This is a genomic window from bacterium, assembly GCA_026708015.1.
GTDB lineage: Bacteria > Actinomycetota > Acidimicrobiia > Acidimicrobiales > Bin134 > Poriferisocius.
The window spans coordinates 1-44,705 of the sequence record JAPOVT010000024.1; the positions used below are offsets into that span (position 1 = coordinate 1).

Consider the following 44,705-nt stretch of genomic DNA (forward strand, 5'->3'; position numbering starts at 1 on the left):
AGACCGCCACCGCGCGCATCTGGAACACCGCGGCGGGGAAACTGCCGGCCGCGGCGGGCAAGGACACCGCCACCTACACGATCGAAGACGACGACGTCTCCATCGCGGGCTTCGCCGAGCCCGCCACCCCCGCAACAGAGGGCGCCACCGCGCAGGTGACGGTGTCGCTGTCGGGGTCGGCGCCGCAGGCGTTCGCGTTGGAGTTCGCCCTGTCGGGCACAGCGGAGCCGTTCGGCGACTACTGGGCCCCGTCCGCCCGCGGCCTGGTCGCCAAGGGGCGGGTGCAGGTGCCCGCGGGAGCGACGTCGGCGCCCATCGCGGTGACCGTGTCCGACGACGCCGAGCCCGAAGGCGCCGAGACCGCCGTTTTGACCCTGATCGACCCCGGCGTCGACGGTGTCGACCTCGACCCCGACGCCTTGTCGCACACCCTCACCATCGCGGCCTCCGACGGCGACGGCCCCGCCGGCGACGCGGTGCAGGCGGGCTGGGACTACGACAGCCTGGAGGGCGGCCGCCGCACCGCGTGGCTGGAGTCGTCGGAGCTGGTTCTGCCGATCTCGGTGTCGCCGGCGGCGAAGGCCGATTTCCGGGTGGCTGTCACCCTGGAGCCTGAGGCGGCGGCGGGGCTGTGGGCGCCGACGCTGGGCCCCGGCGGCGACATCTACGAGGCCCGCCACACCGCGGTGGTGAAGGCGGGGGAGACGTCGGCGAAGATCTCGGTGCCGATGATCGACAACAACATCGTGGAGGACGACTGGACGTGGGTCGCGGATCTGGAGGTATCCGGCGCCGCGTTGGGGGCGGAGGCGGTGTCGGCGCGCCGGGAGTTGGAGGTGGTGGTCCGCGACGACGATCAGGCCGAGGTGCTGTTCGAGCGGCGGGGCGGCCCGGCGGGGAACATCTGGGTGGTGCTGTCGCGTCCGGTTCGGTTCGATTTGAATGTGCGGGTGTTGACCCGCGGCGGTTTGGCGTCGCCGGATGTGGATTTCGGCGCGTATCGCACCGAGACGGGCGGGTTGTTGACCGCGGTGGACACCGGGGTCACCAGCCTCGCCGATATCCGGTTTGTGCATGTGGGGGTGGCGGCGTCGGATCGGCCGGCGTGGCTGTTCAGCGGCCATCCGTGCATTGTGGGCACGTCTTTGTCGGGTCCGCCGCCGGCTGATCCGCCGGCGTGCGGCGATTATCGGCTGCACGAGCATCACCGGGTGGACATCTCGAGGCCGCGGGGGGTGGTGCCGACGGTGCGGCTCGCTCCCGCTCCCGCAGAGGTGCCCGCCGATTGGGCGCTGGTCCCGTCGGGGCTCAGCGTGGGGGACCGGTTCCGCCTGCTGTTCCTCACCTCCACCAAGCATCCGGCCTCGTCGGCTGACATCGGCGACTACAACGCCCTGGTGCAGGCCGCCGCCGCGGCCGGGGGCCATCAGGCCATCCGCGGCCACTCCGAGGGGTTCCGCGTCGTCGGCTCCACCGCGGCGGTGGACGCCCGCGACAACGCTCTGCTGGGCGGCCCGGGCGCGCCGGTCTACTGGCTCGGCGGCGCGAAGGCCGCCGACGGCAGCGCGGATTTCTGCGACGGGTCGTGGGACAGCCGCGCGGCGCGCGACGAGTCGGGGGCGGCGGTGGCGCTGGTCGACGAGGAGACGTTCATCGCCAACGGGATATGGACGGGCACCGGCCATGACTGCACCGCCCGGGCGGGCCACGAGCTGGGCTCGGCGCGCCCGCAGATGGCGTCGGCGGAGGTGGTGTCGGGCTCGGCCCATGGGCCGCTGCGGGTCGCCCATCCCAACGCCGTCAACCAGCCCAACACGCACTCCCGCCGCCTGTACGCGGTGTCGGAGACGTTCGAGGTGGCCGCCGCGGGCGGCGGGGTGACCGAGCCGGTGGAAAACCCCGACGGCACCTGGACGGTGCCCGCGGACTGGGCGCTGAGGCCTTCGGGGGTTGGGGGAGGGCAGCCGTTCCGGCTGCTGTTCCGCACCAGCAGCAGAGGCGACGCCACCGCGACGGACATCGCGGTCTACGACCAGCGGGTGCGCGACGCGATCGCGGGCGGGTCGCTGGACGCCATGAAGGCGCTGGGGTCGGGCTTCAAGGCGGTCGGGTCCACCCAGAGCGTGGACGCCCGCGACCACCTGGGGATGCGCGACGGGCCGGCGTGGCGGTTGGGCGTGCCGGTGTACTGGATGGACGACGGGGGCGACGGCAAGGTCGTCGCCTATGACTACGCGGACTTTTGCACGATGAACGCGGGAAGCTCGGGCAGCCCGGAGCTGTGGTGGCGCAACGACCTTCTGGCCGACCAGCGCGACGAAAACGGCCAGGCGTTCAGCGGCGACAACAACTGGCCGTGGACCGGCACCGCCAGCGACTGCACGAAGCGGGCGAACCGGTGGCTCGGCCACACATCGGACGTGGAGGTCGGCGCGCACCGCGACGGGCGCACCTGGGGGCCGCTGTCCAACGGCCGCCAGGCCCCCAGCGAGAGCAATTCGCTGTACGGGATGTCGCCGGTGATCACCGCGGAGGCCGACCCCGGAACCGAGGGCGACGTCCTGGCCTGGGAGCTCACCGCGGACCCCAAGCCCGCCGTGCCCCTGGTCGCGACGGTGGAGGTGTCCCAGGACGGCAACTGGGTCGCGCCGGGGCATCTGGGCTGGCGCCATGTCGTGATCGGCCCGTCCGGACGCGCGGTGTTCACGGTTCCGACCGTCGACGACGCCACCGACGAGCCCGACGGGGCGGTCACCCTGAGCTTGGCCCCCCAGTACGGCCCCGGCGGGTTCCGCATCGGCCGCCCCGGCGGCGCCTCCCAGCCGGTCGCCGACAACGACCCCGCGGGCAGCGGCGGCCAGGACACCATCGCGGCCGTCCCGGAGGTGTCGGTCGTCGCGTCCGCGGGCGGCACAGAAGGCGCCGACGTGCAGTTCATGGTCGCCGCCAGCCCCGCGCCCACAGCCCCGCTGGCGGTCACCGTCACCGTCACACAGGACGGCGACTGGCTCGCCCCAGGCGAGGCCGGGCAGCGCACCGTCACCATCGGCACAACAGGCACAGCGACGGTGCGGCTCGCGACGGTCGACGACAGCGCCGACGAGCCCAACGGGTCCGTCACGCTCACGATCCAGGCAGGCTCGGGGTACACGCTCGGAACCCCCGCCGCCGAGAAGGCGGCCGTCCACGACGACGACGACCCCCCAGCCCAACAACAGCAACAGCAGGCCCCGGCGGTGGACACCTCTGAGGCCGAGGCGCTCATCGACGCGATGATCGCCCGCCACCGCGACGTCACCGGCAACCAGGGCGCGCTCGCCAACTGGCAGAAAGCCCAAAAGACGATACGGGGCGAGCCGGGCGGGTTCACCGTCGCCGAGCTCGAGGCCCACACCGCCGCCGTCGAGCCCGGCGAGCCTCGAAACCGGTGGAACAAGATCCTCGCCGCCGCGAAGCAACTCGCCGCCGCCCAGCAGCAGCAGCAGGGCAGCTCGGACGACGCGGCGCTGCCCGAGATCCGCATCGGCCACAGCAGCAGCCCCATAGCCGAGGGCGGCGACGCCGGGTTCGTCATCACCGCGGTGCCCGCCCCCGCCGAGCCCCTCACGGTCGCCGTCACCGTCGCCGGCGGCAGGGCGGCATCAGGCCACACCGGGCAGCGCGCGATCACTGTCCCCGCGTCGGGCATCGCCGGCATCACCGTCGCCACCGCCGACGACCAGGCCCGCACCCCCGCGGGCGACATCACCGCCACCGTGAACACCGGCGCCGGCTACACCGTGTCCGCCACACGCGGCACAGCGGCCGTCGCCGTCCAAGACGACGACCCCGCCCCCAAGAAGGCCCCGCCGCCGGCGGTGCCCGAGATCAGCGTCACCGCGGGCGCGGGCATCACCGAGGGCCAGAGCGCGTCGTTCACGATCACCGCCAGCCCCGCGCCCAAAACACCGCTGACCGTCACCGTCGCCGTGGCCCAGACCGGCGACTGGGGCGCGGCGACGGGAACGGCGACAGTTGTGATCCCCACGACAGGCTCGGCCGCCCACACCGTGGCCACCGCCGGCGACGAGGTCGACGAGGCCGACGGATCGGTCACCGTGGCGGTGAGCGCGGGCACGGGCTACACCGTGTCCGCCGCCAAGGGCGCGGCGTCAGTGGACGTCTCAGACGACGACGACCCGGCTCCCGCCGCTGCGCCCGAGATCGCAGTCGCCGCCGGCCCCGCGATCGCAGAGGGCCAGAGCGCGGTGTTCACCGTCACCGCCACACCCGCCCCCGAAGCACCGTTGACGGTGTCGGTGGCGGTCATCCAAAGCGGCGACCTCGGCGCCGCGGCCGGCCCGGCGACGGTCGTCATCCCCACGACAGGCTCGGCCGCCCACACCGTGGCCACCGCCGGGGACAGCACCGACGAGCCCGACGGGTCGATCACCCTCACCCTGAGGGCGGGCAGCGGCTATGCCGTGTCGCCGGGCAGGCCCGCGGCCACCGTCGCCGTCTCCGACGACGACCCCCCGCCGCCCCCGCCCAAGCCGACCTGCCGCACATCGGACGCGGCCCTGCTGGCCGAGGTTTTGGCCAAGGCCGGCGACCCGTGGAACGGGGCCCGCCCCGACCTGGTCGACACGTTCGGGCGGGCCCATGCCACCATGCTGGGCGCCGACACCTACACCACAGCCGACCTCAAAGCGAGGCCGGACCGCCAGACGCCGAACTGGCAGGGCGCCGGGCCCAACGCGCTGTGGCAGGACATCTACGCCGAGCTCGACCGCCTCCAAGCCTGCCGCGCCAAAACCCCGCAGACCCCGCCGCCGCCCGCCGTCGTGCCGCAGGTCAGCGTCACCGCCGGGCCGGCCATCGCAGAGGGCCAGACCGCGGCGTTCACCATTACCGCCAGCCCGCCGCCGCCCGCGCCGCTGAGCGTCGTGGTCACCGTCACCCAGGCCGGCGACTACGGCGCCGCCCTCGGCGCGCAAACCGTGGTGATCCCCACCGGCGGAACCACCGCGTTCAGCGTGGCCACCGCCGGCGACGGCGCCGACGAGCCCGACGGCTCGGTCACGCTCACGCTCAACGCCGGCAGCGGCTACACCGTGTCCGCGACCAGCGGGTCGGCCGCCGTCGCCGTTGCCGACGACGACCCCCCGCCCCAAGATCCCGACACGCCCGACACTGATCCCCAAGACGACCCCGACACCCCCGACACTGATCCCCAAGACGACCCCCCGCCCCCGCCGCCCGTCCCCGATCCCGTGATCAGTGTGACAGCCGGCCCCGGTATCGCAGAGGGCCAGAGCGCGGCGTTCACCGTCACCGCCGCCCCCGCGCCGAAGGCGCCGCTGACCGTCACCGTTACCGTCACCCAGACCGGCGACTACGGCACCGCCACCGGCACCCGCACCGTCGTGATCCCCACCGGCGGAACCAAGACCGTCGCCGTGGCCACCGCCGGCGACAACACCGACGAGGCCGATGGCACGGTCACCCTCACCGTCGACGCCGGCAGCGGCTACACCGTGTCCACCGCGCACGGCGCGGCCACCGTGGCCGTCGCCGACGACGACGTTCCCCAGATCAGCGTCGCCGCCGGGCCGGGCATCACCGAGGGCGCCTCAGCGGTGTTCACCGTCACCGCCACCCCTGCCCCGGCCGGCCCGCTGACCGTCACCGTCACCGTCACCCAGACCGGCGACTACGGCGTTGTCACCGGCGCCCGCACCGTTGTCGTCCCAACCAGCGGCGCTGCGAAACTCGCCGTCGCCACAACCGGCGACAACACCGACGAAACCGACGGCACGGTCACCCTCACCGCCGGCACCGGAACCGGCTACACCGTCTCCACAACCCAGAACACCGCAACCGTGGCCGTCGCCGACGACGACAACCCACCCCCGCCCCCCGCGGGCCGGCAGATCAAAATCGCCGATGCCGCCGCCGCCGAGGGCGGCAGGCTGCGGTTCGCCGTCACCCTCACCGAGACGTTCTGGCGCACCATCACCGTCGACTACCAGATCACCGGCATAACCGCCCAACAGGGAACCGACTGGCACATCCCCCGCGCCACCGGCACAGTCAGCTTCCGGGGCGGCCAGACCTACCAGGAGATCAGCGTCCTCGCCCTGCCCGACAACCGCGCCGAGGGCGACGAAACCCTCCAAGTCACCCTCACCAACCCCCGAGGCCCCGCCACCCTCGCCAACGCCACCGCCACCGGCACCATCAAAGACACCAACTGAGCCCCGCACAAACCAGAACCACGGGGGGAAGCTCTGGACACACCGCTAGGATCGCTGGATGACCACTAATCAGGGGTTGTTTGAGCGGGCCCAGCAGGTGATTCCTGGGGGGGTCAACTCGCCGGTGCGCTCGTTCCGGTCGGTGGGGGGCACGCCGTACTTTGTGGCTCGGGCCGAGGGCCCCTACGTGTGGGACGTGGAGGGGCGCTGCTACATCGACTATGTGCAGAGCTACGGCCCCGGCATTCTGGGCCATGCCCATCCTGCGGTCACTGAGGCAGTGGTTGAGGCCGCCGCCGACGGCACCAGCTACGGAGCACCCACCGAGCGCGAGGTGCTGCTGGCCGAGACGCTGTGCAACCGGGTGCCTGGCATGGACTGGACCCGGCTCACCTCCAGCGGCACCGAGGCGGCCATGGCCGCCATACGCCTGGCCCGGGGGGCCACCAGCCGTACCAAGATCATCAAGTTCGCTGGCTGCTACCACGGCCACAGCGACGGGCTGCTGGCCGCGGGGGGCAGCGGGGTGGCCAATCAGGGCCTGGCCGATTCGGCCGGCGTCACCCCCGGAGCGGTAGCCGACACCGTGGTGGCCCCTTACAACCAGATTCCCGCGGTGGACGTCGAGGTGGCCGCAGTGGTGGTGGAACCGGTGGCGGCCAACATGGGAGTGGTGGCACCGATTCCCAGTTTTTTGGAGGGGCTGCGAGCCGCCTGCGACGAGGCCGGTGCCCTGCTGGTGTTCGACGAGGTCATCACCGGGTTCCGCCTGGCCCCCGGTGGGGCCACCGAGTGGTTCGGAGTGACCCCCGACCTGTGGTGCTTCGGCAAAGTGGTGGGTGGCGGACTGCCCATCGGCGTGTTCGGCGGACGGGCCGAACTCAAGGAACACCTGGCCCCGCTAGGCGGCGTGTACCAGGCCGGAACCCTGTCGGGAAACCCGCTGGCCACTGCCGCCGGCTTGGCCACCTTGGAGCAGCTCACCCCTGATGTCTACCGCAGCCTGACCGACACCGCGGCCCGTCTGGCCGACGGCATGGTGAAGGCGGCTGCGGCGGCTGGTGTCGCCTGCACCGTGCCCCGGGTGGGATCACTGCTCGGCGTATTCTTCTGTGCCGACGCGCCCTCCGATTTCGACCAGGCCAAAGCTGCCGCGGAAAACGGCGTGTATCCCCGGGTGTTCCATGCCCTCCTAGAGTCTGGCGTGGCGTTCGCTCCCGGCCCCTACGAGGCCTTGTTTCCCAGCCTGGTCCACACCGACGATCACATCGACACCACGGTGGAGGCGTTCGCGTCCGCCTTGAAGCAAGAGCCGACTGCCAGTTAACGCGCTGAGGTTGCCCTGGAGACCCTCGCCGCGGCTTTGTAGATGTACTCGGCCGGTCCGGGGTCATCGGGGTCCATGAGGTTGGCCATGATCCGCAGGGCCCATTCCATGGCCGGGCGAGACCGCATGCCGATCCGGGTCAGTTGCCGCAGCAGCGCCGGCTTGCCGATCAGCCGGGCGAATATCCGGGCCACCCGGAAGTAAGCCCCGTAGTTCTCCTCCAGCAGCTCCGGGTACCGCCGGATCACCTCCCCGTCGCCGGTGGCGGTGGCCTCGGCCACCAAGTCGGCGGCCATCTTCCCGGTTTCGTAGGCGTAGTCGATGCCCTCGCCGTTGAAGGGATTCACCGATCCGGCCGCGTCTCCCACCACCAGGTAGTTCTGTCCCACCTTGGGGTACACCGATCCGGCCATGGGCAGACGCCCTCCCACCGGCTCCATCAGCGGGCGGTCGGGATCGATCTCCCAGTAGGCGGGCAGCGTGGCCGCAAACTCCCGCATCAAGTGCGAAGTGTTCACCGAGGTGTAGTCGCGGAATGTGGACAGCAGCCCGACGCCCACATTCACGCAGCCGTCGCCCAGCGGGAAGATCCAGCCGTAGCCGGGCAGCGAATTGCCGTTGCGGTCCCGCATGTCCAGTGCGCTCTCGATCCATGGGGTGTCGTGCAGCGGGCTCTCGAAATAGGTGCGGATGGCCATGCCCTGGGGATAGGCCCGGTCTCGGGCGGTGCCCAGGGCCCGGCCGAACCGGGAGTTGGCCCCGTCGGCCACCGCCACATAACGGGCCTGGATCTGACTGGTTTGCCCGGTGGCCTTGTCCACCACCTCCGCTCCGTCGAGCACCCCGTTGACCAGGAGCGGCTGGGTGGCCTCGGTGGCCAGCATCATTTCGGCACCGGCTGCTATCGCGTGGTCGGCCACCAGCTTGTCGAGCTCCCGCCGTCGAACCACATAGCCGTAGTCGGGGAACACCGAGTGCTGGGGCCAGGCCAGCTCCATGGTGCGCTTGTGAGCCACCGCCCGCAGCCCTCCATAGCGGTGGCAGCGGTTGAGCTCATCGCCCAACCCCATGTCGTGCAGCGATTTGACCGCCCGGGGGGTCAGTCCGTCGCCACAGGTCTTGTCGCGGGGGAACTCCTTGCGCTCCACCACCACCACGTCGAGGCCGTGTCGGGCCGCCCAATAGGCGGTGGCTGCTCCCGCCGGACCGCCGCCGACGACCAGCAGATCGCGACGAGGCGTCAGCCCGCTCCGATCCCGGCGCTCGCCATCAGGCCGTTCAACGTGCTGGGGAAGGTTTGCCCGATGTCGAACTGATTGTGCAACACGCCTTCGGCTTCGAACAGCTCTTCGAGATCGTGCAGATCGGCTTCGGAGGCCCCGCCCAACTCCACCCGCTCGAAGTAGACCACGGCCAAAATCTCCCGGGCGGTGAGCTTGTCGCCGTTGGCGGGCATGCCTTCCGCAGAGACATCGCCCTCGTCGTTGTACACCTGTCCTTCCGGGGGCGAGCCGTTGACCACCCAGATCACGTGATCTCGCCAGTCGACAAATGCATTCAAGACTTCGCCGCCGACCAGTGCCGGGCCGATCCCTCCACCGCCCTCGGCGCCGTGGCAGCCGGCGCACCCGCCGCTGCCGTCGTAGACCTCCCGGCCCAAGGCGATGATCTCGGTGTCCCGCTCGGGAGACTCCAGCGTGCCGGCGAAGATGATGGCCCAGAACGGCAGGAAGATGAGCACCGGAACGGCCCACACCGGGATTTTCTTGCGAGTCAGAGCGGCCTGAACCCACGGCTTGACCGGTTCGGGCAGAGGTTCGGACTCCGGTTCCAGGTCGGGAAGCTCGGGCAAAGAGGGCACTGCCGCAGCCGCCGGCGCCTGGGTTTGGGCTACTACGGGAGCGGCGGCGGTCTCCGACGGCGGGACCTCTGCCGCCGGTTCGTCGCCAGTAGTCGCGCCGAGATCACGGCGACGATCTCGCGATCGTTGCAGCAGATGCTCGGGTACTTCTACCAACACTCCTCCGGTGTGACTTCCGACCGGAACAGCCTCCGGTCCCGTGCCACATTACGCTCGCCCAACGCTAACGGCCCAACCCACGCGAGAGGCGGTTTATGGGCGCAATCAGCGGGAAGCCACTAGCGGCGAGATGCCGTCGAGTTGCTCGGCTTCGTCTCGTTGGGTGCGGTAGAGATCCCAGCGCAATTGCAGATTCATCCAGAACTCCGGGGTCGTTCCCAAGCATCGGGAAAGCCGTAGTGCGGTACTAGGGGTCATCCCACGTCGCCCCAGCACGATCTCATTCACCCGCTGAAAGGGCACATTGATCGCAGTGGCTAGATCGCGCTGAGTGATCCCCAAGGGTTGCAGGAACTCATGCAAGAGCATTGAGCCTGGGTGGGTCGGCTCTCGGTCACTTGGGATACGCACCATGTCAGGTTCCCTTCTAATGGTAGTCAGTGACCTCGACCTGCTCAGGACCATCCCCCGGAACTCCGACGAATACGAAAACGGCATCGCTGCACCTCCCAGCTCGGAACCCCACCACTCTCACAAACCGAGACCGAAAAAAGGTGGACACATCAGGCCAGCAGCGTCCATGCGAAGCAGATTCAGCTTCCTGTGGGCAACGCCCCGCAGGTGGCGAGGGGTTCGCCGAGGCGGCGGGCGAGGTATCAGCGGGGCGTTGCCACCCGGGCTAAAGCTGACGTAGGTCGTTGACAGTCGAGGTCTTTCGTAAGATGGATTTCCCATGGGGGGGAGTTGGGAGATTGAACTCGGCGGGCGGCGGGTGCGGGTGACGGAGGTGTTCTGGTCGTATTGGCGACTGGCGGCCGAGCGGCAGGCAATCTTCTTTCGCCGTGTGTCTGGAGAAGCTAGCCCGTGGACCGACGATCCCGTTCTGGGCCGCTACAGGTTTACGAATGCGTATCGCGCGTCGGATCGAGTGAGTCAGTACCTTCTCCATCATGTGATCTACGACGATGAGCACGACGCTCTCGACACGATCCTGCGGGTTCTGCTGTTCAAGATTTTCAACCGGATCGACACCTGGGAGTACCTGGTTGATCGCGTAGGGCAGCCGACAGCAACTGGCTTCAGCGCCGAAGCATACGCGAAAGCATTGGACGAGCTGCTCGACCAAGGGCGACGCGTGTATTCGGCGGCGTACATCATGCCGAATCCGCGGCTGGGAGCAGATCGCAAGCATCGCAACCATCTGTCTCTCCTTGAGATGCTGCTGCGGGAGGGTGTGCTTGCAGACCTTGAGAAAGCCCGTTCGCTGAGGTCCCTGTATGAGCAGCTGTGCGATGTGCAGTCGTTTGGCCCGTTCTTGGCGTTTCAGTACGCCGTAGATCTGAACTACTCGCCGTACTTCGAATTCGACGAGATGGAGTTCGTTGTGGCGGGCCCAGGCGCTCTGCGTGGTATTGGCAAGTGCTTCGCGGACACCGGCGGCCTCGACGCGGCCGGTGTGATCGCAGCGATGGCGGATTCGGCGACTGACTTCTTTGAGACAACCCCGATGCCGACGCCGTTTCGGGACTTGTGGGGTCGTTCTCTTCAGCTCATTGACTGTCAGAACCTATTCTGCGAGGTCGACAAGTACGCCCGAGTCGCTCACCCCGAACACTCAGTGGATGGGCCGGGCCGCATCAAGCAGGTGTTTCGGATCGACCAACGGCCCTTGCCACTGGGCTACCCACCCAAGTGGGGCTTGCCGTTCTCAGCGCAGGCCCCCTCCTGCATCGGCGCTGCAAGCTAGGCCCGAAAAGCCACAGTGAAGTCATGTCCTTGACAGCGAATGTCAGATAATCTAACATCTATGTCGTGCAAGATGACATCGACACGGGCAGCATTTCCCCGCCTCAGACCCAACCCGAGAGCGCAGTCGATGTCCGCGGGCTCAGCGAGAGCGAACTTGAGGTCCATGTGAACACATTGCTCGCCAGCATCGGTGAAGCCCCAAGTGACTCCGGTGCTGGCATTGCCAGCCTCTCAGCAGTGTGGGTGATTAGTCAGGTCGAAGAGGCGTGCGGAGTAGGGCGTCTCGTCAACCCTAAAGACCTCACCAAAGATGATTTCGCTTCTCCAACAGCCCTCAGCCGGATGCTGCACCAGCAAATTCACAAGCAAGACGCGCCATTCGTCGAGTCATGAGCGAGCTACTCGGTGCGACCAAGACGTTGAGCGGAGCGTGGCTCCAGGCACTCTCGCATACGGCCAGGCAGCAGAGTGGTCGCTGCGTTCACTTGGTGATGACGATTGAGAACCCCGGCTCTGAGGACGAAGCCATCCGCCATGCGCTCGATCAAGCTCTCAATGAGACTGATACTCCGGGTGTAGAGACTGTCGCCGGCACCTTCTTCCCCAAGACGCTGTACCAGAGTCCCGGATTCTCATGGTCTCCCGACCTGGATGAGCCAGACATTGGCACCTTGGATACTGCCGCGCGAAACCTCTACCAGCGCTACGAACAGATGTTGCCCGTCCTGTTGAGATTCCCACAAGACATCGAGATCACATCGTCGGAATCGGGAGCTCCAAGCGTCGCGTTGCGAGGTTCGGCTGCCAAACAGGCCGGATCGCTTGGCATCTCGAAGTTCCACATCTCCGCCTCCCATGAGAATGGCTGGGCCACGGCAATCGCAGTTGCCTCCGCTAAGACGGGACAAATGGACTCTGAAGTGCCACACCAGCGAAAGGACAGATCATGAGCATGGATGTACCGGAATCCGACGCTAGCGAGCAGATGGTTCTCGCGCAGCGGCTACGGGAAGCGCGCGAGTACATCGGGCTCCTTCAAGAGGATGTCGCGGCTGCACTGGACATCCCCAGAGCAAGCGTGTCAGCGATTGAGTCCGGAAAGCGGCGCGTCTCGTCTCTCGAACTCAGGCGTCTCGGCCGCATTTATCGCCGCCCCGTGGCGTGGCTACTTGGGGAAGAGGGTGCAGAGGTCGACATGAATGCTCCCCTGTATCGGGCGACCGAGGCGCTGTCGGACCAGGACAAGGAGCAGGTCTTGCGCTTTGCTGAGTTCCTCGCCGGAGCGGGACGACCCGGGGCCTCCCGAACTGAACAAACGGAGTAGCCCGTGCCCTCAGGACACACACGCCGACTCATGGCTGCAAGCTCTGCGAACCGGCTTTTGAACGAGGCGGGCGTGGATCAGAAGCGCCAAGTAGACGTGTTCGGTTTGATTGAAAGCTTCGACTTGTGGCTCGCTTTTTTCCCGCTCGATGGGCTCTTGGGCGCGTACCTGCCAGAGGGCACAGGCGGCATCCTCATCACCACCGAACGCTCGACACCGATCCAGCGGTACACCGCGGCGCACGAGCTCGGACACTGGCGACTCGATGGCGGCCACGATGCTGTACTCGATACGGAAGCGGACGTGCTGGGGCGCACCGACATCGAGCGGGAGACTCTTGCACAGATTTTCGCTGGGGCACTGCTGATGCCGCCCCCGCTCGTACACAGCATCCTGTCGCGCCGTAACGCGACATCTCTCGGCCCGTTGGACGTATACACCGTTGCCCGTGAAGCAGGCGTGAGCTATGAGGCGGCCGCGAGGCAGCTGTACCACCTCGAACGGATCACGCAGCACGAACTGCGAGAACTGCTCAAGGTGAAGCCGCTAAAAGTCAAACAGGCGATTGGCGCCGGACGCCGACCCGTGGTGGGCATTGCGGATGTTTGGCCAGTTGACATGGCTTGGCGCGACCAGCAACTCAACGTCCGGACTGATGACGAGATCATTATTTCGTTGCCCGAAGACCGAAGTACCGGCTACAGGTGGACGATCCCAGGTATCGATTCGAATCCGCGACGCTCCGCGACACAGCCGCCTCCCCCCTTTGCTGACGACGAGTTCCTGGGCTGCGCAGAGCTAGCGATGGCTGAACCGAAGGTTGAGCCACATCGCAAGCCACCTAGCCAAGCCATCGACCGAGCGCGTCAACCCGCGCCGACGGCGAAACCGGAGCCACTCCCCATTGCCGGTGGGCGGGCAACCGTGGTCGGTGATGTCTACTTCCCAGATGGCACCCCTCAAGTGGTTACCGACGCGGCCATCCGAAGTCGCCGCCTCGCGAGACTTGGTGCCTCCGGAGCTCGGGAGGCCGTACAACAAGTCCGCAATGAGAAGATCGTTGTGGGTGCGGTGGGCCGCCGAGTCTTCGGCATACGTTTGGAGGAGCCAGGCAAGACGGAGCTCCGGCTCGTGCTGCGAAACGAGTACAGCGACGCCGATCCGGTCGACGAGTATCGAATCACGGCGGCCGTCGAGGCACGGCGAGAGGCGTTCACCATCGACCAGATCAGCGCCAGCGACGACGATTGGGCGGACGTAGTGCAGGATCGCCGACGCGCGACCGCCTCAGCATCAGTAGATGAACACCGCTAGGCGATGGCCGGGTACGACGCAAGGCGGCAGCGCAGCTTGGCTCGGCCACCAGTCGATTTGAGATCGATGCTCGCGCCCGCGATTGACCAAGGACTCCGACCACTCTGCATCCCCATTGTCGTGACCGCCGCTCATGAAGCGTGTCGCAGCCAGCCTCCCGAGCCGCTCGCACCCGATGCCTTGTGGTCAAGTTGCGTCGCGAGCGATACAGCGTCCCGTGAAGGCACAACACTGGAAGCAGTCGCCGATGCCCTCCAGACAGATGGCCAGCCCCGCTTGGCGGACTGGCCGTTCAATACTGCGATTATTCATGAAACCGATCGGATTCCGTCGACGGCTCAGAGATCCATCTGGCACCAGGCCAATTTGTTCTCTGTGCCGGTCGCCAACGACGGCATCGAAGAAGGCATAGAAAGGCAGCTGGCGATCGGCCTTGCTGTGGCGCTGATAGTAGAAGTCACGGCGGAGTTCGAGCAGACCACGGCCAATGGCACCATTGAGGTGCCTCCGTTGACGGCACCGCAGGGGTCCTACCATGCCGTGCTGGTGGTAGGAGCTCGAACACACGAACAAGTCCGAGCCCTGCTTGTCCGAAACAGCTGGGGACCAGGATGGGGAGCGGGTGGCTACGGCTGGCTGCCATTGGACTATCTCATCTCGTTCGGAGCACTTGCTGGCGCAATTGACCCGTCCAGCTTCGCAAGCAGCGCACCGCCGAGCAGATGGGGGACCGACTCCCTATGACGAACGAATCACTCACACTTGCCGAATACCAGCGCCGATCCCAACGAACAGATCACTTCCCACAGTACGACGACGACGGAATTCACGGGCGTTCTTCAAAGCCTGATCCGTCGCTGCGTTTCGATCCGCACAAGCTGGTGGAAGCGCGACAGGCCGAGAGGACTTCGCTGAAGGAACGCAAGGGCCTTGAGGAGCGGCTGGAGCAGGAAGCTGAGGCACATTTGCTGGCCCGCCGGCGGTTGGCAGAGACGACTCGGACCGCTGAGGAGCTTGAGGCTGAGTTGGCCGAGTTGCGCAAACAGGTTACGGCGGCGAAGAGGGCGGCCGAGTTTATGCCGGTTGAGGCCCATGATTGGTCGGAAGCTGACACCCGCCGGTACAAGATCGATGCGCTGTTGGTCGAGGCGGGGTGGACAGATCGCGTAGAGGGACATGACATCGAGTACGAGGTGCAGGGGATGCCGTCGGGCTCAGGGGTCGGCTATGTCGACTATGTGCTCTGGGGCGCCGATGGCCGTCCGCTGGCAGTGGTCGAAGCCAAGAAGGCCCTTGTCGATCCCCGGGTGGGGCAGCAGCAGGCCAGGCTGTAAGCGGATTGCCTTGAGGCGGAGTCCGGCCGGCGCCCGGTGGTGTTCTGCTCCAACGGCTACGAGCATTGGCTGTGGGACGACGCCCGGTATCCGCCTCGGCGGGTGCAGGGCTTCTACACCGCCGACGAGTTGGCCCTGCTCATTCAGCGGCGGGAGTCCCGCCGGGAGTTGTCGTCGTTGGCCATCGGCGAGAGGATCGCAGACCGCCATTATCAGCAGCGGGCGATCCGGGCGATCTCGGAGCATTTCGAGGCCGACATGCAGCGAAAGGCGCTTTTGGTGATGGCGACGGGTTCGGGCAAGACCCGCACGGTGATCGCCTTGGTCGATCTGTTGATGCGGGCGGGCTGGGTGAAGCGGGTTTTGTTCTTGGCCGATCGAACGGCGTTGGTGAACCAGGCGGTGAACGCGTTCAAGGCGCATTTGCCGGATTCGGCGCCGGTGAATCTGGTGACCGAGGGCACAGAGGACGGGCGGGTGTATGTGTCGACCTATCAGACGATGGTCAACAAGATCGACGAGTACCGGGTCGACGGCGTCCGCCGGTTCGGTGTGGGGCACTTCGATCTGGTGGTGATTGATGAGGCCCACCGGTCGGTGTACCGCAAGTACCGGGGCATCTTCGACTACTTCGACTCGCTTTTGGTGGGGCTGACCGCCACCCCCAAAGACGAGGTGAACAAGAACACCTACGACCTGTTCGATTTGGAGACCGGCGTGCCCACCGACGCCTACTCGCTCGACGACGCCATCAAAGACGGCTTTCTGGTTCCGCCCCAGGGTGTGTCGGTGCAGCTGGAATTCGTGCGCGAGGGCATCGTCTACGACGAATTGTCCGAAGACGAGAAGGACGAGTGGGACGAGCTCGACTGGGGCGAGGACGACGAGGGTTCACCGCTCGATCCGCCCGATGAGGTGGATGCCGCTGAGTTGAACAAGTGGCTGTTCAACGAGAACACCGTCGACCGGGCGCTCCAACACCTCATGGCCGAGGGCATCAAGGTGGCCGGGGGCGACTTCGTCAACCTCGTTATCGACTACCTCACCCAACACGGCACCATCGACCCCGGCCGCGTTTACGAATCCCCCTCCACCGACCTCGCCCCCCAGGGCCCCAACGCCATCTTCCCCACCCCCGACCTCGACGAATTCTTCAACATCGTCCAACACCTCCACAACACAGCCGCTGAGTGAACATCTGTTTCGAGATGACTCCAATGATGAGGAATCGGCGGGTAGCTGTAGAACACACTGAGGGTGTGGGGGCGCGATGCAGGTGCGCCGTTCGCTGGCCTGCTTCTGAGATAGACGCGTGGCTGGCTGCGAGGCCCAGAGCTACCGGCGACCGTCCTTCCGTATAGACGGCCAGCCGCGGCCATCAAGTTCAATCGTCAGTGCCGCCTTAGGCTGTTGCGGGCTATGCTCGGTGAGTTGGTAGCAGGGAGACAGGCGGATATGGGCGTGAGGCACTCACCGGCGCAGCGAAGGCGCTTGGCGATAAAGGCCAAAAGGCGCGGCGTTGATGTCGGGTCCGAGAACGTCCAGGGAATGGACGAGTTGGTCGAAATGGCGGGTGAGTCGCTGTCGTGCGAGTTGTCGGCATGGCTCACCGACGCCGAAGGCAGGGAGCTTGCCTCAGAGAGGCTGGGTGAGGTGATATCCGACTGGGAGGCTGAGCACGGCAAGATCACTGCCGAAGAGCTTGAAGCGGCGCGAGCCCAGCTCTTTGGATGACAGTCTTCGTATTGGACGCCGGTGAGCTGATCGGACTTGAGAACAACAGCCGGGCCGCTGGCGGAAACATGGGAACCCAAGACAAGCCGCAAAGCCATCCAAGAGGCTTGCACCTGGTGTCTTCAAGCTAAATCGAAGTAACGAGCCTGAGCCATTTGGAACGCCTGAGACCAGTGGTTTCCGGTGCGGGTCTGGTTCCGACCGGCCGCGGGTTTCGTCCCCTACGAAAAGGAGTGGTGGCACTGGTCCCACGGCGACGATGTGTGGGCACATGCCATGGTGTCCCGGGTCAGGGTTTCTTGCTCAGGTCTAGGTCACGCGCAAATACAAACCCTGCCCGTCTTGGTGCTTGCCCGGCCCCGCGACCCTTACCCTGGCGGCTGTGAGATGTGGTCCTGTTCCCCAATTTCTGGGGATGACTTGGAAATGTCTGGATACTGCCTAGCATCTAGATCCGACAAATATGGTTGATATGCTGGGGTTTTATGGATGGCTTGAGAACTTCTGGGGCCACTACGGAAGTCTTGGTTTGTACCCCCCCCTGGCATCGAAACCATCTTTCCCATCCTCGACCTCGACGAATTTTTCAACATCATCCAGCACCTTCACGCTACCGCCGCCGCCTGATCAAGAGGCGCTCCTGACGCTGGTGTGGCATCCGCCTCGTAGGGGCATGAGCAGCAGTCACTCTGATGTGTAGAAGTGCAGCGTGGGGCTACTACTATCAATCGCGACCGCACCCATTTAAGGGAGGACCGTGGCCGCGAACAGGCCCATAGACATCGCCGTCACCAAGTTCTACAAGGCCCTCGGAGGATGTTTCGTCCTCTATCTGGCACTGTGGGCATTCATCGCCGTCCACCAGTACGACGAGGGATTGGGTGCGCCGTACTTCAATGTGGCCTTCACCGCCTCTTTGGTGGTCACCGTGCTGGGCATCGTCGCCTTCTTGGAGTATGCCCGTCGCCGGCCGGTGGGCAAGTACCACACCTGGGGCGAGGCCATGCTGGGTGCCGCACTGGTCTTCTTCCTGCTTTTCTGGCTCTACGGCGTGGTGCCCCACCAGTGGCTGGTGTACGCCGACAGCGAGCTGGGCTGGCGCAAAGACCGTCTTATTGAGGGCTACTACGTGGGCAACCAGGGCATCATCTCCTGGGCTCTGCCCTTCGACCTTCCCTACCTGGTATTGCGCGATGTGATCGCGGTGTTGATCTACGGTTTGGCTTTGGCCGGGAACATCGCCGGCTGGATGGTGTGGCAGAACCGGGGCAAGACCGCCCCAGTCGAGGTGGAGAAGTCTGAGTATGGACGACCGATCGTGAGAGAGGGGAGCACAGTCTGATGGCTAGCAGCGATGCCAACCCCCCCATGCCTGAGTTCCGCGACGACTACGTGCTGGTCGAGGTGGACAACGACTACCTCCAGAGCAAGGTCAAGCCCAAGCAGTTCATCCACATCGATCAGTCCGAGTGCATCATGTGCGAGGGGTGCGTGGACATCTGCCCGTGGAAGTGCATCCACATGGTCGCCCCGGATGCTGTCGACCTGGCGGTGGGCGCCGAACAGCCCGGTGTCGACCCTAGCGACCATGTGATCTTCACCATCGATGAGGATGCCTGCACCCGCTGCGCCCTTTGCGTGGACCGGTGCCCCACCGGTGTGATCACCCTGGGCCGACTGGGCGATCCCGGAGGTGACGGCGACCCGCATACGCGAATGACCAGCTACGGCTACGGCTACGGCATGCGGTTGACCTAGAACTAAGGCCCGGAACGGATAAGAGGACTCAGGAGCAACGTGGCAAAGCAGCCCAGACCACCGGCGAGCGAGCGAGCCAAGCAGGCCGCGAGCCAAATGATGAGCGATATGCAGGGGTCGCAGGCCTGGTCGTCGATCTTCCGTCCCGGCTCCATCTTCCGCAAGGGCTACAGCGACAGCCCCCGCAACCGCAGCTACGTGATCATGAACAGCGTGCTGTACCACCTTCACCCGGTGAAAGTGAAGCGACATGCGGTAAAGGTCAGCTACACCCTGTGCTTGGGCGGCCTCAGCTTCTTCTTGTTCATCCTGCTCACCGTGACCGGCATCTTCTTGATGTTCTTCTACCGCCCCACCGCCGCCCAGGCATGGGATGACATCTACACCCTCCAAACCTCCGTCGCCTTCGGGCTGCTAGTGCGCAACATGCACCGATGGGCCGCCCACCTCATGGTCATCACCGTGTTCTTGCACATGGCCCGGGTCTTCTATCACGGGGCCTACAAGCCGCCCCGAGAGTTCAACTGGGTTATCGGGGTCATCTTGTTGACCCTCACCCTGCTGTTGTCGTTCACCGGCTACCTGCTCCCGTGGGACCAGCTGGCCCTATGGGCGGTGACGGTGGGAACCAACATGATGGGGTTCACCCCGGTATTCGGCGATCAAGTGCGCTTTGTGTTGCTCGGAAGCGTGGAGATCGGCACCGACACGCTCCTGCGATGGTATGTGCTGCACGTGCTGATGCTGCCCTTTGTGATCGTCATATTCATGGCCATCCACTTCTGGCGAGTAAGAAAGGACGGAGGTATTTCCGGGCCGCTCTAGAAGCGTCGTCGCAACGACATTTCTGGCCCGATCTGAGAGCCCATGGCGGAAGTCCCCGAACACCTCCTGAAGCGAGCCCAAGAGGCCCGTGAGCGCGCCGAAGCCCAACAGGGCGGCGGCAGCGAGGCCGCGCCCGCATCCTCGGAAGCGGAGTCGGCCAATGCCAGCGCCGATGAGGGCTCGGGCGGTCCGAAGATTCCCGATCAACTGTTGGACCGGTCCAAGTCGGCCCGCGACCAGGCCGCGGCTGGCGGTGCCGCCCCGGCAGCGGCTGCCGCGGTGGCCGCGGCCCCGATGCCCGCCGGACCGGCCCAGCCCGAGCCCACCGGTCCCGGCGGAGGCACCCAACGGCTGCTCACCGTGGTCAAGTCGGGCTCCATCCAAGATGTCAAGGCCACCCCCACCGACAAGGTCCACGTCTGGCCCCACCTGCTGGTGGTGGAGTTTGTAGCCGCGCTGATCTTCACCGCCTTCACCCTGATCTTCTCGATCTTCGTGAACGCCCCGCTGCTGGAGCTGGCCAACTTCAACGAGACGCCCAACCCGTCCAAGGCCCCGTGGTACTTCCTCGGCCTCCAGGAACTGCTCACCATGTTCCACCCGATGGTGGCCGGCGTGACCATCCCCGGCATCGCGCTGTTCTTGCTGATTTTGGCGCCCTACGTCGACCGCAACCCCAACAAGAAGCCCGAAGATCGCAAGTTCGCCATCTCACTCATGACCATCCACCTGATGTTCTGGGCGATCCTCGTTCTCATCGGATCCTTCTTCAGGGGACCCGGCTTCAACTTCGTCTTCCCGTGGGAAGTCGGGCTCTTCTTCGATCTGTAGGAACTGACTATGGGTGTCGCACTCTCCATCGCCATACCGATCATCGTGGTAGCCGCGGTGATCGTGTTGATCGGCGCGGCCCGACGACGAGAGACCATGGCGGCCGAAGGGCGGCTCACTCGGGAGACCCGTCGCCGGGACCGGGGCCAGGTGGACATCGACGACCCTGCCGGAGCACCCGACGCTCCCACCGGACGAGAGGTGGAGCGGGCTGCGGTACTGGCCCGCCAGACCGCGGGCACCGAGCTGGTGGAGGCCGCCGATGCATCGGTGGCGGAGTGGACCCCACCCGATCCCGACGCCGTTGGGGTGAGCCGCCGCCAGTTCTTGAACCGCAGCACCGTGGCCATGATGGGCTTCAGCCTCACCGGCTTCGGCGCCGCCTGCGTGGCCTTTCTTTGGCCGCCCTTTGTCACCGGTTTCGGCGCCGATGTGAACGCCGGTTTGGTCGCCGATGTGAAGTCGAAGATTAGAGGCGAGAACGGGTTTCTGTACCTTCCCGAGGGCCGGGCCTGGGTTACCGAGTACCCCGCGGCGGCCCTGCCCAAAGCGCAAGCCACCTACAGCGCCCCGGAGCTGTCCGGAATGGAGGCCGGGCTGGTTGCCCTGTTCCAGAAGTGCCCCCATTTGGGCTGTCGGGTGCCGAACTGTTTGACCTCGCAGTGGTTCGAGTGCCCCTGCCACGGTTCCCGCTACAACCAGGTGGGGGAGAAGCGGGGCGGGCCCGCCCCCCGGGGCATGGACCGGTTCGCCATGTCGGTGAACGCCAAAGGGGAGTTCATCATCCGCACCGGCACCGTCATCCAGGGGCCGCCCATCGGGGTGAACACCACCGGTCAGGAGCCTGAAGGCCCAAGCTGTCTTGGGGGAGCATCGCACTGATGCACCTACTTGCCGCCTCAACCCAGCGCAACCTGGGCATGGCCATCGCGGTGGTGGCCATCGTGGGCTTTGCCATCTATCTCATCTACAACGTGTTGTGGGCCGGCCGCGGCGAAAAGGGCTCAGAAGTAGAGCTGGCCCCCAACCGCAAGCCCTACCTGAGCGACGAGGAACTGGAGACCTCCAAGCTCGACCTTGCCCTGGTCAGCGGCCTGGTCACGTTGGTCATCATCGGGGTTGCTCTGCCGCTGTACTGGCTGGGTGAGCCCGGTCGTCAGCAGGGCTATTTGGAGTACTCAAGGGATCAATTCACCAGCCGGGGGGCCGGTCTGTTTGAAGAGTCGTGCTCCAGCTGCCACGGCGGTGGTGGCCTCGGCGGTACTACCGACCACACCGTCACCGACGACAACGGGAACTTCGTGGCCGCCATCAAGTGGGAGGTTCCCGCGCTGACCACCACGCTGTACCGCTTTTCCGAAGAAGAGGTGCGCCACATCCTCAACTACGGTCGCCCGCCCACCCCCATGCAGCCTTGGGGCGCTCCCGGCGGTGGTCCCCTCACCACCCAGCAGGTGGACGAGTTGATCCAGTACATCCAGAGCATCCAGATCTCCCCCGAAGAGGTGGAGGGCGAGGTGTTGGCGGGCCTCATCAACCAAGTGCGAGACGACGTTTTGGCGGTCAATCCCGGTCTGGATTCCAGGCAGAAAGAAGCCGAAGCTGCGGTGGTGGCCGCGGCAGGCGAAGAAACGGCGTCGGAGGCCGCCGCCCGCCAACTCGCCACGATCGAAGCAGAAATCCGCGAGACCAGCGAACAGTACATTCGCAATCTCCCGGAGGTAAATGGGGCATCGGCCGAGCGGGGCGAGCTGCTGTTCAACAACGGGGTTTATGGCTGCGCCCGGTGCCACACCCCGCGGGACTCGTGGCGGTTCACCGGACCCGAGGAAGAACCCGGCGCCGGTCCAATGGTATTGATCAGGGGGTCGGATGCCGAGGCCGCGATGGTGGCTCAGCTTGGGAATCTGATTCCTGCTGACATCCCCGGCGGCGGCGGGTTCGGGCCCAACCTCACCAACGGCGCCACCCTCCGGCAGTTCGACAGCGCCGAGGGCCACGAGGGCTTTGTCACCATCGGCTCGCAGGAGGGCGTGGGCTACGGCAACTTCGGCCAGGGCGACGGCGGGGGCCAAATGCCGGCCTTCGGCGCATGTGTGGGCGACCGGGACTCGGGTGAGCGCAGCCCCATATTCGGCTTCTGCACCCTGGAGGATGGCAGCATCCGACCAGGCACGCTGACTGCTGAGCAGATCGCCGACATCGTGGCCTATGAGCGGGGGTTGTGAGCATGGGCTCGATTCTCTCCGCAATGAGCGCCCTGGGGGCCATCTCGTTCGACAACGAGATCCGCGGTCTGCTGACAGTGCTGTTGGGTTCGGCCATCCTCATGGGATCGGTGTGGCTCATCATCTCCACCAACACCGGCTTCCGCCTCGGCTCCCTCATTGCCATCTCGGCCATCTTCGGGTGGACAGTGATGATGGCGTTCATCTGGTCGCTGTACGGAATCGGCCTGCAAGGGGCTCGGCCCACCTGGGAGGTGCAAGCCATTCACATCGGCAACCCGTCGATCACCGACAACGTGGCCAATCCACCCCCCGAGATTCTCGACGATCTCCCCAACCCGCTGACTTGTGCCACCCTGGGCGACCGAGACTGCCTGCCCAAGGCCATTCAGATCGTCCGGGTGATGGGCAGCAGCACCCAAAGAGCCGAACTGGACTCCATCGATGCCGGGGCAATACGGGCTGATCTGACTACTTTCAACGACGCTTTGGCCGACGACGACCCCCGCAAGCTTATGGGCGATGAGATTGAGAACGAGGTGCAGCGCCTGGCCGAGGAGCAGCGCATCCGCAACGAAGACCTGACATTGAGCGAGCTGAAGGGCGTCGCCCCCGATCTCACTGATGAGGTCGAGCGCCTAGGTTGGCTGGAGCTGGGCGATTGGAACCTTCAGACCACCCAGGCCGCCGGCGAGGCCATCACCGCGGCCAGCGACTATCTCGCCCAAGCCGATCTGGGCTTTGGCGAGACCGACGCGCAGAGCAACTCATTCGTGGTGCTGGATGCCTACCAGCAGGGGGGCAAGCCCAAGCGGCTCAACAACGGGGTATGGGAGCGGGTCAGCAACAAGGTCATCACCAGCGCTATGCCCCGCCACCCCACCAATTACACGGTGGTGCAAGTCCAGCGGTCGGAATATCATCCGCCGGTAGCCGGTCAAGCCCCGCCCCCCACGGTGGTTGATCCCAACGAGCCGGTCATTTCCGTGCTCATGCAGCGCAACCTAGGCCGGTTCCGACTGCCCAGTATTCTGGTCACCATCGGCTCGGGACTGTTGTTCTTGGCGTCGCTGCTGATGCTCCACACCCGCGACCTGGAAGTCCGCCGTCGCCTGGAGGGCGAAGGCGCGGCCCCATGATCGTATTGGGGGGGTAGACCGCGATGACCGGCCAGTACCTGCCGATCCTCGCCCTCGGAGTCTTGGCCGTGCTGTTCGCCGCCCTGAGCTTCGGCGCCTCCCGGCTGCTGGCCCCCCGACGCCAGACCAAGGCCAAGCTGGCCCCCTATGAGTGTGGGGTGGAGGAAAGCACCGACGCCCCCGAGCGATTCGGGGTCCGGTTCTTCCTCATCGCCATGATCTTTATCGTCTTCGACATCGAGATCATCTTCTTGTACCCGTGGGCGGTGTCTTACCGGGAACTGGGGTTGTTCGGACTGGTGGCCATGGGGATTTTCGCCTTGGCGGTGTTCGAGTCGTTCGTCTACCTCATCGGCAACGGCGCCCTCGACTGGGGGCCGTCCCGGCCAATGTGGCGGCGTGACCCCCAGGTGTCCGCCCGCCGCACCAGCGACACCACAATCCGCCGGGTGGGCCTAGACGGACGAGGCGCCCCGGAGGAGGCGGCATGAGACTTCGGGGGTGCCAGCTGCGACGGAGGGGCTGCAAATGAAGCTACCGCTCGTGGGTGATCCCAAGGCCATCGCTGACCGCGGGCTTGAGGGGGTCGATCACAACTTCGTTACCGGCAAGCTCGAAGACCTGGTCAAGTGGTCCCGGGCTCGGAGTTGCTGGCCGGCTACCTTCGGCCTGGCCTGCTGCGCCATCGAGATGATGGCCACCGGCGGCGCCCACTACGACTTGGCCCGCTACGGCATGGAGGTGTTCCGGGCTTCGCCCCGCCAAGCCGACCTGATGATCGTGGCCGGCCGGGTGTCCCAGAAGATGGCGCCAATCCTGCGCCGCATCTACGACCAGATGATGGAGCCCAAATGGGTGATCTCCATGGGGGTGTGCGCTTCCAGCGGGGGCATGTTCAACAACTACGCCATCGTGCAGGGGGTGGACCAGATCGTGCCGGTGGACGTTTACGCTCCTGGCTGCCCGCCCGGTCCGGAGACGCTGATGCACGCCATCTTGACCCTTCACGACAAGATCACCAGCGGCGAGATCACCCGCCGCCGAGACGAGACCGGGGCCGGGGCCAACCTCACCGTCGCCCAGCAGGACGGCCAGAGCGCAACCGGCGTGGCGATTCGTACATGAACGACATCGCCGAAACGCCGGTATTGCACGTTTCCCGCGACCAGCTCATCGAGACAGTGGCCGGGCTGGTCGACGAGGGCTATGTCTCAGTTCTGGACGTGACCGCGGTGGACTACTTGGAGCATCCCGGCCGCCACGATCTGCCCCCCGAGGTGGAACCGGAGCGCTTCGAGTTGGTGGTCACGCTCATCTCCCATGCCGCGCCGGGCCGCACGCGGTTGCGGGTTCAAGTGCCCGCTGATGATCCGGTGGTGCCCACCCTGTTCGACCTATTCCCCGGCACCGAGGCATTGGAGCGAGAGGTGGCCGACATGTTCGGCATCACCTTCGAGGGCCATCCCGATCCCACCCGCATCCTCATGCCCCCCGACTGGGAAGGCCACCCGCTGCGGAAGGACTTCGCGGTCGGTCGCATCCCCGTTCAATTCAAGGCGACGCGATGATCCCGCTGAACACCGTGGGCATGATCCTCATTCCGGTCCAGTTCAAGGCGACGCGATGAGCGCCCCGGAAGCCACAGTGGAGGCCGCCACCGACGAGGCCGTCCGCCGCCGGGAGGACAGCGCCGTGCTCCGCATCGGCGAGGACGACGGCGAGCGCTTGGAGGCCGAATCCAACGCCAGCGACACCAGCATGATCATGAACATGGGGCCGCAGCACCCCAGCACCCACGGCGTGCTGCGGCTCATGCTGGAGATGGAGGGGGAGACCGTGATGCGGTCCAAGCCGGTCATCGGCTACCTCCACACCGGCATGGAGAAGACCGCCGAGACCCTGACCTACCTCCAGGGCCCCACCAACGTCACCCGCATGGACTACGCCGCCCCGCTGTTCAGCGAGCTGGCCTTCTCGATGGCCACCGAAGCGCTGTTGGGCCTGGAGGTTCCTCCTCGAGCTGTCTGGATAAGGATGCTGATGTGCGAATTGAACCGCATCAGCTCCCATCTGCTGTTCCAGGCCACCAACGGCATGGACATCGGCGCGGTGTCGATGATGATCTACGGCTGGAGGGAGCGCGAGGAGGCCCTTCGCCTGCTGGAGACCATCACCGGATTGCGGATGAACCACAACTACATCCGCCCCGGCGGGGTGGCCGCCGATCTGCCCGACGGCTGGCGTGACGAGGTGCTCACCCTGATCGACACCCTGCCCGCCCGGCTCAACGAGTTCGACACCCTGCTCACCGGCCAGCCCATCTATCGGGAACGGTTGCAGGGCGTGGGGGTCATCAACACCGCCGAGTGCCTGGCCTTGGGGGTGACCGGACCCATTCTGCGCTCCACCGGCTACCCCTGGGACCTGCGCCGGGACATGCCCTATCTGGCCTACGACCAGATGGACTTCGATGTGGTGGTGGGCACCTACGGCGACTGCTTCGACCGCTACGCCATCCGCCTGAACGAGATCAGGGAGTCGATCCGCATCCTGGCCCAGATCCTCGACCAGATGCCCTCGGGCGACTACCGGGTGCAGGACAAGAAGGTCACCCCACCGCCTCGGGCCCGCATCGACGAGTCGATGGAGGCGTTGATCCACCACTTCAAGATCTTCACCGAGGGATTCAAGGTGCCCGCCGGCGAGGTGTACGCCGCAGTGGAGTCCCCCCGGGGCGAGCTGGGCTGCTACATGGTGTCGGACGGCTCAGCGGTGCCCTACCGCATGCACATCCGCGGCCCCAGCTTTGTGAATCTGCAAACCCTGCCCCACATGATGCAGGGCGGCATGGTGGCCGACGCGGTGGCCATCATCTCCTCGGTCGACCCGATCATGGGGGAGGTGGACCGCTAAGCCATGGCCCGCCTGAACCCCAACAACCTCGCCATCGCCCGGGAGGTCATCGGTCGATATCCGGTTCCCCGCTCCGCGCTCATTCCGCTGCTGCACTTGGCCCAAGAACAAGACGGCTATGTCGCCGAAGACGCCATGGCCCACATCGCCGAGTTGGTGGGGGTCACCCCAGCAGAGGTCATGGGCACGTGCAGCTTCTATGAGATGCTCAAGCGGGAGCCGGTGGGCGACTACATGGTGAACATCTGCAACGGCATCTCCTGTCATCTGCTGGGCGCTTCGGCCCTGATACACCACGCCGAGGACACCTTGGGAGTGAAACCCGGCGGGACCACCGATGACGGCAAGATCACCCTGGAAGCGGTGGAGTGCATTGCCGCCTGCACCGAGGCCCCCTGTCTCCAGGTGAACTATCGCTATCGCAACCAGGTCACCACCGAGGACTTCGACCAGTTGGTGGCCGATCTGCGGGCCGATGCCGCCGGGGTGGCACCCCACGGCCAGTTGGCCAAGGTTCGCCAGCACATCGGCGACGACCGCCGGGCCGGAGTGTCGCCCCCCGATGGCCAAGGCGAGCCGGCCTGGATGGCCCGCAACCCCTCCGACAACGGTGGTTCAGCATCATGATCGCAATGGCCAATCACTTGCGAACCAGCGGTCTTTGTCAAGGATTCGGCTCGTGAGCGCGCCCGCCCCTTCCGACCTGCGGATCATCACCTCCCGCTTCGACATCGAAGACGGCCACACCTTGGCCGGCTACGAGCGCACCGGGGGCTATGCCGGGCTGCGGCGGGCGCTGGAGATGGCGCCAGCCGACGTTCACGGCGAGGTTCGCACCGCCAGCCTGCTGGGCCGGGGCGGTGCCGGGTTCCCCGCCGGGGTCAAGTGGGGGTTCTGCCCGCCGGGGGTATGGCCCCGCTATCTGGTGGTGAACGGCGACGAGTCCGAACCCGGCACCTACAAAGACCGCCTCCTCATGGAGCGCGATCCCCACCAGCTCATAGAGGGCTGCCTCATCGCCTGCTACGCCCTGGGCCTGTCGCAGTGCTTCCTCTATGTGCGAGGCGAGATGGCCCACGCCCAGGAGCGGCTGGCTGCCGCCCTCAACGAGGCCTATGAGGCCGGCTATGTGGGCGCCAACGTTTTGGGCGCCGAGGACTTCTCGGTGGACATCACCCTGCACTGGGGGGCCGGGGCCTACATCGTGGGGGAGGAAACCGCACTCATCGAGAGCCTGGAGGGCGACCGGGGGATGCCCCGGCTCAAGCCCCCCTATTTCCCGGCCTCCATCGGCCTCTACGGCAAGCCCACCATCGTGAACAACGTGGAGACCCTGGCCAACCTGCCCTGGATCGTGTCCAATGGCGGGGACGCCTTTGCCGCCATGGGGGCGGACAGCTCCACCGGAACCCGGGTGTTCGCGGTGTCGGGCCATGTGGCCACCCCCGGCGTGTTCGAGGTGCCCTTCGGCACCACCACCTTCCGCGAGATCATCTTCGATCCCCGCTACGCCGGCGGGATGCGACCGGGCCGCACCCTCAAGACCTTCATCCCCGGCGGGGCGTCGGCCCCCTGGTTCTTCGAGGAGCACCTCGACCTGCCGCTGGAGAAGACCACGGTGGACCAGGCCGGCTCCATGCTCGGCTCGGGCGCCATCGTGGTGATGGACGACACCACCGACGTGGTGAAGGCCTGCCACAACGTGGTGCGGTTCTTCGCCCGGGAATCCTGCGGCAAGTGTACGCCGTGTCGGGAGGGCACCTCCTGGCTGGAGAAGATCCTCAGCCGCATCTTGGCCGGCCAGGGCCGCCCCCAAGATCTGGATCTGCTGATGGACGTGTGCGACAACATCAGCCCTGGCATCAACTGGCCTCCCCGCCAAACCACCATCTGCCCGCTGGGGCCGTCGGCCGTATCGCCCATCGCCTCTGCCCTAGAGCGGTTCCGCGGCGAGTTTGAGGCTTATCTGCCCGCCACCGCGGTCGCGGTCACGACTAGCGCAGGAGCCATGTCGTGAGCGAGCAAGAGACCGTGGTCAACATCACCGTCAACGGCCAGCCGGTGGAGGCCCAGCCCGGCGAATGGGTCATTGCCGCCGCTGAGCGGGCCGGGGTGTATATCCCCCACTTCTGCTACCACCCCCGAATGAGCTCGGTGGGCATGTGCCGCATGTGCATCGTGGACATCGACGCCGGGCGGGGCCCCGCCCTGCAACCCTCCTGCATGGTGGAGGTGAGCGAGGGCATGGTGGTGGACACCACCTCGGAGCAAACCCGCAAGGCCCAAGACGGGGTGCTGGAGTTTCTGCTGCTGAACCACCCACTCGACTGCCCGGTGTGCGATAAGGGCGGCGAGTGTCCCCTCCAAGACCAGACCATGGCCTATGGCCCTGGAGAGAGCCGGTTCATCGAGGAGAAGCGCCACTTCGAGAAGCCCATCCCGGTGAACAGCCTGGTGTACTTGGATCGGGAGCGCTGCATCCTGTGCGACCGCTGCACCCGGTTTGCCGACGAGGTGGCGGGCGACCCGCTCATCACCTTCCAAGACCGGGGCGACCAAACCCAGGTGAACACCTTCCCCGACCTGCCCTTCTCCTCCTATTTCAGCGGCAACACCGTGCAGATCTGCCCGGTGGGCGCGCTCACCGCGGTGCCCTATCGGTTCAAGGCCCGCCCGTGGGACCTCACCGAAGTGGAGTCCACCTATCCCAATCCGATGGGCGACCGGGTGGTGGTGCAGGCCTCCCGCGACCAGGTGCTGCGCTACCAGGGGGTTGACAGCGACGCGGTCAACTGGGGTTGGCTCACCGACAAAGATCGTTTTTCTTTTGAAGCTGTTGCCAGCGACCTTCGGCTTCAGGCCCCGCTGATTCGGGGCACCCCATTGGGCCGACCCGACCCCGGCGGGAGCGAGCTGGTTGAGACTTCCTGGGGCCAGGCCCTTACCCAGGCGGCCGACGCCATTCGGGCCGCAGTCGAAGACAATGGTCCTCAGTCGGTGGCTGTGTTGGGCGGGGCCCGTTTGACCAACGAAGACCAATACGCCTGGGCTCGACTGGCCAAAGGGGTTATCGGCACCGACAACGTTGACGCCCAACTCGACGACGGCCTGCCCGCCGATGTGGTGCTGGGCCTACCCCGGGCCACCATCGACCGGGCCTGTACTCCGGGCGGAACCGTCATCTTGATGGCGCCCGACCCCAAAGAGGAGCAGGGCACCCTCTACCTGCGGCTCCGCCACGCCGTGGTCAACGATGGCGTACAGCTCATCGAGCTCACGCCCCGGGCCACCGGTTTGAGCCATCTGACCGACCACCGGCTGCACCATCGTCCTGCCGAAGCCGCCGCCGTTGCCGCCGCCCTCGTGGGTGGCGACATCGACGCCGGACCCGACCGGGAGATCGGCGGCGTGCCCGGCGACGCCTTGGCTGCTGCTGCGGCCGCGCTGGCCGACCGCGCCGACAAGCCCATTACCGTGATCATCGGCCGCCCCTCGCTGGCTGAGACGGCCGGTCCCACCGTGGACGCCGTTGCCGGACTAGCTCGGTTCGCCAAGCTGTTGGCCGCTGGAGGGCGGCCAGGCATCGCTTTCTTGCCCGCGCTGCACCGGGGCAACGTGCTCGGCGCGCTGGACATGGGACTGGCCCCCGGCCTTCTGCCCGGTCGAGTGTCGCTGGGCGACGGCGGAATGGCATTGGCCCAGCTCTGGGGCGCGGTGCCCGCCGCCCTTGGCGCTGATGCCCGCGGCATTCTGAAGGCCGCCGCCAACGGCCACATCGACGTGCTGGTGTTGCTGGGCGCCGATCCGCTGGGGGATTTCCCCGACCGAGACCTAGCCAACGCCGCCCTCGAAACGGTGGGCGCCATCATTGCCTCCGACCTGTTCTTGAATCCCTCTTCGGCCCGGGCCCACATCGTGTTCCCCGCGGCCGGCTTCGGTGAGCGCCAAGGCACCCACACCAACATGGAGGGCCGGGTTACGCGGGAGCGCCAGATCGTCACCTCACCGGGCACGGCGCGGGCCGATTGGGCCATCGCCACCGAGTTGGCTCGGATGCTGGGGGCCGATTTCGGCTTCGGCTCTCCCGAGGACGTGTGGGAGGAGATCACCCGAGTGGCGCCATCGCACCGAGACGTTTCCCTAGAGGCCATCGACACAATGGCCGACGGTGCCGTGGCCGCCGACAGCTCTATCGTGTTCTCCCCACCCGAAGACTCCACCACGGTGCCCCACGTGGATGCGTACAGCCTCCGCCTGGTGTCGACGAGGCGCATGTACGACCGGGGCACGCTGGTCCAGCACACCCCATCGCTGGCCAAACTGGCCCCCAATGCTGTTTTGGCCTTGAACCCCTACGACTTCGACCGGGTCGGGGTTGACTCGGACACCGAAGTGCAGGTGATTTCGAACGTGGGCGAGCTGGACATGCCGGTGGTGGCCGACCCCGGGGTCCCCCGAGGCACCGCGGCCTTCGGCTACAACTATCCCGACCTGGACGTGCGAGCCCTGATCGACAATGACTCCGTGGTCACCGACTTGAGGATCCAAACCTAATGATGGCCGACCTCGGTCCGTCGGTTTTCGGCCTCGACCCGCTGTATGACGGCGAGGTCGGCCTAGCCGTGGTACTCATCACTTTGCTCAAAGTGGGGGTGGCCTTCGCCCTGTTGCTAGTGGCCGTGATGCTGATGATCTGGTTCGAGCGCAAGGTCATCGGGGATATGCAGAACCGCATCGGGCCCAACCTGGCCGGACCGTTCGGTATCCTCCAGACCCTGGCCGACGGCATCAAGCTGTTCTTCAAAGAAGACCTCATCCCCGAGCAGTCCGACCGGCTCGTCTTCAAGCTGGCCCCCTATCTGTCGCTGGTGCCCGCCTTCTTGGTGTTCGCCGTGGTCCCGGTGGGGGGTGACTTCAGCGGCGGCAACGGCAGCGTCACCCTGTTCGGCCGTGAGACCTTTCTCCAGGTGTCCGACCCTCCGGTGGGCATCCTGTTGGTGCTGGCCATGTCGTCGGTGGCCGTATACGGGGTGATGCTGGCCGGCTGGTCGTCGGGCTCCAAATATCCGCTGCTGGCGTCGGTGCGGGCCTCGGCTCAGATGGTGTCGTATGAGGCTGCGCTGGGGTTGTCGCTGGCCGCGGTGTTGTTGAAGTCGGGCAGCTTGTCCACCCACACCATCGTGTCCGAGCAGTCGGTGTGGAACTGGAACTTGTGGGCCACTTGGGTGGTGCCCATGGTGATCTTTTTGATCGCGGCCACCGCCGAGCTGAACCGGCCGCCGTTCGACCTGGTGGAGGCCGAGCAGGAGCTGGTGGGCGGCTTTCACACCGAGTACAGCTCCATCCGCTTCGCCTTGTTCTTCTTGGCCGAGTTCATGAACACCATCACCATGTCGGCCATCGTGGTGACGCTGTTCTTGGGCGGCCCCAACGGCCCCGATTTCACCACCGTGGGCTGGCTGTCGGGGGTGCTGTGGTTCTTCGCCAAGCTGATGCTGTTCTTGTTCGCCTTCGTGTGGCTGCGGGCCACCCTGCCCCGCTTCCGCTACGACCAGCTCATGGACTTGGGCTGGAAGCTGCTCATTCCCCTTTCGCTGGGGTGGCTGCTGGTGCTGGCCTCCTATGACGTGGCCGGCGACCGGGGCTGGAACCGGGGCGTGGCGGTGATCGTGATGCTGGCCATCATGGCCGCGCTGGGCGGAATGCTGGTGTTGGCCTTGCGGGCCGCCCGCCACCGCCGAGAACTCGATCCGCAAGGAGGGTTCGCCTAATGGGATACCTCCAGGGATTTGCCGTCACGCTGCGCAAGCTGTTGAAGGGCACCGAGTCGGGCCGGGTGGTCACCACCCAATACCCCGACGAGAAGCGCCCCAAGCCCGAGCGCTTCCACGGCCGCCACGTGCTCAACCGCTACGAGGACGGCATGGAGAAGTGCATCGGATGCGAGCTGTGCGCCGGGGTCTGCCCGGCCCGCTGCATCTATGTGCGGGGGGCCGACAACTCGCCCGACGATCCGGTGTCGCCCGGCGAGCGCTTCGGCTACGTCTACGAAATCAATTACCTGCGTTGTATCCACTGCGATTTGTGCGTGGAGGCCTGTCCCACTGAGGCCATCACCGAGTCGAAGCTGTTCGAGTTCTCGTTCACCAACCGGTCCGACGCCATCTACACCAAAGACGAGCTGGTGGTGGGCGATGACGGCCGGCCCCAGCAGCTTCCGTGGGAACACTGGGAACCCGGCGACGATGAGCACACCTCGGCCTGGGTGCGGGCCACGTCGCCGTCGGGCATGGCCGCCTACGAGGGCAAGGTGGCCTGGTCGGGCGAGCTGGGCTATGGCATCCGATCTCCCGAGCGGGGCCAGGCGGCTGACAATGAAGGAGACGAGGCCGACCTCGGTAACGATGACCACGACGACCATGGGGGCCACCACTGATGGAGACCGCGGTCTTCATCGTGTGCGCGGTCATCGTGCTGGCCGGGGCACTGGGCGTGGTGCTGGCCCGCAACCCGGTTCACGCCGCGTTGAGCCTGGTGGGGACGCTGTTCGGCATGGCCGTGCTGTTCCTGAACCTGGAGGCCCACTTCCTGGCCGCGGTGCAGATCATCGTCTACGCCGGCGCCATCGTGGTGCTGTTCTTGTTCGTGATCATGCTGTTGGGTGTCGACCGGCTCGAAGACCTGTCGGTGGAGCCCATCACCGGCCAGCGCACCTTGGCCATCGTGGTTGGCCTGGGCACCTTCGTGTTGGCGGTGGCGTTTCTCCTGAGCAGCTCTATCGGCCCGTCCGGCCCCCAGATCCTGACGCGGGACATCACCGACCAATCCACATACTCCAACCTGCGCCAGATCGCCGACGATTTGTTCACCGATTACGTGTACGCCTTTGAGGCCACCGCCGCCTTGCTCACTATCTCGGTGGTGGGCGCGGTGGTGATGTCCCGCCGCATGGCCCGAAGCGACGAGGCCCAAGAGAGCGCGGGGGACGATTGATGGTCACCGCCTCTTGGTACCTGATCCTGGCCGCGGCGCTGTTCACCATTGGCGCGGTGGGCCTCTTGGTACGGCGCAATCCGCTGATCATGTTCATGTGCGTGGAGCTGATGCTCAACGCCGTCAACCTCACCTTCATCACCTTCGGGCGGGAGCTCAACCACATCGGCGGGCAGGTGTCGGTGTTCTTTGTGCTGGTGGTGGCGGCCGCCGAGGTGGTGGTGGGCCTGGCCATCGTGGTGGCTATCAACCGCCGCCGTCCCCAGGCCACCGCCGACGACCTATCGGCGCTGAAGGGATAGCGGGGTCATGAGTCGATGGTTTTGGCAAGAAGACCGGATACGCGGGAGTGAGTGAATGAGCACGCTCGTTGACCTGGTCTGGCTGATCCCCGCCTTCCCGCTGGCCGGGGTCTTGGTCTTGATGGCCATAGGCCGCCGCTTGGGCGAACCCCGGGCCGGCTGGCTGGCCACCGCCATGATGGTCGGATCGTTCGTAGCCACCCTTTTGGTGTTCATCGGCTTGGTGGGCCACGACGGCGACGAGCGGGAGACGGTGGTCACCCTGTTCGAGTGGGTGCCGGCCGGGAAGCTGGCGGTGGACATCGGCTTTCTGGCCGACCCGCTGTCGATCACCATGGCCCTGTTCGTGACCGGGGTGGGGGCCCTCATCCACCTCTACTCCATCGGCTACATGCACGGCGACGAGGGCTTCTCCAAGTTCTTCATCTACCTCAACCTGTTCGCCTTCTCCATGCTCATGCTGGTGCTGGGCGACAACCTGCTGCTCACCTTCTTGGGCTGGGAGGGAGTGGGGGCTTGCTCCTACCTGCTGATCTCGTTCTGGTTCACCGACGAGGCCAACGCCTCGGCGGGCAAGAAGGCGTTCGTCACCAACCGGGTGGGCGACTGGGGCTTTCTGGTGGCCATGTTCCTGGCCTTTTTGACCTTCGGATCGCTCCAGTACGGCGAGATCTTCTTCGACATAGAGTCCAACGGCGTGGCCGCGGGCACCGCGTCAGCCATCGTGGTGCTGCTGCTGGTGGGCGCGGCCGGTAAGTCGGCCCAGTTCCCGCTGCACATTTGGCTGCCCGACGCCATGGCCGGACCCACCCCGGTGTCGGCCCTCATCCACGCCGCCACCATGGTCACCGCCGGGGTGTACCTGCTCACCCGCATGAGCCCGATCATCGCCGAGGCCCACGGCTGGGTGCCCGACCTCATCATGTGGGTGGGCCTGGGCACCGCGCTGATGGCCGCCACCATCGCGGTGGCCCAAAACGACATCAAGAAGGTGCTGGCCTACTCCACCGTCAGCCAACTCGGATTCATGTTCGTGGCCGTGGGCTCGGGGGCCTATGTGGCCGCCATCTTCCACATGGTCACCCACGCCTTCTTCAAGGCGCTGCTGTTCCTGGGGGCCGGTTCGGTGATCCACGGCATGGACGGCGACCAGGACATCCGCCGCTACGGGGGATTGGCCCGGCTGCTGCCCATCACCTCGATGACCTTCGTGGCCGGCTGGCTGGCCATCGCCGGGGTTCCGCCGTTCTCGGGCTTCTGGTCGAAGGACGAGATCCTGGCCTACGCCTACGGCGAGAACAAGGTGCTATGGGTGCTGTTGTTGGCCACTGCCATCCTCACCGCCTTCTACATGACCCGGCTGGTGCTGATGACCTTCTTCGGCCCGCCCCGCTGGACGGACACGGAGGCTGACAGCACCGAAGAACAACCCCAACGGCATCCCCACGAGTCGCCCTGGACGATGACCGTTCCCCTCGTGCTGCTGGCTGGCTTGGCCATGGTGGCCGGGGTGTTCAACCTGCCGTTCACTTCCGATGTCCACTTCTTGGGCAACTGGCTGAAGCCCTCCCTGTTTGGCAATGGCGGCCATCTGCCCTTCGGCGGGGGCACCCAGTGGGTGCTGGCCCTGGTGGCCATCGTCGGCAGTTTGGGCGGTGTGTCGGCCGGGGCCGCGGTTTATATCCGTCGCCGGATCGACCCGGCCCGCATCGAGCATCCCTTCTTGGCCCGGGCCTGGCGCATCGACGAGATCGTCACCAACTTCATGGGCGGTCCCGGCCGCCGGGCGTTCGAGCGCACCACCCAATTCGATGAGCAGGTGGTGGATGGCGCGGTCAACGGTACCGGCACCATGATCCGCCGGGCGGGTTCCCGATTGCGGGTGTCGCAGTCCGGCCTGGTGCGCAGCTATGCCCTGGGCATCGCCATCGGCGCGGTGGCGCTGCTGGCGTGGTTCTTCTCAAGGGCGGGGTTCTGATGCCTGCGACTGCAATTCCAGTGGCATCGTCGAGCAAGGCTCTTGATGGGATGGGGCGGTAATGGGCAGCTCCACCGTTCTGCCGGTCATCATTTTCTTGCCCTTGGTGGGGGCGGCAGTCATCGCGCTCATCGCACCGTCCCGGACGACGGTGCTCAAGCCGGTGGCGGTGGCTACCTCGGCGGCCACCGGGGCGCTCACCCTGTGGCTGATGGCCGCCTTCGACAAGCACGATGGCGGCTTCCAGTTCACCCAGCTCACCGAGTGGATCGACTCCGCCGGCATCTCCTGGCACGTCGGGGTGGACGGCATCTCTTTGTTCTTGGTGGTGCTCACCGGGCTGCTGTTCCCCATAGCCATCGTGGCCTGCGATCCGCCCCACGACGCCAAGGCCTATTACATCTGGATGCTGGTGCTGGAAACCGGCTGCCTCGGAGTGTTCCTGGCGCTGGATCTGGTGCTGTTCTTCCTGTTCTTCGAGATCGTGCTGATCCCGATGTACTTCCTCATCGGGTCGTGGGGCCACGAAAACCGCAAGTACGCGGCCACCAAGTTCTTCTTGTTCACCATGCTGGGCTCGGCCCTCATGCTGGTGGGGATGCTGGTGTTAGCGCTGCTCACCGCCCGGGAGACCGGCAACGCCGTCACCTTCAACGTCTTGGAGCTGGCGCAGAGCGCGGGCGAGCTGCCCACCATCACCGCCCGCTGGATCTTCTTGTCGTTCGTGCTGGCCTTTGCGGTGAAGGTGCCCTTGTTCCCGGTTCACACCTGGCTGCCCGACGCCCACACCGAGGCCCCCACCGCCGGGTCGGTGATTCTGGCCGGGGTGCTGCTCAAGCTGGGCACCTACGGGCTGGTGCGCTTCGGGCTGTACCTGTTCCCCGAGGCGTCCCGCTACTTCGCCCCGCTGCTGTTCACCCTGGGGGTGATCGGCATTTTGTACGGCGCGGTGGTGGCCACCATGCAGCGCGACCTGAAACGCCTGGTGGCCTACTCGTCAGTGGCCCACCTCGGGTTCATCGTGCTGGGCATCTTCTCCATCAACACCGAGGGCATCGAGGGCGGTCTGCTCCAGATGGTGAACCACGGCTTGTCCACCGGGGCGCTGTTCTTGCTGGTGGGGTTCATCTACGAGCGCCGCCACACCCGCCAGATCTCCGAGATGATCGGCCTTCAGAAGGCCGCCCCGGTGCTGGCCGCGGTGTTCACCGTGGTGATGCTGTCGTCGGTGGGCCTGCCCGGCCTCAACGGTTTCGTGGGCGAGTTCTTGATCTTGGCCGGTGCTTTTGTGGCCCATCGCTGGTGGGCGGTGGTGGCTGCTGCCGGGGTCATTTTGGCTGCGCTCTACCTGTTGTGGGCCTACCAGCGGGTGTTCCACGGCACTCCCGACGACGCCAACCGGTCGATGCCCGACCTCAACTGGCAGGAGAAGCTGGTAATGGTGCCGCTGGTGGGGCTCATCGTGTTTCTGGGGGTGTACCCCAAGCCGGTGATCGAGCGGATGGAGCCCGCTGTCAACGAGCTGATCTCTCATATGGAACAGGTCGAGGGGTTCGACTCGCCCACCGTGGATGACCGGCCCGAGGGCAGCTTTGAGGAGCTCCGCACCCTCATGGGCGGCGACGAGGGGGAGGGCCACTGATGCTCCCGCTCTTCGCCCAGGTGGATATCCCCGACATCGAGTGGCTGCCCCTCATCCCCCATCTGGTGATGGCGGGGGCCGCGGTGGTGCTGTTGACCATCGTGTCGCTGGCCGGTCGCTGGCTGCCGAGTTGGTTCGCAGCGGCTTGGACGGTGGCTGCCGGGCTGGGGGTGCTGGCCACTGCCATTCCGGTGTGGCTACGGGTGGAGCAATGGGGCCCCCATTCAACCATTGAAGATTCGATAGGGGTGGACGGCTTCTCGGTGTTCATCATCGTTGTGCTGGCCTGCACCGTGGTGCTGACCGCCCTGGTGGCCGACGGGTTCTTGCACCGGGAGAGCCTGGACGGTCCGGCGTTCTACGTGTTGTTGATGCTGTCGGCCACCGGCGGCATCACCATGGCCTCGGCCAACAACCTCATCGTTCTGTTCTTGGGCCTGGAGATCCTGTCGCTGGCGGTGTACGTGCTGGTGGCCATGCACCTGCGCCGGGCCGAGTCGCAGGAAGCGGGCATCAAGTACTTCGTGCTGGGGGCGTTCGCGTCGGCATTCCTGCTCTACGGCATCGCCCTGGTGTACGGAGCTACTGGATCGCTCAAGCTGATCGACATCGAGGGCAGTCTCCAGAACAGTAATCTGAGCGACAACGGCTTGCTTCTGGCCGGTATGGCCATGTTGCTGGTGGGGTTCGGCTTCAAGGTGGCCGCGGTGCCGTTCCACGCTTGGACTCCCGATGTGTACCAGGGGGCGCCCTCACCGGTGGTTTCTTACATGGCCGCTGGAGTTAAGGCCGCTGGATTTGCTGCCTTGCTTCGGGTGTTCTTTGGCGGCTTCGGGGGACTTGCCGACGACTGGCAGCCGGTGGTGTTCGGACTGGCCATTGCCAGCTTGGCGGTGGGTTCGATGCTGGCCATCGTCCAGACCGACGTGAAGCGGATCTTGGCCTACTCCTCGATCAGCCACGCCGGGTTCATCCTGGTCGGCGTGCAGGCCGCCACCGACGAGGGCGTGGCCAGCGTGTTGTTCTATCTGGCCGCCTACGCCGCCATGGCCGTCGGCAGCTTCGCGGTGGTCACCGTGGTGAGCGGCCCCGGCGACGAGGGCACCGGCATCGACAGCGTGCGGGGCTTGGCCGCCCGTCGCCCGCTGCTGGCGGTGGCATTTACCGTGCTGTTGCTGTCTCAGGCCGGCATTCCGTTCACCGCTGGGTTCTGGGCCAAGTTCGAGGTGATAACCGCCGCGGTGGACGCCCGCTCCTTCTGGCTGGCCGTGATCGCCATGCTGTTCGCGGTGGTAGCCGCCTTCTTGTACCTGCGGATCGTGGTGGCCATGTTCCTAGACGCTCCCGACCCCGACTCCCCCCGCCTGCGTATCCCCCGCGGTCCGGCGGTGGCCATTGCCATCGTGGTGCTGTTCACCCTGGCCTTCGGCATCTACCCCGAACCCCTCCTCAACCTCGCCGACGACGCCCTGCTCTCCATCAGCTTCACCGCCCACTAGGTGGCTGGTCCAGCAGCTCGTCTGTGGGAGCAGCCCGCTGGAGCCGGGGCGCCCGCAAGGACCGTGGCGCACGATCGACGACGCGTCGAGTTCGCCACCTTGGGCTGGATGCACTGGTGGAACACCCAGCGCATCCACGGCTACCTCGACGACCTCTCACCCGACCAGTTCGAAGCCGCCTATGCTGCCGAGAACACCGACCACCGCAAAACAGAAAACCACAACAAACAGCCTGCGCGAAACCCAGGGTGAATCAAATTGAGGTATGTTGAGTCATTATCGAGTCATTTGGGGAGGCCGGAGTGGATCAGCTCACGGTTCGGGGGTTCGGCGATGAGTTGGGTGCGGCCGTGCGCCGGCTGGCCGCGGGTGAGGGGATCTCGCTGAATCAAGCTGCGCTGAGGCTGCTTCGGCGGGGCGCGGGGCTGAGCGAGGATGTTGAGCGGCCTTGGGCAGTGGGAGCGTCCCTTGACCACCTGATCGGGAGTTGGACCGCGCTGGAGGCCGACGAGTTCGAAGCCGCCCTCGCCGATCTCGGGACCGTCGACGAGGATGCCTGGACGTGAGGGTCCTATTGGATACCAACGCGTACTCCCTGCTCATGCGGGGACATGAGCAGGTCGCTGAGATTGTGAGAGCGGCTGAGGAGTTGCTGTTTTCTGCCGTCGTAGTCGGTGAGCTTCTCTACGGATTCCGGCGAGGATCGCGCTTTGCGCAAAACGCCGCCGACCTCCGCTCCGTGCTCAACAGTCCTTATTCGACTTTTGTGGATGTGAACTCGGTTACCGCAGACCGCTACTCCCGAATAGCAGCGACCCTTCGAGCCAAGGGCCGCCCCCTGCCGACCAACGACGTTTGGATAGCCGCCCAAGCCATGGAAACCGGGGCCGACCTAGTATCGGGCGACAGCCACTTCGAGCATGTCGATGGAATCGTCTGGATTCCTCTGACGACGGTGGGATAGGCCGCGGGCCGGCCAGTATCTTCGACGGTCTGGGCAGCCCCATCGCGGAACTCCCGGTCGAAATTTCTTCGTGGTCTGGACATAGCCCCTCCTTATAGAGCATGCCTCCACGAAAAGGGGGGAACCTCAGAGAGCCGGCGGCGGCGGCGGGGGCGGCTGGTTGGCGGGTGTTCGGGCGGGTTGGGGGTTGATTTGGAGTTGGGGGGGGGGGGGGGTTAGTGTTTTGGGTTGCTGGGCCGGGTTTTGGGCGGGTCTGGTTTGTTGTCGGTTGCCTGTTTTCGGGTGTTTTGAGTTTTGGCGGGAGTTGCTGTGGGTTCGGTTGGCTTGTCGGGTGTTCGGGGGGTTCGGGCGCGGGCTGGGGGCGGTGGGGTTCTCTGCGGGTTCGGGCGCGGTGTGGGGGGCGGATACCCAGGTCGTGTGTTGGGGGTGTTGTTGGTGTTGGGGTTGTTGGCGGGGTTGTTGGTGTTGTTGCCGGTGTCTGCGGGGGCGCAGGGTTCGGGGTCGGTGGCGTTGTCGTTCGCGTCGGGCGTGTCGGCGCAGGGGCCGGAGGGCGATTCTGGGTCCGTGGAGGTGGAGGTGGAGGTGCGGGCGACGTCTGTGTCCGCTCCGTCTTTGTTCAGGCTGTGTGTGGACGATGCGGGCACCGCGGACCTTGGTTCGGACTGGAGGCTGTTCTCGGGCTCTACGCCGACGGTTTTGACGAGCGGCTGCGCGGAGGTGCTGTTGAACGGCAGCCAGGTGTTGGCTTACAAGCTGGTGGTTGTGGGCGATGCGGTGGTGGAGTCCGATGAGACGATCCGGGTCCGCATCGAGAAGGTGGCGGGCCAGGGTCCGGCGACGGTCGCCGCGGGCAAGGGGTCGCTGGCCTACACGATCGTCAACGACGACTATTTCGTGAACTCTGACGGCGATGTGGTGGTGCCCGCGGACTGGGCGCTGGTGCCCGACGGCCTCGATGCTGGGGACCGGTTCCGCCTGCTGTTCCGCACCACCGCGCGGCGCGACGCGACGGCCACCGACATCGGGGTGTATGACAGTTTTGTGCAGGGCGAGGTGCGGTCGGGCGCGCTGGCGGCCCTGTTGGGGCCCTATGTGTCGGCGTTCAAGGCGGTGGGGTCGACGTCGTCGGTGGACGCCCGGGATCATCTGGGGTTGTGGGAGTCGGGTGCGTATGCGGACGCGACGTCGGCGAACGCGGACGCGGGGGTGGGCATCTATTGGATGGACGCGGCGGGCAAGGGCGCTCTGGTGGCGAACGGCTATGCGGATTTCTGTGTGCGGGATGACTCGGGTTCGAATCCGGAGCCTGAGGTGTGGTGGAAGAACGATCTGCTGACCGACCAGCGCGACGAGGACGGCGCGGCGCACGGGGACGACAACTGGCCGTGGACGGGCACCACGAACTCGTGCACGAAGAAGCAGTCGCCGGGGGCGTTGGGCCAGGCGGGCCCGGTGGAGCGCGGCGCGCACCGGGTGACGGCGACGTCGGGCCGCTTCTATGGCCCGCTGTCCAACCAGACCCAGGCCCGCACCGCGTCGAACAGCCTGTACGGCATGTCGCCTGCGTTCACGGTGGCGCCTGTGGGGGCTGAGGTGTATGTGTCGTTGGCGCCGAATCAGACGATTTTCGCTGTTGAGGGCGGTTCGGCTCAGACCGATGTTTTCTCGGTCGGGTTGTCGCGTGGTTTGGCTGCGGGTGAGATGGTGCGGGCGGTGCTGGCTCCGGTGGAGGATGTGACTCTGTCTTTGTCGGGGTCGCCGTCGGGGGTGTCGTTCGACGCGGCGTCGGGTCTGGTGACCTTCGTCGGGGGTTCGGGGGCGGCCGAGAAGGTGCTGTTCGACGCGGCGGCGGCGGCGAACACGCTGCCGTCGGACAAGTCTGCGGTGTCGCGGGCGGTGGCGCTGTCGGCGGTGCAGGGGGTCGGCCCGTCTGAGGTTTCGGGTGATGTGGGGGCTTCTCGGGCGGTGCGGATGCTGATCAAGGACTCGGGCGGCACGGTGGTGCCGGTGGAGGTGTCGGTGACCGCCGCCGTGGCCGAGGGCGGCACCGCGACGGCTGTGTTCGCGCTGGGCGCGGTGCGCACGTCGGCGACGGTTGTGCAGTTCTATGTGGTGCACGGCGGCGGCGATGTCGGGACGCTGACGTCGTCGGCGGCTTTGTCGGGGTCCGGCGACGGGCCCTACACGGTGACGATCCCGGCGAACACGGCGTCGGTGTCGGTGAGCATCCCGATCACCGACGACACGGTGCCGGAGGGCGACGAGGCGCTCTATGTGACTTTGGGGGATCTGCCGAAGGGGCTGACGATCAACCAGGGCGGCGACGCCGGGTTCGCGAAGTCGGTGATCGGCCATTCGGAGCTGTCGTTGTCGGCGCGGTTCGAGCCGGCGTCGGCACCGGAGGGCGACTCGGGCACGGCTGAGTACAAGCTGGTTGTGGGGATGGAGGGGTCGCATGCGGCGTCGACGAATGTGACGCTGACGTTGGGCGGCACCGCGACCTATGGCGCCGACTACGACGTGACCTATGCCGGGTTCGCGGTGACGCCTACGAACGGGTCGTTCACTGTGCAGATCCTGCTGGGGAAGCGCTCCACGGAGGGCTTCTTCGCGACGCGGCTGCGGCTGCGGGTCAAGGGCGACACGACGGCGGAGGGCCCTGAGACGGTGACTGCTGCGGTGGCGACCACGGCGGCGGGCATCGGCGGCGGGTCGGGGTCGTTCACGATCGTCGACGACGACCTGTCGGTGAGCTTCGGGCAGGCGACGTATTCGGCGGTGGAGGGCGACCCGGTGCAGGTGACGGTCGTGCTGTCGCAGGCCCGCAGCGTGGACACGCCGGTTGCGCTTTTGGCGACGGGGTCGACCGCGACCGGCTCGGGCACGGACTTCACGTCCGGGTCGTTCACGGTCACGATCCCCGCCGGTGAGACCGAGGCGACCGTGGACATTCCCACCGTCGCCGACAACGTGGCTGAGGGCGCGGAGCAGTTCGGGATCTCCATCGTGGGTCACATGCTGCCGGCGGGCGTGGCGCTGGGGCCCCAGCGCACGGCGAACGCCACGATCTATGAGGCGTCGGTGTCGTTGTCGGCCGCCGCGTTCGAGGCTGCCGAGGGCAGTCCCGCCGAGATCGGTGTGGTGCTGTCGCGTGCGATCGGCGCGGCGGCCATGATCACGGTGCAGGCCCAGAAGGGGTCGTCGGGCACCGCGGACAGCCCGGCCGATTTCACCGCCGGCAACCGCTCGGTGACGATCCCCGCCGGGCAGACCCGCGGCACGGTGTCGGTCCCGACGGCGGCGGACAACGTCGCCGACGACGGCGAGGTGTTCGAGGTGATCCTGGCAATCGGGTCGCTGCCGAACGGTCTGGTGGCGGGGCCGCGGACCACGGCGACGGTGACGATCACCGAGACGGTGGTGGTCGGCTTCGCCCAGGCCGCGCCCGACGCCGCCGCGGCGGAGGGCGCCACGGCGACGGCGACAGTGTCGCTGTCGAGCGCCGCGCCGACCGCGTTCGCGTTGGAGTTCTTGCTGTCGGGTTCGGCGGAGCCGTTCGGGGATTTTTGGGTGCGGTCTGCGCGGGGTTTGGTGGGGCGGGGGCGGGTGTTGGTGCCGGTGGGGGCGTCGTCGGTGGATGTCCCGGTGTGGGTGTCCGATGATGCGGAGCCGGAGGGGGCGGAGTCTGTTGTTTTGACTTTGGTGGATCCGGGTGTTGCGGATGTGGAGTTGGATCCGGAGAAGAGCGTGCACACGGTGACGATCCAGGCCAGCGATGGGGACGGTCCGGTGGGGGATGCGGTGTCGGCGGGTTGGGATTATGGCGGTTTGGAGGGGGGTCGTCGTACGGCGTGGTTGGAGTCGTCGGAGTTGGTTTTGCCGGTCAGCGTGTCGCCGGCGGCGAAGGCGGATTTCCGGGTGGCTGTCACCCTGGAGCCTGAGGCGGCGGCGGGGTTGTGGGCGCCGTCGTTGGGCCCCGGCGGCGACATCTATGAGGCGCGTCATACCGCGGTGGTGAAGGCGGGGGCGTCGTCGGCGCGGTTTTTTGTGCCGATGATCGATGACAATGTTGTGGAGGATGATTGGGTGTGGGTCGCGGCGTTGGAGGTGTCGGGGGCTGCTTTGGGGGCGGAGGCTGTGTCGGCGCGCCGGGAGTTGGAGGTGGTGGTCCGCGATGATGATCAGGCCGAGGTGCTGTTCGAGCGGCGGGGCGGCCCGGGGGGGAATATCTGGGTGGTGCTGTCGCGTCCGGTGCGGTTTGATTTGAATGTGCGGGTGTTGACCCGCAGCGGTTTGGCGTCGCCGGATGTGGATTTCGGCGCGTATCGCACTGAGACGGGCGGGTTGTTGACCGCGGTGGACACCGGTGTGTCGTCGTTGTCGGATATCCGGTTTGTGCATGTGGGGGTGGCGTCGTCTGATCGGCCGGCGTGGCTGTTCAGCGGTCATCCGTGCATTGTGGGCACGTCTTTGTCGGGTCCGCCGCCGGCTGATCCGCCGGCGTGCGGCGATTATCGGCTGCACGAGCATCACCGGGTGGACATCTCGAGGCCGCGGGGGGTGGTGCCGACGGTGCGGCTCGCTCCCGCTCCCGC

37 protein-coding genes and 1 pseudogene are annotated in these 44,705 nt (G+C 66.2%); 35 read left to right on the forward strand and 3 right to left on the reverse strand.

Going from position 1 to position 44,705, the window contains the following annotated elements:
• Positions 1-6,236: hypothetical protein (locus OXG30_05300; GenBank protein MCY4134312.1), on the forward strand; the 6,236-nt coding region annotated here is incomplete at its 5' end.
• A gap of 58 nt (positions 6,237-6,294) precedes the next feature.
• Positions 6,295-7,563 (forward strand): glutamate-1-semialdehyde 2,1-aminomutase, encoded by a 1,269-nt coding sequence (gene hemL, locus OXG30_05305; protein MCY4134313.1) that lies wholly within the window; start codon positions 6,295-6,297, stop codon positions 7,561-7,563.
• On the opposite strand, the gene OXG30_05310 is transcribed toward hemL, so the two are convergent.
• The 3 genes from OXG30_05310 to OXG30_05320 form a co-directional block, all read right to left on the reverse strand.
• Complete coding sequence (locus OXG30_05310) at positions 7,560-8,807, reverse strand: geranylgeranyl reductase family protein (protein ID MCY4134314.1); 1,248 nt, start codon at positions 8,805-8,807, stop codon at positions 7,560-7,562. The two genes, hemL and OXG30_05310, sit on opposite strands and share 4 nt — an antisense overlap.
• The gene (locus tag OXG30_05315) at positions 8,804-9,583 is read right to left on the reverse strand and encodes a c-type cytochrome (GenBank protein ID MCY4134315.1); all 780 of its coding nucleotides are present in this window, start codon (positions 9,581-9,583) and stop codon (positions 8,804-8,806) included. The genes OXG30_05310 and OXG30_05315 overlap by 4 nt, the downstream gene beginning before the upstream one ends.
• Before the next feature lie 105 nt (positions 9,584-9,688).
• Positions 9,689-9,997 (reverse strand): HigA family addiction module antitoxin, encoded by a 309-nt coding sequence (locus tag OXG30_05320; GenBank protein MCY4134316.1) that lies wholly within the window; start codon positions 9,995-9,997, stop codon positions 9,689-9,691.
• A gap of 358 nt (positions 9,998-10,355) precedes the next feature.
• Here OXG30_05320 and OXG30_05325 point away from each other — a divergent pair, with 358 nt between their 5' ends.
• The 33 genes and pseudogenes from OXG30_05325 to OXG30_05485 all read left to right on the forward strand — a co-directional run.
• A complete protein-coding gene (locus OXG30_05325; GenBank protein MCY4134317.1) occupies positions 10,356-11,330 on the forward strand; it encodes a putative DNA base hypermodification protein in 975 nt (324 codons plus the stop codon).
• A 65-nt stretch (positions 11,331-11,395) separates the two neighbouring features.
• The gene (locus OXG30_05330; protein ID MCY4134318.1) at positions 11,396-11,725 is read left to right on the forward strand and encodes a hypothetical protein; all 330 of its coding nucleotides are present in this window, start codon (positions 11,396-11,398) and stop codon (positions 11,723-11,725) included.
• A 98-nt stretch (positions 11,726-11,823) separates the two neighbouring features.
• Positions 11,824-12,282: a hypothetical protein gene (locus OXG30_05335; GenBank protein ID MCY4134319.1), complete on the forward strand. Its 459-nt coding sequence runs from the start codon at positions 11,824-11,826 to the stop codon at positions 12,280-12,282.
• Positions 12,279-12,656, forward strand: coding sequence for a helix-turn-helix domain-containing protein (locus OXG30_05340; protein ID MCY4134320.1), 378 nt, complete (start codon positions 12,279-12,281; stop codon positions 12,654-12,656). The genes OXG30_05335 and OXG30_05340 overlap by 4 nt, the downstream gene beginning before the upstream one ends.
• A gap of 72 nt (positions 12,657-12,728) precedes the next feature.
• Positions 12,729-13,970 carry an ImmA/IrrE family metallo-endopeptidase gene (locus tag OXG30_05345; protein ID MCY4134321.1) on the forward strand — a complete coding sequence of 414 codons (1,242 nt, stop codon included), beginning with the start codon at positions 12,729-12,731 and terminating at the stop codon, positions 13,968-13,970.
• 120 nt (positions 13,971-14,090) lie between these two features.
• Positions 14,091-14,714, forward strand: coding sequence for a hypothetical protein (locus tag OXG30_05350; GenBank protein ID MCY4134322.1), 624 nt, complete (start codon positions 14,091-14,093; stop codon positions 14,712-14,714).
• A 221-nt stretch (positions 14,715-14,935) separates the two neighbouring features.
• Positions 14,936-16,321: pseudogene (locus OXG30_05355) on the forward strand (DEAD/DEAH box helicase family protein).
• 531 nt (positions 16,322-16,852) lie between these two features.
• Positions 16,853-17,038: a hypothetical protein gene (locus OXG30_05360; GenBank protein MCY4134323.1), complete on the forward strand. Its 186-nt coding sequence runs from the start codon at positions 16,853-16,855 to the stop codon at positions 17,036-17,038.
• Between the two features lie 757 nt (positions 17,039-17,795).
• Positions 17,796-18,380, forward strand: a complete 585-nt coding sequence (locus OXG30_05365) for a hypothetical protein (GenBank protein MCY4134324.1) — start codon at positions 17,796-17,798, stop codon at positions 18,378-18,380.
• On the forward strand, positions 18,380-18,796 hold the full coding sequence (locus OXG30_05370) for a 4Fe-4S binding protein (GenBank protein ID MCY4134325.1): 417 nt from the start codon (positions 18,380-18,382) through the stop codon (positions 18,794-18,796). The genes OXG30_05365 and OXG30_05370 overlap by 1 nt, the downstream gene beginning before the upstream one ends.
• Positions 18,797-18,895: 99 nt before the next feature.
• Positions 18,896-19,621 (forward strand): selenite/tellurite reduction operon b-type cytochrome ExtP, encoded by a 726-nt coding sequence (gene extP / locus OXG30_05375; GenBank protein ID MCY4134326.1) that lies wholly within the window; start codon positions 18,896-18,898, stop codon positions 19,619-19,621.
• 42 nt (positions 19,622-19,663) lie between these two features.
• Complete coding sequence (locus OXG30_05380; GenBank protein ID MCY4134327.1) at positions 19,664-20,452, forward strand: menaquinol-cytochrome c reductase cytochrome b subunit; 789 nt, start codon at positions 19,664-19,666, stop codon at positions 20,450-20,452.
• A gap of 9 nt (positions 20,453-20,461) precedes the next feature.
• A complete protein-coding gene (locus tag OXG30_05385) occupies positions 20,462-21,334 on the forward strand; it encodes a Rieske 2Fe-2S domain-containing protein (protein MCY4134328.1) in 873 nt (290 codons plus the stop codon).
• Entirely contained in the window at positions 21,334-22,680 is a 1,347-nt protein-coding gene (locus OXG30_05390; GenBank protein MCY4134329.1) for a cytochrome c, read from the forward strand. Before OXG30_05385 ends, OXG30_05390 begins: the two co-directional genes overlap by 1 nt.
• A gap of 23 nt (positions 22,681-22,703) precedes the next feature.
• Positions 22,704-23,819 (forward strand): hypothetical protein, encoded by a 1,116-nt coding sequence (locus tag OXG30_05395; protein MCY4134330.1) that lies wholly within the window; start codon positions 22,704-22,706, stop codon positions 23,817-23,819.
• Between the two features lie 23 nt (positions 23,820-23,842).
• Positions 23,843-24,310, forward strand: a complete 468-nt coding sequence (ndhC, locus tag OXG30_05400; protein ID MCY4134331.1) for an NADH-quinone oxidoreductase subunit A — start codon at positions 23,843-23,845, stop codon at positions 24,308-24,310.
• A 37-nt stretch (positions 24,311-24,347) separates the two neighbouring features.
• Positions 24,348-24,944 carry an NADH-quinone oxidoreductase subunit B gene (locus tag OXG30_05405; protein ID MCY4134332.1) on the forward strand — a complete coding sequence of 199 codons (597 nt, stop codon included), beginning with the start codon at positions 24,348-24,350 and terminating at the stop codon, positions 24,942-24,944.
• Positions 24,941-25,387 (forward strand): NADH-quinone oxidoreductase subunit C, encoded by a 447-nt coding sequence (locus OXG30_05410; protein MCY4134333.1) that lies wholly within the window; start codon positions 24,941-24,943, stop codon positions 25,385-25,387. Before OXG30_05405 ends, OXG30_05410 begins: the two co-directional genes overlap by 4 nt.
• Before the next feature lie 55 nt (positions 25,388-25,442).
• On the forward strand, positions 25,443-26,732 hold the full coding sequence (locus OXG30_05415; GenBank protein ID MCY4134334.1) for an NADH-quinone oxidoreductase subunit D: 1,290 nt from the start codon (positions 25,443-25,445) through the stop codon (positions 26,730-26,732).
• 3 nt (positions 26,733-26,735) lie between these two features.
• Positions 26,736-27,359, forward strand: a complete 624-nt coding sequence (gene nuoE, locus OXG30_05420) for an NADH-quinone oxidoreductase subunit NuoE (GenBank protein ID MCY4134335.1) — start codon at positions 26,736-26,738, stop codon at positions 27,357-27,359.
• Between the two features lie 52 nt (positions 27,360-27,411).
• On the forward strand, positions 27,412-28,749 hold the full coding sequence (gene nuoF / locus OXG30_05425; protein MCY4134336.1) for an NADH-quinone oxidoreductase subunit NuoF: 1,338 nt from the start codon (positions 27,412-27,414) through the stop codon (positions 28,747-28,749).
• Positions 28,746-31,286 carry a molybdopterin-dependent oxidoreductase gene (locus OXG30_05430; protein MCY4134337.1) on the forward strand — a complete coding sequence of 847 codons (2,541 nt, stop codon included), beginning with the start codon at positions 28,746-28,748 and terminating at the stop codon, positions 31,284-31,286. Before nuoF ends, OXG30_05430 begins: the two co-directional genes overlap by 4 nt.
• Positions 31,286-32,503, forward strand: coding sequence for an NADH-quinone oxidoreductase subunit NuoH (nuoH, locus tag OXG30_05435; protein ID MCY4134338.1), 1,218 nt, complete (start codon positions 31,286-31,288; stop codon positions 32,501-32,503). The genes OXG30_05430 and nuoH overlap by 1 nt, the downstream gene beginning before the upstream one ends.
• A complete protein-coding gene (gene nuoI, locus OXG30_05440; protein MCY4134339.1) occupies positions 32,503-33,168 on the forward strand; it encodes an NADH-quinone oxidoreductase subunit NuoI in 666 nt (221 codons plus the stop codon). The genes nuoH and nuoI overlap by 1 nt, the downstream gene beginning before the upstream one ends.
• Positions 33,168-33,725, forward strand: coding sequence for an NADH-quinone oxidoreductase subunit J (locus OXG30_05445; protein ID MCY4134340.1), 558 nt, complete (start codon positions 33,168-33,170; stop codon positions 33,723-33,725). The genes nuoI and OXG30_05445 overlap by 1 nt, the downstream gene beginning before the upstream one ends.
• Positions 33,725-34,027 carry an NADH-quinone oxidoreductase subunit NuoK gene (nuoK, locus tag OXG30_05450; protein ID MCY4134341.1) on the forward strand — a complete coding sequence of 101 codons (303 nt, stop codon included), beginning with the start codon at positions 33,725-33,727 and terminating at the stop codon, positions 34,025-34,027. The genes OXG30_05445 and nuoK overlap by 1 nt, the downstream gene beginning before the upstream one ends.
• Positions 34,028-34,082: 55 nt before the next feature.
• Positions 34,083-36,005 carry an NADH-quinone oxidoreductase subunit L gene (gene nuoL, locus OXG30_05455; protein MCY4134342.1) on the forward strand — a complete coding sequence of 641 codons (1,923 nt, stop codon included), beginning with the start codon at positions 34,083-34,085 and terminating at the stop codon, positions 36,003-36,005.
• Between the two features lie 61 nt (positions 36,006-36,066).
• Positions 36,067-37,647: an NADH-quinone oxidoreductase subunit M gene (locus OXG30_05460; protein MCY4134343.1), complete on the forward strand. Its 1,581-nt coding sequence runs from the start codon at positions 36,067-36,069 to the stop codon at positions 37,645-37,647.
• On the forward strand, positions 37,647-39,146 hold the full coding sequence (locus tag OXG30_05465) for an NADH-quinone oxidoreductase subunit N (protein ID MCY4134344.1): 1,500 nt from the start codon (positions 37,647-37,649) through the stop codon (positions 39,144-39,146). Before OXG30_05460 ends, OXG30_05465 begins: the two co-directional genes overlap by 1 nt.
• 63 nt (positions 39,147-39,209) lie before the next feature.
• Positions 39,210-39,398: a hypothetical protein gene (locus OXG30_05470; GenBank protein ID MCY4134345.1), complete on the forward strand. Its 189-nt coding sequence runs from the start codon at positions 39,210-39,212 to the stop codon at positions 39,396-39,398.
• 50 nt (positions 39,399-39,448) lie between these two features.
• On the forward strand, positions 39,449-39,712 hold the full coding sequence (locus OXG30_05475; protein ID MCY4134346.1) for a hypothetical protein: 264 nt from the start codon (positions 39,449-39,451) through the stop codon (positions 39,710-39,712).
• Positions 39,709-40,110, forward strand: coding sequence for a type II toxin-antitoxin system VapC family toxin (locus OXG30_05480; GenBank protein ID MCY4134347.1), 402 nt, complete (start codon positions 39,709-39,711; stop codon positions 40,108-40,110). The genes OXG30_05475 and OXG30_05480 overlap by 4 nt, the downstream gene beginning before the upstream one ends.
• Positions 40,111-40,527: 417 nt before the next feature.
• Positions 40,528-44,705, forward strand: a 4,178-nt coding sequence (locus tag OXG30_05485; protein ID MCY4134348.1) for a hypothetical protein, incomplete at its 3' end; no start/stop codon positions are given.

Excerpts from the sequence above, each read along its gene's own strand:
- OXG30_05380 (MCY4134327.1), top strand. The coding sequence starts at position 19,664 with ATGGCGGAAGTCCCCGAACACCTCCTGAAGCGAGCCCAAGAGGCCCGT.
- nuoL (MCY4134342.1), top strand. The coding sequence starts at position 34,083 with ATGAGCACGCTCGTTGACCTGGTCTGGCTGATCCCCGCCTTCCCGCTG.
- OXG30_05390 (MCY4134329.1), top strand. The coding sequence starts at position 21,334 with ATGCACCTACTTGCCGCCTCAACCCAGCGCAACCTGGGCATGGCCATC.
- OXG30_05320 (MCY4134316.1), bottom strand. The coding sequence starts at position 9,997 with ATGGTGCGTATCCCAAGTGACCGAGAGCCGACCCACCCAGGCTCAATG.
- OXG30_05460 (MCY4134343.1), top strand. The coding sequence starts at position 36,067 with ATGGGCAGCTCCACCGTTCTGCCGGTCATCATTTTCTTGCCCTTGGTG.
- extP (MCY4134326.1), top strand. The coding sequence starts at position 18,896 with ATGAGCGATATGCAGGGGTCGCAGGCCTGGTCGTCGATCTTCCGTCCC.
- OXG30_05415 (MCY4134334.1), top strand. The coding sequence starts at position 25,443 with ATGAGCGCCCCGGAAGCCACAGTGGAGGCCGCCACCGACGAGGCCGTC.
- nuoH (MCY4134338.1), top strand. The coding sequence starts at position 31,286 with ATGATGGCCGACCTCGGTCCGTCGGTTTTCGGCCTCGACCCGCTGTAT.
- OXG30_05370 (MCY4134325.1), top strand. The coding sequence starts at position 18,380 with ATGGCTAGCAGCGATGCCAACCCCCCCATGCCTGAGTTCCGCGACGAC.
- OXG30_05405 (MCY4134332.1), top strand. The coding sequence starts at position 24,348 with ATGAAGCTACCGCTCGTGGGTGATCCCAAGGCCATCGCTGACCGCGGG.
- OXG30_05385 (MCY4134328.1), top strand. The coding sequence starts at position 20,462 with ATGGGTGTCGCACTCTCCATCGCCATACCGATCATCGTGGTAGCCGCG.
- OXG30_05335 (MCY4134319.1), top strand. The coding sequence starts at position 11,824 with ATGACGATTGAGAACCCCGGCTCTGAGGACGAAGCCATCCGCCATGCG.
- nuoI (MCY4134339.1), top strand. The coding sequence starts at position 32,503 with ATGGGATACCTCCAGGGATTTGCCGTCACGCTGCGCAAGCTGTTGAAG.
- nuoE (MCY4134335.1), top strand. The coding sequence starts at position 26,736 with ATGGCCCGCCTGAACCCCAACAACCTCGCCATCGCCCGGGAGGTCATC.
- OXG30_05360 (MCY4134323.1), top strand. The coding sequence starts at position 16,853 with ATGGACGAGTTGGTCGAAATGGCGGGTGAGTCGCTGTCGTGCGAGTTG.
- OXG30_05445 (MCY4134340.1), top strand. The coding sequence starts at position 33,168 with ATGGAGACCGCGGTCTTCATCGTGTGCGCGGTCATCGTGCTGGCCGGG.
- hemL (MCY4134313.1), top strand. The coding sequence starts at position 6,295 with ATGACCACTAATCAGGGGTTGTTTGAGCGGGCCCAGCAGGTGATTCCT.
- OXG30_05340 (MCY4134320.1), top strand. The coding sequence starts at position 12,279 with ATGAGCATGGATGTACCGGAATCCGACGCTAGCGAGCAGATGGTTCTC.
- nuoK (MCY4134341.1), top strand. The coding sequence starts at position 33,725 with ATGGTCACCGCCTCTTGGTACCTGATCCTGGCCGCGGCGCTGTTCACC.
- OXG30_05465 (MCY4134344.1), top strand. The coding sequence starts at position 37,647 with ATGCTCCCGCTCTTCGCCCAGGTGGATATCCCCGACATCGAGTGGCTG.
- OXG30_05395 (MCY4134330.1), top strand. The coding sequence starts at position 22,704 with ATGAGCGCCCTGGGGGCCATCTCGTTCGACAACGAGATCCGCGGTCTG.
- ndhC (MCY4134331.1), top strand. The coding sequence starts at position 23,843 with ATGACCGGCCAGTACCTGCCGATCCTCGCCCTCGGAGTCTTGGCCGTG.
- OXG30_05410 (MCY4134333.1), top strand. The coding sequence starts at position 24,941 with ATGAACGACATCGCCGAAACGCCGGTATTGCACGTTTCCCGCGACCAG.